The sequence below is a fragment of the Ensifer sp. ENS02 genome (assembly GCF_014851885.1).
Taxonomy (GTDB): Bacteria; Pseudomonadota; Alphaproteobacteria; order Rhizobiales; family Rhizobiaceae; genus Ensifer; species Ensifer adhaerens.
In genome coordinates, this window is the sequence record NZ_JACVAO010000002.1 from 391995 (window position 1) to 446650 (window position 54656).

The window sequence follows — 54656 nt, forward strand, 5'->3', positions numbered from 1 at the left end:
AGGTGCTGCTCAACCTGCTTTCGAACGCAGTCAAGTTCACCAATGAGGGCGGACGCATTTCGCTTCGGGCGCGTAAGGTGACGGGCGCGGTGACGCTCACTATTGCCGATTCCGGCATCGGCATTCCGCGCGACGCATTGCAGAAGATCGGTCAGCCCTTCGAACAGGTGCAGAGCCAGTACGCCAAGAGCAAGGGCGGATCCGGTCTCGGGCTCGCGATCTCGCGCTCACTCACCCGCCTGCACGGCGGCAGCATGAGAATACACTCGACCGAGAATGTCGGGACCATCATCTCGGTCAGGATTCCGGACCGCACCTAAAGCAGGGTCTCAATCAGCGCGCGGACGTCCGCGTGCCTTTCGTTTCACTGCTGCCCTCACTCACCCTGAAACGACCGATTGGAAGACACGGCGCACGGCTTTGGAGAGCCTGCGAACGTCGCCCTCCAAGGTTTTCAGGTCCGGATAGTCCCCTGCCCGGCAGACGAGATCGATCAGACCCGCGGGTGCTTCCTTCGGCTCGAACTCTCCCTCGATGCAGAGCCGCACGATCTGGGACAATTCGGTGAAAAGATGCAGCGCCTCCAGCGCGACATCGAGATCGTTGGGGTTCATCAGCGCATCACCAAGCAGCTTCAACGCGTCGGCCGTGTTGGTGCCTGATGTCAGCGGCTGAACACCCTTGGCCGGTGCTACGAGCGCCAGATACTGGGTGATGAACTCGATATCGACGAGACCGCCCGGGATCAGCTTGAAGTCCCAGATGTCGCTCGGCGGTTTCTCGCTATCGATCATCTCGCGCATGGAGATCACGTCGGCGCTGACTTTGGAAACATCGCGCTTGCGCTCGAGGATCTCGGCGAAGATCCCGTTGGCCCCGGCCATCAGCCGGTCATCGCCGCAGATGCAGCGCGCCCGGGTCAGAGCCAGATGCTCCCACGTCCAGGCCTCTTCGCGCTGATACTTAGCAAAGGCGTTGATCCTGGTCGCGACCGGCCCCTTGTTGCCGGAGGGACGAAGCCGCATATCGACCTCGTAGAGAATGCCTTCCGCCGTCGGCGCGGAAAGTGCGGCGATCAGGCGCTGCGTCACCCGCGTAAAGTATCGCGTCGGATCAAGCGGCTTGGCGCCGTCGGACTCGGTTGCCGTCTCGTCGTAATCGTAGAGCAGTATCAGATCGACGTCGGATCCCGCCGTCAGCTCGTGGCTGCCGAGCTTGCCCATGCCGACAACGGCGATACGGCCTCCAGGGAAATCGCCGTGAACGGAGCGAACTTCATCCTCAACCGCCTTTACCGCCGCGGCGATGATGAGGTCGGCAAGATCGGTAAAGGCGCGGCCGGCTTGCGCGCCCGAGATCGCGCCGGTCAGGAGCCGAATGCCGATCAGGAAACGCTGCTCGGCGGCTATGATCCTCAGGCGATCGAGCACCTCCTCATAATGGCGAGCACCGCCGACGAAGTTGGCGATGCGTGGCGCCAGATACTCCCGCGTCGGCAGTTCGGCGAGCAGGCCGGGATCGAGCATGCCGTCGAAGACATGCGGGCGCGCGGCAATGATTTCGGCAAGCCTTGGGGCCGACGACATGACATTGACGATCAGCGACAGGAGGCCCGGATTGTTGCCGAGCAGAGAAAACAGCTGAATGCCGGCAGGCAGGCCGGAGATGAAATTGTCGAAACGCAGCAGCGCTTCGTCGGCGCGACGGCTTTCGCCGAAAACCCGCAGCAGCTCCGGCGTCAGCTCTGTCAGCCGCTCGCGCGCCTCCACCGACTGTGTCGCGCGGTAGCGGCCATAGTGCCAGGTGCGGATCGTGTGGGAGATGTCCGACGGCCGCTGGAAGCCGAGTTTCTTCAGCGTCTCCAGCGTGTCCGGGTCGTCGCGCTGGCCAGTGAAGACGAGGTTGCCGGTCTCGGTCGAGAGCTTGGCTTCCTGTTCGAAAAGCTGAGCGTAGCGACGCTCGACGGTCTTCAGCACGCGCGAGAGGGCCTTGGAAAAGGCGGCTGTATCCTCGAAGCCGAGCATATAGGCGATGCGCTTCAGTTCCGCTTCGGTCTCGGGCAGGACGTGCGTCTGCTCGTCGCGCACCATCTGGATCCGGTGCTCGACATCGCGCAGGAACCAATAGGCTTCGACGAGTTCGTCAGCCGTCTCCTCGTCGATCCAGCCGGCCTTGACGAGCGCCCGCAGCATCGGCTCCGTCGCTCGCTGGCGCAGGTCCGGCATGCGGCCACCGGCAATCAGCTGCTGGGTCTGAACGAAGAACTCGATCTCGCGGATTCCGCCGCGGCCGAGCTTGATGTTGTGGCCCTTGACCGCGATCTCGCCGTGCCCCTTGTGGGCATGGATCTGGCGCTTGATCGAATGAATGTCGGCGATCGCCGCATAGTCGAGATACTTGCGGAAGACGAAGGGGACCAGATCCTTGAGGAAGTGCTCGCCAGCCTCGATGTCGCCGGCGACCGGCCGCGCCTTGATGAAGGCGGCGCGCTCCCAGTTCTGCCCCCTGCCCTCGTAATAGAGCATCGCCGCTTCGACCGGGATCGCCAGCGGCGTCGAGCCCGGATCCGGGCGCAGGCGCAGGTCGGTTCGGAAGACGTATCCGTCGCCGCTGCGCTCCTGCAGGATGCGGATCAGGCGGCGCAACAGCCGGCCGAAAGTTTCCGAGGCATCGTCGCGATCGACGATGATGCCGGATTGCGGATCGTAGAAGACAACGAGGTCGATATCGGAGGAATAGTTGAGCTCGAAGGCGCCGAGCTTGCCCATGCCGAGCACGACGACGCCAGAACCGGCGCTCGGGTTTGCGACATCCTTGACCTTAAGCTTGCCGCTCCCATGCGCGCTCAGGAGCAGGTGGTCGATCGTCGCCGACACGGCCGCACCGGCGAATTCGCTGAGCCAACGGGTGGTCTCGCGCCCGTCGAAATGGCGGGAGAGATCGGCCAGAGCCACGGCGAAGGCAAGTTCGCGCTTGGCCCTTCTGAGCCGCGCCATGATCTCGGTATCCGGCAATGCCGCGCCGCCTTCATTCGGCTTCCAGGCATCGCGGGCTCCGCGCACGCGCTCGCTCAGGAAAGTCGTGAGATCGGTCGAAAGAAGCTCTTCGAGAATGGCGGGGCGACTGTCGCCGGTGTCGCGAAGAAAAGGCGAAAGGGCAAAGGCCGAGACGATGAAGGTCTTGAACTGCGTTTCGGACGCAAGCAGGCTTGCGACCTTTTCATGACCCTTGGCCATATCCTTCAAGACCGAAAGCGCTGTCTTGGCATCGGCTTGTGTCGCCGGACGGATCGGCGTCGTCTCGATCGCCCAGCACTGCTGCACCTGTTCCTGCATGCCGTCTCCCTCTGGCCGGAGCGGACGGCGCGGAACAACTGCGCGCTGCCTCACTCCACCTCGTTCTCCCAAAACCGGTCTATCAGGTTGCAGTCATCGGGAAAACCATCTGAACCGTCAGCCCCTTGGCGCCATCTTCGGCGGAAGGAACCGTGTCGGCGAGATGCAGCGCGCCGTGATGCATCTCCATGACGGCCTCGACCAGCGACAGGCCAAGGCCGGTGCCAGGCTTGGACCGGCTCTCATCCAGGCGAACGAAACGCTTGATCACCTCGTCGCGCATCGCTGCGGGGATGCCCGCTCCATGATCGGCAACCGACAGCAACACATTCCCCTCGCGCTTTTCGAGCGAGACTTTGATCAGAGGGTTCCCGGCGCCATCGGCATACTTGACCGCGTTGTCGATGAGGTTGCCGAGGGCCTGGCCGACCAGTTCGCGGTTGCCTGAAATCACGAGATCCTGGGCGATTTCGGCTTCAAGTTTCAGACCGCCATCTTCGGCCACCGGTTCGTAGAGCTCGACGCAATCGGCGACGATCTGCGAAAGGTCGATGTCGCTCATCTCGGCGACGGACGAGCCGGCCTCGACGCGCGAAATCATCAGAAGCGCGTTGAAGGTGCGGATCAACTGATCGGATTCGCCGATGATCTCCTCGAGCGCACCGCGCTGGCTCGTGCCCTTGCGGGAAAGTGCGGCTTCCGCCTTGTTGCGCAGCCGCGTCAGCGGCGTCTTCAGATCGTGAGCGATGTTGTCGGAGACCTGCCGCAGCCCTTCGTTCAGCTTCTCGATGCGGCTGAGCATGGCGTTTAGCGATTCCGACAGCCGGTCGAACTCGTCGCCGGAGCCGCTCATCGGCAGACGCTGCGACAGATCGCCTGCCATGATCTTGGTGCTGGCCTCCGACATGCGGTCGATGCGCTTCAAGGCGTTGCGGCCGATGCCGAACCAGATGACGAGCGCGCCAAGCCCCATGACGCCGAGCGCCACCATCAGCGCCTGGCGCACAAGGGCGCGGAACTTCTGCGGCTCCTGCAGGTCGCGGCCAACGAGAATGCGCAGACCATTGTCGAGCACCAGCACATGGGCAAGCGCTACGTGGGTGTCCTTCTTGCTCTCGTCCGTATAGCGCTGATAGGCGAAGGGACGTTCGGTCCAGCCTTCGCTGTCGAGCAGGCCCGGCTCCAGGCTCGCAACGTTGCCGGCGAGGATTTCGCCGCTCGGTCCCGCAATCACGTAGAGATTGGCTCCCGGCTGGCGTGCCCGCCGCTCGAGCGAGCGCAACAGGCCGTTCATGCCGGCGCGGCTATAGACCTGCTCGATCTGCGCCACCTCGGCGGTGACCGCGTCACGGGTCTGCTGCTGCAGCAGCCGCTCCGACATGCCGGTGACGTAGAAGACGAGAAAGGCAGCACAGAGAGAAAAAAGAATGAGGTAGAGGGCGGAAAGCCGGACTGCGGTCGTTCTGAAGAGAACGCGAAGCTTGCTCATGCGGACGCCCGGTCATCCTTGATCATGTAGCCGGCACCGCGCACCGTGCGCAGCAGCGGCACATCGAAATCCTTCTCGATCTTCGAGCGCAACCGCGAGACATGCACGTCGATGACGTTGGTCTGCGGGTCGAAGTGGTAGTCCCAGACGTTTTCCAGCAGCATGGTGCGGGTGACGACCTGGCCGGCGTTCTTCATGAGATATTCGAGCAGGCGGAATTCGCGCGGCTGCAGGGGAATTTCCTTTCCCTGCCGGCGCACGGAATGCGAAAGGCGGTCGAGTTCCAGATCGCCAACGCGGTAAACCATGTCCTGATCGGGCGTGCCCTTGCGGCGCCCAAGCACCTCGACACGGGCGAGCAATTCATTGAAGGCGTAGGGTTTCGGCAGATAATCGTCGCCGCCGGCGCGTAAACCCGTGACCCGGTCATCCACCTGGCCGAGCGCCGACAGGATCAGCACCGGCGTGTGGATGTCCTTGCGCCGAAGCTCGGTGATGACAGAGAGACCGTCTCGACGTGGCAGCATGCGATCCACCACGAGAACGTCGTAATTGTTCTCGCTGGCCATGAACAGGCCGCTCTCGCCATCGCTGGCGTGATCGGACACGATGCCCGCCTCGCGGAAGGCTTTCGCCAGATAGGCTGCCGCCTCGAGATCGTCTTCAATGATGAGAATCTTCATACGCGCGACCATAGTCCCGGACCCCTGTCTGTCTCAACCGGTTTCGACTTTCGACAACCGGGTTGGCGAGTGCTCTCGTGAGGGAAAAGCGGGATGGGGCGGAGAACCGCACACACCTTTTCAAATCCCGCTTCAAACGGCGAGCGCCGCGACATCACTTGGAAATCGCGGCGCTCCGGTCAATCATTTGACTGCCGCGATCAGCCCTTGTCGATCGGAAGGGCCACGAAGCGGCTGCCGTTGTCGGCCTCGATCTGGAAGAGCGCCTTGCTACGGCCGTCCTTCTTGGCAGTATTGATGACCTTCAGGATGTCGTCGGCGGACTTCACCTCCTGATTGTTCACCGAGACGATCTTTTCGCCCTGCTTCAGGCCGCGATCGCTGGCATCAGAGTCTTCGTCGACCGAGGCGATGGTGACGCCCTTGCCATCATCAGACGGCACGACAGAGACGCCAAGGTCGGCCAGTGCCTGCTCGCTCGACGGCTGGGCTTCTTCGGACTGGTCGTCCTGGCTCTTGGCAGCGTCCTTGTCGTCCTTGGGCAGCGTACCGATTTCGAGCTTGACGGTTTCCGCCTTGCCGTCGCGCCACAGGGCCAGATCAACCGTGGTGCCCGGGCGGATTGCCGCAACCTTGCGGGCAAGGTCCCGCGGATCCTTGACCGTGTCGCCGTTCAGCGCGGTTACGACGTCACCCTTCTTGATGCCGGCCTTTTCACCCGGCGAGCCGGTCTGCGGTTCGACGACGAGCGCGCCGCTTGCTTCCGAAAGGCCGAGCGATTCGGCGATGTCCTTGGTAACGGGCTGGATCTGCACGCCGAGCCAGCCGCGGGAAACCGAGCCGTCCTTGATCAGGTCGGCGACGACATCCTTGGCAACGGTCGACGGGATGGCAAAGGCGATACCGACGTTGCCGCCGCCCCTCGGCGAGAAGATCGCGGTATTGATGCCGACGACTTCACCGGAGAGGTTGAAGGTCGGACCGCCCGAGTTGCCGCGGTTCACCGCCGCATCAACCTGCAGGTAATCGTCGTAGGGGCCGGAGCCGATATCGCGGCCACGCGCCGAGACGATGCCGGAGGTCACCGTGCCGCCGAGACCGAACGGGTTGCCGACGGCAACGACCCAGTCACCGACGCGGACCTTGCTGTCATCGGCCCAGCCGACATAGGTGAACTTGCGCTTGTCATCGACCTTGAGCACGGCGAGATCCGTGCGGCTATCCTTGCCGACCAGCTTGGCATCGAGTTCGGTGCCGTCGTTGAGGATGACCGTGAAGGCCGAACCGTCGGAAACGACGTGGTTGTTGGTGACGAGGTAGCCGTCTTCGGAGATGAAGAAGCCGGAGCCCTGAGCGGTCGGACGCAGGCGGCCTTCGCCATGCGGGCCACGGCGGTTGGGGCCGCGGTCGGCACGGTCATCGCCGCGCGGACCGAATTCCTTGAAGAAGCGCTTCAGGGGGTGATCGTCGGGCAGATCGTCGAAACCGCGACCGTTGAAATCGAAGCTGAAGTCGCCGCCATCTTCGGCCACCGGGTTGACGCGCGACTGGACGCGCACCGAAACGACGGCCGGCGAAACGGCATCAACGACATTGGCAAAGCTCGGCACCGACGGCGCTTCCACCTTCACCGGATCGGCAAAGGATTGCGAGATGCTTGCCGGCAGACCCGAGGTCAGCATGACGGCGGCAAGGCCGGCGATGGTCGAGGTCTTCAGAACGGTCTTGAGGGAGGGACGCAGGGATTTGGTCGTAAACATCCGTTTTGCCTTTTCTCTTCCTAGATGCCATCGGAGACGGCACCGAAACCTGGTTGCGAAGCCGCCTCAGGGAAGGCGGAATTCGTTTTGGCTGACTGGAGGAACAGCCGATGACGAAAGATGTAACGGATGGGACCTTACTGAGTTCTGTCCGGAAAATGAATTTTTGGTAATGTTGTGAAGAGCTGGCCCGGGCTCGGCCAAAGGCCTGCCGGGGACTGCGCGTTGGCGCGAACGGCATTGCCCGCCACCGGCAGGGATCTCAAGCGATATCAAGAGATTAGTGCTGAAGCCGGTCCAACGAATGCGCGTTCGGCGAGCGCTGCATCAAGGCTGAAGCAGCTTCTTCAGCTTTTCCTTCTCGTCCTCGGAAAGCGGCGTCCCCTTTGGCTGGGCGCCGCGACGGCGAGAGGCGATGACGAGGGTAATCGCCCCGACGAGAAGCAGGGTCGCCGGCATGCCCCAGAGGATCAGGGTCTTCGTCTCGAAGCGCGGCTTCAGCAGTACGAATTCGCCATACCGGGACACGACGTAATCGATGACGGCCTTGTCGCTGTCGCCGTTCGCCAGCCGCTCGCGTACAAGCACGCGCAGGTCCTTGGCAAGCTCGGCGTTGGAATCGTCGATCGACTGGTTCTGGCAGACCATGCAGCGCAGTTCCGCCGAGATCGCCCGCGCCCGCGCTTCAAGCGCGGGATCGGCAAGCACTTCATCCGGGTTGACGGCAAAGGCCGAGCTGACAGGCGCGAGCAACAGCAGGAGTGCCAGGAGCAGACGGTTCATTCCGCAGCTCCCACCGGCACCGCCTTCGGTCGCTTGGCCCTGGCCGGCGCGCCGACGCGCAGGCGGCGGTCGCTCAAGGAGACGAAACCACCCGCCATCATGAACAGGGTACCGCCCCAGATGCACAGGATCATCGGCTTCCACCAGATGCGCACGACGATGCCGCCTTCGCTGATCTGATCGCCGAGCGAGACGTAGAGTTGGCTCAAGCCGAAGGTGCGAATGCCCGCCTCGGTCGTCGGCATGCGGCGCGCCTGGTAGAGACGCTTCGAAGACCAGACGTCGTCAATCGCAACGCCACCGCGGCTGATGGTGAAGTGGCCGGACTCCTCGGAATAGTTCGGGCCGCTGCCATTGCGCATGCCGTCGAAGCGCAGGGTGTAGCCACCGGCATCCACCGTCATGCCGGGCTTCATCTCGACCACGGTTTCGGTCTCGAAGGCCGTGACAGCGACGATGCCGATCAGGGTGACGCCGAGGCCGATATGCGCAAGCGCCGTACCGAAAGCCGAACGCGGCAGGCCGGAGAAGCGCCGCCAGGCCACGTTGCCTGCGACCTTGCCGAGGCCGGAGCGCAGCGCCAGGTCCGTCAACGAACCGACAATCATGTAGACGCCAAGGGCAATGCCGAAGAGCGCCAGAACCGGGCCGCCATTCATGAAGTAATAGTAGGTGACGCCGAAGAGCAGGCCGATGGCAACCGCTGCGAAGAGCCGCTGCGAAACGCCAGCAAGGTCGCCGCGCTTCCAGGCAAGCAGCGGGCCGAAAGGCACCGCAAAGAGCAGCGGCAGCATCAACAGGCCGAAGGTCATGTTGAAGAAGGGCGGCCCGACGGAGATCTTGTCGCCGGTCAGCGCTTCGAGCACCAGCGGATAGAGCGTGCCGGTCAGGACCGTCGCGGTCGCCGTCGTCAGGATGAGATTGTTGAAGACCAGCGCACCCTCACGCGAGATCGGCGCGAAGATGCCGCCGGCTTTCAGGTGCGAGGCGCGCAGGGCGAAGAGCGTGAACGCACCGCCGATGAAGAAGACGAGAATGGCGAGGATGAAGATGCCGCGCGTCGGGTCGGTGGCGAAGGCGTGGACCGAAGTCAGGACACCCGAACGCACGAGGAAGGTGCCGAGCAGCGACAGCGAGAAGGTCATGATCGCAAGCAGCACGGTCCAGATCTTCAGCGCCTCGCGCTTTTCCATGACCAGCGCCGAGTGCAAAAGCGCCGTCCCCGCGAGCCACGGCATGAAGGAGGCGTTTTCGACCGGGTCCCAGAACCACCAACCACCCCAGCCGAGCTCGTAATAGGCCCAGTACGAACCCATGGAGATCCCGGCGGTGAGGAAGGTCCAGGCGGCAAGCGTCCAGGGACGGACCCAGCGAGCCCAGGCGGCGTCGATGCGGCCCTCGATCAAGGCCGCGATGGCAAAGGAGAAGCAGACCGAAAAACCGACATAGCCGAGGTAGAGCAACGGCGGATGAATGGCGAGGCCGACGTCCTGCAGGATCGGGTTCAGGTCCTTGCCCTCGCCCGGCGCGGGCATCAGCCGAGCGAACGGATTGGACGTCAGCAGGATGAAGAGCGCGAAGGCCATCGCGATCCAAGCCTGCACGGCGAGTACGTTTGCCTTCAACGTCTCCGGCAGGTTGCGCCCAAAGGCGGCAACCAGCGCCGAAAAGAACGTCAGGATCAACAGCCACAGCAGCATCGAGCCTTCATGGTTCCCCCAGACGCCCGAGATCTTGTAGATCAGCGGCTTCAGCGAGTGGGAGTTTTCCCAGACGTTGCGGACCGAGAAATCCGAGGTCACATAGGCGAAGGTGAGGACGGTAAAAGCGAAAGCGACGAGCAGAAAGCAGGCGACGGCGGCGCTGGATGCGAGTTCCATCAGGCCGCGATCGTTCAATCGTGCGCCAAGGATCGGTAAGGCGGCCTGAATGACCGCCGTCGCCAACGCCAGAACCAGAGCGTAGTGTCCGAGCTCGATGATCACTTGATGGTTTCCTTCCCGCTGAGCTCGACACCCTGCGCCTTCAAACGGTCGGCGACATCCTTGGGCATATAGGTCTCGTCATGCTTGGCGAGAACGGAATCGGCCACGAAGACCGGGCTTCCGGCAACGAAGGTCCCCTCCGTCACCACGCCCTGCCCTTCGCGGAACAGGTCAGGCAGGATGCCGGTATAGGTGACCGGCACGCCGCTCAGCGTATCGGTGACGGTGAAGGTGACCGTCTTGCCGTCGCCGCGCTTGACGGAGCCGGTTTCGACGACACCGCCGAGGCGGATGCGGGTTCCCGGCGGTACGTTGGCCTTTTCGAGGTCGCTCGGCACATAGAAATAGGCGATCGCCTGGCTGAAGGCGAACATCACGAGGAAGGCTGCAAGCACCAGGAAGCCGACACCGCCGCCGATGATCGCCAGTCTTTTTTGTTTGCGCGTCATTGCGTTACTCCGTCGGTGGCAATCCCGAGCTCACGCGCCAGCGCCAGCAGCTGCTTGCCGCCGTCGCCATCGGCCGGGAAGGTTTTCAGGCCCTCCCTTAGCGCGGCCAGTGCCTTGTCTCGTTGATCAAGGACAACATGGGAGCGGATCAGACGCGCCCAGCCTTCAAGATTATCCGGATTTTCCTTCAGCCGGCTTTCGAGGCTGCCGACCATGCCCCGGATCATTTCCTGGCGATCGCCGGCGCTCATGCTTTCGGCGGCGGCCACGTCATCGGCACTTGGATTGCCGGGCGCTGCAGCGCTGGTGGCGCCGGCGCCGCCCAGTTCTGCCACGTGCTGCTTGACGAGCGGCAGCCAGGGCGCGTCGGCGGGTGATGTCGCGACCAGTCGGTTGAAGGCAGTCAGCGCTTCCGCGCTCTTGCCTTCCTGCTTGAGGCCGAGGGCAAGATAGAATTCCGAGCGCGGGTCATTGGGATCGAGCGTCAGCGCCTGCTTCAGCGCGTCCTGCGCCTTGCTCGTCACGACGCCGTCGGACTGCACGACCATCGCCTCGGCATAGCCGCCGAGACGTGCCGGCGTCGGGCCAAGCAGGCGGATCGCCCGGTCATAGGCATCGACCGCATCTTCGACACGGCCGTTGCGCATGTAGATCGGCGCAAGCAGGTCCCAGCCGGCGCCATCATTCGGGTTTACCGCCAGGTGGTTCTCGGCCTTGGCAATCAGGATGTTGATGTCGCCATTGGGATCGGCCAGGCGTGCGGCCAGCGGCTGCGCCGGCATTCCCGGGCTGCCCGTCAGCAAGTAAAGACAGAGGCCGACGGCCGGAAGACAGAGAAGCACGAAGGCCTGGGCCAGGCGGCTGACACCGCGGCGCGGCGCGGCAGCCGCAGTCGCCTCACTGTCGCTCTCGCCAGCAGCCAGCAGCCGGCGCGCAACTTCGGCGCGCGCAAGCTCGGCGTCGTCGCCGCCGATCAGGCCGCTATCCTGGTCCCGCTTCAACTCTTCGAGCTGGTCGCGATAGACCTCGACATCATGGCTGTGGGGATACGACGGCGCTTCCCCCGCCCGCAGCAGCGGAAGGATGAGCACGACAGCGACAGCCGCCGTCAGAGTGGCGACGAGGATCCAGAACAACATGGAAGCTCAATACTATGGCCCCCATGCCATTCCAACTCGAAAACCCCTTATGACGGAGATTTGAGGCGTTTCGCCGCAACGGCGGCTCGATCCGCCTGAGCACATCCGGGAGAGCCCGGCCGGCTACGCCTTAGGTCAGCGGTGTCCAGCTGCCGTCCGGGTTGCGGCAGGCAGCACCCCGCGCCGTCTTCGGCTGTCCCTTGACGGTAACCGTGTGGCTATACTGGCGGCAGTTCTGCGACCCGACCTGATAGGGAGCGGCCGCAACGACCGAACCGTTGACGCCGCGCCCGTCCCAGGTCACCGGCTGCCCACCGGGGGCCGCTTCAAGTGCGCGGTACTCCGCTTCCAGAGCGCGCTGACGGTCGGATGTCCCGATGTCGAGATCGGTGAGACGCGCGATCACCCCACCCTGGAGTGCCGCGATGTAATTGGTCGAGGTCGCACCACGCGTTGCCGTCGAGCCGAGGCCGGCGGCCGCGCCCTTGCTGCCCGTCGTGCCGCATCCGGCAAGCGCGACGGCCGAGGCGATCACAACGATCCTGCCGCCGACGACAATAGCCCGTGTCATTTCTGCCTGGTTCCTCATGATCCGCGACACTCAATCATCCTATCCGAAGCCGCATTCTTAAGCTCGTTCCATTCGAGCACGATGACGACTAGTCCTTGATTTTCTTTTGGCATTCCCCGCGTGCCGAGGCAACGGCGAGCCCTGCGGGTGTGACATTTTCAAGCACGGGTGTGACCCCTAAATCACGATGGATTCGCAAGCGAGCGACGCCGGAACCACGCATTTCCTCATCACCCTCTAAACGGCCGCCGGCAAAACCAGTTCCGCACGCAACCCTCCCTCGTCCCGTCGCGACAGGGTGATGGTGCCCTGATACTCCCGGACGATCTCGCTGACGATCGAAAGACCGAGCCCGGTCCCGGGCTTGCTTTCGTCGAGCCGCTTGCCGCGCTTCATCGCCACTGCGATCTGGTCGGGATTGAGCCCCGGCCCGTCGTCGTCGATGTCGAGAACGATCCACTGCCGGCCGGGCTCCTTGGCATGAACCTCGCTCGGTGCAGGCCTGACATTCAGCCACACCTCGCCACGGGCGTGGCGGGCGGCATTTTCGAGCAGGTTGCCAACGGTCTCCTCGACGTCCTGCAGCTCCATGGCAAGAACCAGTCCCGGCGGGTTGATCGACAGATGGACCTGCTTTTCCGGATTGAGCTTGCGCATGACGCGCACGAGGCGTTCGAGCGCCGGCTGCGCTTCGGTCCGCGCCAGCACGGACTCGCGCTGCGCCGCAATCCGGGCGCGGCTCAGATAGGATTGAACCTGGGTCTGCATTGCATCGACCTGAGTGCGCACCAGCTCGCCATGCGATGCCTCGAGCACCCGGGCCTCGTTGAGCAGGACCGCAATCGGTGTCTTCAGCGAATGGGCAAGATTGCCGACCTGCATGCGGGCGCGCTCGACGATGCGGCGGTTGCTGTCGATCAGGGCATTGACCTCGTTGGCGAGCGGCTGGATCTCACGCGGGAAAGCGCCGTCCAACCGTTCGCTTTCGCCGGCACGGATCTTTTCCATCGAGCGCCGGACCTCATCGAGCGGCCTCAGGCCGAAGAGAATGGTGAGCGCGTTGACCCCGAGCCCGCCCAGACCGAAGATGGAGAGCGCGATCGTCAGGTTGCGGGTGAAGCGGTTGATATCGGCCTCGAGCACGTCGCGGTTGCCCGCCACGCGAAAGCGCGCCGTATGGCCCTGGATGTCGAGAACGACCTCGGTCTCGGAGACCTCGACCTCGTTCCCGAAGGGATCCTTGGTGGTGTAGAAGCGGACATAGCCGGTATCGAACGGCACCTCGTCGACGCTGGCGATCGGTAGCTTGCCATTGCCGAGCGAGGTCGAGATCAGGGGCGGCGTATCGAACTCACCGATCGGATCGACGATCCAGTACCAGCCGGTCTGCGGCTGCGAAAACCGGAGGTCGCCAAGTTGCGGGCTGCCCGACAGCACCGTCCTCTCGTTGACGGAGATCGAGTTGACGACGTTGAAGAGCTGGGCGCGCAGCAGGTCTTTGAAACCGCGCTCGGAGCCCTGGCGATAAAGCTCGGAAATCACTACGCCGATCACGACGAGAGCCACCACCGCCCAGACGGTGGAAACCACCAGAACGCGTGCGGTGAGCGATCTAATTGCCATTGCCCGGCGCTTGCATTCGGTATCCGAGACCGCGCACCGTTTCGATCAGATCGTTGCCGATCTTCTTGCGCAGCCGGCCGATGAACACTTCGATCGTATTGGAATCGCGATCGAAATCCTGATCGTACATATGCTCGACCAATTCTGTGCGCGAAACGACCTGGCCCATGTGGTGCATGAGATAGGAGAGCAGCCGGAACTCGTGCGACGTCAGCTTCAATGCGACGCCATCGACCGTTGCCTTGGAACCCTTGGTGTCGAGGCGGACCGGGCCGCAGACGATCTCCGAGCTCGCATGGCCGGCGGCGCGCCGGATCAGGGCGCGGATGCGGGCAAGAACTTCTTCGACGTGGAAGGGCTTGGCAACATAGTCGTCGGCGCCGGCATCAATGCCGGCCACCTTGTCGCTCCAGCGATCACGCGCAGTCAGGATCAGAACCGGCATGGTCTTGCCGTCGCCGCGCCATTTCTCAAGGACCGTGATGCCGTCCATTTCCGGCAGGCCGATATCGAGGATCACGGCATCATAGGGCTCGGCGTCGCCGAGATAGTGCCCCTCCTCGCCATCATAGGCCTGGTCAACGACGTAGCCGGCCTCCTTCAGCACCTCGGCGAGCTGCCGGTTCAGGTTGGCGTCGTCCTCGACAATCAGAATGCGCATCCGTCTTTACTTCCTCTCGCGGCCATCCTGCTGCATGCTTCGCCAAATCTGGCTGATTTAAGGATAAGAACATGCAGCCATTCAAAGTGCTACAGCGACCTTCGTACGCCTGATACGGCACGCGGCGCTGCAGGGATAGCCTACATCGGCACCTTGACGGTGACCTTCTTCGGCCTACCGCCATTGCCAGGAACAAGCACGGTGATCACGCACTGGCCATCGGACGTCGGCTGTGCCGACAGCAACTCGCCACCAGTGTCGGCAACGACCTGCGCTGCAGCCGCGCTGCAATCGCCGGACACACGAACGACAATATCCGACGGCACGCTGATCGCAGGCGGGCTGAAGCCGGCGAGGCCTGCAGCAAGCGCGGCTATGATCACTGGTGAAGACATGAACGCACTTTCGACTTGGGAAGCATCATGGCAGAAGCAATAACCGAACGAGGCTGAATGGCAAATGAATGTCGGCCATTTGGACCGGCAGGCACTACCGGGAAACGCATTACCTTCCCCGAATTCCGACCTTAGATTGCGGCGATTCTTCCCCGGTGGAAACCCGCATTGCTCATTCCCTTGCCAAGCCATAGCCGCTTCCTGCGACAGTTTTAGCGACGCAATCACGCGAGGAACACGGCCCGGAACCCAAGGCCACCAGACGACGCCAGCCAACGGTCAGCTTTCGTTAAGCATGTTTCGCTAGCATCTCTTCGCCGGCATGCGCTAGCCCGAAAGAACCCGTTCCCGATCAAGCGCGGCATGGCTGCGCACGCATTTTTTCGATTCTTTTGAATCCTTTGGCGGCTGTTGCTCGCAGCGTGAATCAAACATCTCAGAAACTGATTCAGGTCGTCGGCGCCGCTCCCGAACAAGGCTCAGCCATCGCGTCCTTCGAACCTGCCGACGCAATCCGTCATGACGGCACCGATCACGCCGCAGCACCGTTTCTCTGTTAATAAAGGGCCGCGAAACGGCTGGCCCTTCGCCGCAATCTATGCGCGCAAATTACTTCAAAAATACCTGCAACTTAAACCTGTTGACGTCCGGGCGCGATGCGTGCTGTGTATAAACGAAAAATTAATCGATTTAAAGATTTTTCAATCGTTTAAATGATTTAAGCCACTGATTTACAAAGCCTTTGCGATGTGAAATTGTCCGCCACACCTTACATCATGAAACCGTCACAGAACCCGGGAGGATCGCATGCAGACGCTCGCAAACAACCAGCCCGCATCTCAGCAGTCCAAAGTACCGCAATCGTTGCTCGACCGTTTCGAGAGCGAATGGCGTGAGATGCGCGCCGCGAGCGAGGCAACGCCGAAGCCGGTCGCACCGGCCGAATGAGGCCTGCCTGATTGGCGCGTGTAGGCGCCACCGGGCATGCACTTCCATTTCCATAGATTGTCGTCGGACAGCGCCTGTTTTAGGCGTTTTTCGACATTCCGTAGCGAACCGGCGGTGAGCCTACCACCGCCGGTCGCGGCGTTTCCGGCCCTATGCCGCGGGTGATCGACCACTGACCGCAAAGGCCATAAAGGCAGCCCGATCAGGCTCCGCCAGCGCCCTTCTCGAGCCCGCGCTTCAAGGACACCCCTTGCATTTTTTGTAGTGATTTTCAGCCTTTTTGCCATTCGGCAAAAGCATGTTAATCTTTCTTCATGCTGACGGAAGAGATCGAAAGACTCGCGCTGAGCCTGCCTGGAACGGAGGAAAATGCGCATTTCGGAACGCGAGATTTCCGCGTTGGGAAGCGTATTTTCATGAGCCTGCCGGAAGCCGGGCGCGCCGTTTTCAAGTTCACACCGGATCAGCAGCGCATGCTTCTGGAGATGGAACCCGGCGTCTGCGCCGCGGTGCCCGGCGGCTGGGGCGACCGTGGCTGGACCTCACTCTATTTCGTCCAGGCCGACGAGGATCTCGTGCGGCAGTCGATGGAGACGGCGTGGCGCAACGTTGCGCCGAAGAGCCTCGTCAAGAAGAACGGCGGCAGCCATTAGAGGCGTCGCGGCCGAACGACCTCGCGGGCGCCGCACTGCCAAAGCGATTCCGCCGCCTCGACTAACCCCTTGTCACTCCACGTTTTCCTGCCCCACTTCCAGCGGCCAGGTGACGAGATAATCCTCATAGTCGTCGACGTCGATGCCGTCTTCCGCAACGGTGCGGCCACGGACGGAAATGCCCGCGGCGTGAACCGTTTCCGGATCGGCCGAAATCAACGGATGCCACCAGTAGAGATCGCGCCCTTCAGCCACCAGCCGGTAGCCGCAGGTCGGCGGCAGCCAGGTGATCTCGCGCACGGCCTTCGGCGTCAGCTGGATGCAGTCGGGCACCGTCGCCTGGCGGTTGGGATAGTCCTTGCAGCGACAGCTCTCGCCATCGAGAAGCGTGCAGCGGATCGAGGTCCAGGCGATCTCGCCGGTGTCCCAATCCTCGAGCTTGTTGAGACAACAGAGGCCGCAGCCGTCACAGAGGCTTTCCCACTCGGTATCGGTCATGTCTTCAAGGCTTTTCGCCTTCCAGAAAGGCATTTCGCCCATCGTCATCACACTTTCGTCAAATCGCTCGCGATACAGAAATTTCGCAGAAAATTACCGGTTTTTTAAGGCCGGCGGCGCGATATGCAAGTAGATTGGAATTTGACGCCGTGCAAATATTACATGGCGCCGGCATGATGCCGTAGAGCCTTCAGGTGGTTGAGACCGTGCGGGAACCGAGGAAAGACGATAATCGGCCGAAGAAACGGCACATCTTTCTCAGGATCGACTCCTGGATCGATTCCTCAGTCTGGAATGCCGGTTTCAAGCTGGGGCAATGGTGGGAAGACACCACCATCTTCTTCCGCCGCTTCCGCGTCACGGGCTGGAAAAAAGCCGTCTTTGAGGTGCTCGGCGAAGGCATGAACTGGGGCACTGTCGGTTCGGTGCTGATGCTGGCGCTCGCCCTTCCGGCCTTCGAGGAAACCAAGGGCAACTGGCGTGCCCAGAGCGATTTCGCCGTCACCTTCCTCGATCGTTACGGCAACGAGATCGGCCATCGTGGCATCATCCACGAAGATTCCGTACCGATCGACGAGCTGCCCGATCATCTGATCAAGGCGGTACTGGCGACCGAAGACCGGCGCTTCTTCGACCACTGGGGCATCGACTTCCTCGGCCTTGCCCGCGCCATGACCGAAAATGCGCGCGCCGGTGGCGTCGTCCAGGGCGGTTCGACACTGACGCAGCAGCTCGCCAAGAACCTCTTTCTGTCGAACGAGCGGACGATCGAGCGCAAGATCAAGGAAGCTTTCCTCGCCGTCTGGCTGGAATGCAACCTGTCGAAGAAGGAAATCCTCCGGCTCTATCTCGACCGCGCCTATATGGGCGGCGGCACCTTCGGTGCGGCAGCCGCGGCCCAGTTCTATTTCGGCAAGTCGATCACCGACGTGAGCCTTGCCGAGTCGGCGATGCTTGCCGGCCTCTTCAAGGCGCCAGCCCGCTACGCCCCGCACGTCAACCTGCCGGCCGCACGCGGACGCGCCAACGAGGTTCTGACCAACCTCGTCCAGGGCGGCCTGATGACCGAAGGCCAGGTGATCGCCGCACGCCTCAACCCGGCGACGGTCATCGACCGCGCCCAGGTGAAGGCGCCCGACTTCTTCCTCGACTGGGCTTTCGACGAAGTCCAGCGCATCGCCCGCCCCTTCGCACAGCATTCGCTGATCGTGCGCACCACGATCGACATGGGCCTGCAGAATGCCGCTGAAGATTCGGTGGAATCGAGCCTGCGCCAATATGGCGAGAGCTTCCGCGTGAAGCAGGGTGCGCTGGTGATGGTCGAAAACGGCGGCGCCGTGCGGGCCATGGTCGGCGGCCGCGACTATGGCGAGAGCCAGTTCAACCGTGCGACACGGGCCCTGCGTCAGCCGGGCTCTTCCTTCAAGGTCTATACCTACGCGGCAGCGATGGAAAAGGGCATGACGCCGGAAACGGTTGTCGTCGACGCGCCGATCACCTGGCGCGGATGGTCGCCGCAGAATTATGGCCGCAGCTATGCCGGCCGCATCACCATCCTGACGGCCATCGCCAAGTCGATCAACACCATTCCCGTGCGCCTCGCCAAGGACAAGCTCGGCACTGACCTGATCGCCCAGACGGCCAAGGACATGGGCATCGAGACGCCGATCCGCACGGACAAGACCATGCCGCTCGGCACCTCGGAAGTAACCGTGCTCGACCAGGCGACGGCGTACGCGGTCTTCCCAGCCGGTGGCATGCAGTCACGCCGGCACGGGATCAGCCAGGTCCTCAACTATGACGGCGACATTCTCTACGATTTCGGACGTGACGAGCCGCCGGCCCGGCGCATCCTCTCCGAAACCGCCAATACGTCGATGAACTCCATGCTGACGCAGATCCCGGTCATCGGTACGGCGCGCAAGGCCGCGCTCGACAACGGCATCGTCGTCGGCGGCAAAACCGGCACAACACAGGCCTATCGCGACGCCTGGTTCGTGGGCTTCACCGGCGACTATACGACCGCGGTCTGGTTCGGCAACGACGACTACACCTCGACCAACAACATGACCGGCGGCTCGTTGCCGGCGATGACCTTCAAGCGGCTGATGGACTACGCCGAACAGGGCATCGAACACCGGACGATCCCGGGGATCACCGCGCCGACGGCGCCGGCGAAGCAGCCGCCGCAGCTGGCAACCGCGAAGCCGGACGAAAACGCGTTGCCGCCGCTGGTGCGGCCACGCTCGCTTTCGACCGATGTCACCCGGCTGCTGCGCAGCATCGGCGAGACCTTCGAAAAGGCCCCCGCACTGAAGGCGCCCGAGAAGGCCGGCGGCAAGCTTGCCTCTCTCGGCGCGGATGAAGAACCACGGTCCGCACAGGCGCAGCCCGATGCCGCCAGCAACTGACGTTTCGGGCATGTCCACTCTTCTTCCGCTTCGCGGTTGCGGTGTCGGGTTCGGGACCGGCGACGCGGTCGCCGTTGCGCCGGGCGCGGATTTCGGCGACATAGGGTGTCAACGCGGCGGTGCTGAGCCGCAGGACCATATCCGGTAGAGTCGCCCTTGTTTCGAATCCCCTTCCTCGTCGCGCTTACCCTTGCCATCGCCTTCGGCGGCGGCATCGCCTCGGCGGTATGGGCGTTGAAAGCGACCGTCGGCTTCGGCTCGATCGCGATCGGCCCCTGGGTCGCCTTTCCCGAGGCGCAGACGGCCAATGCCGACCCCTATGCCAAGGCACATCGGGCGCGCGCCGGCGAACTGCTCTATGGCGGCGCTGAAGGGCTGATGTTCAGTGCCCAGGTCGATAGCAAGGGCGAGAAGCTTCAGGCGGCCTGCTCCTATGATGTTGCGGGGCTGACGCCGCAGGCCCGGTTCTGGACGCTTTACGCCGCAAATGCCGAAGGCCTGCCACTGAGGCCCGGTTCCGACCTCCCCTCGGCGCTCAATTCCTGGAGCGTTCTGCGCGGCGAAAACAGCAACTTCAGCATCCATGTGTCGCCGAATGCGAGGCCCGACAACTGGCTGGCCGTGCGCCACTCGGGCACGTTCCGGCTGGTGCTGACGCTGCTCGATACGCCGACGGCCGGCTCGTCCGGCCTGATCGATCTCGCCATGCCGGTTATCACCAAGACGGGTTGCGGCGATGCGTAGCGTGCTCTTCGCCACAGTTCTCGGCCTGGTCGGCGCCGCCCTGCTGCACATCATCATCGTGCTGGCGCTGCCGCAGTTCACCGGCCGCGATGCCTATACCCGCATCCTCGGGCTTTTGGAGATGGACAGCTTCTTTGCGCTGACCAGCACACCAGGGCCGACTGGCCTTGCCAATGACGATCCTTATCTGAGAACCGCGGTCTGCAGCTTCTCGATCTCGGATGGACCGGCGCGTTTCCTCGCAAGCGGCAACGTGCCGTTCTGGTCGCTCGCCGTCTTCGACGGCAATTCGAACGAGGTCTTCAGCATGAACGACCACACGGCGGTCAACGGCAAACTGGACCTTGTCGTCGCAACGCCAATCCAGTTGGTCGAGTTGCGAAAATCTCCGCCACAGGCGCTTGCACAATCGATCATGGTCGAGATGAAGGAACAGGATGGCTTTGCCGTGCTGAGAGCGATGGCGCCGGTCGACAGCTTTGAAGAGCAGGTCCGGAACTTCCTTGCGGAATCGACCTGCGAACCGTTCCGTCGCTAGACCATCCGCTATGGTCGTCGAGCAACAGGGGCAAGCTAAGAAAATCCACGCCGAGATGCGCGGCGATGATTCGATGCCGCGTCGGGCGCAGCAGTGCATGGGGGATGAGCCCGCAGAACCGGGCAAGGACAGTGTCTTGAACGCGACCGTTTGTGTCGCCTAATACGCAGGAGTGCCGCGGCTCACTGCTTCTTGATGCGGCGTCCGTCCGGCGCTGTCGGCTGCGGGTCGCGATCGAGGCGCTCGTAGCGGATGCCGGTGAACAGCAGCACTTTCGCTCCACCCGAAATGGCCGGAGGCCGGTGCGGAGGTATACGAACCTTGCGGTCCTGAATTCTGATAACGTCTGCCATGCTCGTCTCCACAAAGTCTTGAGACGGATGAACTACCGTACAGATTTCACCCTGCCCTTCTCGGGCCAGCGCATTTTCCCAGATCTTTCCTGGACAGGCGCGCCTTTCTCGTTTGCTCCTTCTTCCGGTCGCCCGGATGTTGCTGTTCTGGTTCACGACGCGACCCGATGATACCGGGTCCACTTCGATTGAGCCACAGGTTGGTTAACAGATTACTAATAAACGATCTGCAACCCCAACCTGCGTTCAGTATGTCTGTCGAACGGTCCCGGCGATGTATCCAAGGTAACAACGGCAATCCGGGCGAAGACCCGCCTCACCCGCTAGCGCCGGGACATCAAACCGAACAGGAAGGACACGCCCGCAACGGCAACCAGGGTCGACAGAGGCTCTTCGCGCACACGCTCGCGCACGCGCTCAGCCAGAAGATCCGCCTCGCCCTGCACAACCGCTTTCGTGCTCGTTCCGATCGCCGTGACCGCTTCCGTAAGGCGGGCGATTTCCGCGCGCAGCTCGGCGATCTGTGCGTCAACCTCGGCGCGGGCGTCCGATTCGGCTTCACTCACGGCAACTTTTTCCACCGCTTGCAGTTTCTTTTCGACCATTACAACGCTCCCTTGTCTGCGCGGGCTCAACGCGCCGGCTGGCGTTTGGTTCCGCCAAAAACCGTTGAAAGCAGGTTCGCGAAACGCAAAACGGGCGACCAGGGCCGCCCGTTTTTTTTCCCATCAGACAAGGCGCGCCGACGCGCCGTGTGCGGATCAGTTCTCGCAGTAGGGATCGTCGATCTGGCAGCGAACCATCGGAGCCGGACGGGCGCGCTCATAGACGGTGCCGTCGTCCTGCCGCACGCGCACGCCGTCGTCGCGGCGTTCCCAATCACGCCGATCCTCGCGTTCCGTGCGCTGACGGCGCCATTCGTCGTCGCGCCACTTGTCCTCGTCGCGCTCCCGGCGCTCCCAGTCGCGCTGATTGCTGCGCCGCTCACGCTCCCAGTCACGGCGCTCGCGCTCGCGCTGCCGCTCCCAATCGCGGCGATCACGCCGGTCATCGACCCAATCCGGTCCGCGGCGCCAGCGATCGCGTTCACGATAGAAATCGCGGCCGCGGTAGTTGCGGTCCCAATAGTTGTCGAACTGGAAGACAACCGTCGGAATGCCGAGCGGGCGATAATAACGCGGTTCGACATAGACGCGGTTGCGTCGATAGTCGGCCTGGACATAACGGCCGGCAACCCAGCCACGGCCGCCGTAGAACGACACGTCGCACCACGGCAGATCCGCAAGGCAGCCATGGATTTCGACTGATTCGCCCACCGGGATCATCGACACCGCCGGGTAGCGCGTGCTCGGACCGGAGCGCATGTTGACGTTGGCGGTAGCAAAACCCTCGGCAGCCTGCGCAATCGCCGGAGCCACAAGGAGCGCGCAGACCGCCGCTGCGCGCAGAATAAATTTCTTCACAGTTCCATATCTCCCATGGAGAGGCCCCTCTTCACACGGCCCCAAACGTCGGCGGGCGTCCGGGCCCTTCACCGTCGCCGCGATAACTCATGACAGCATGTGGATTTTTTATGGCTACGGCCGCGGATGTCCCCGAGATTTGCGGTGCCGGCGCGGCGATCCGTAGGCGCTCCGCCCGCCCTCGGTGTGCCGCAAGCCTGAATAAAGCTCCAACATCCATAGTTAACAGTACGCTAACGCTTTTCTTCTAATTTTTGCGACGTGTGCCGTTCCGGATCGCCGGCAATGGCGATCATGTTTTGCGTGCAGGGAATTATCGTGACGGATCGCTTTCGTGAGTTGGAAAGGCCACAGACAGGCCGCTTGAAGGACGTCGTCCTGATGGCGACCGTCACCGGTTTCGAAAGCCTGCGTTTTCCCCGCAAGTCCGACATGAAGCAATTTGCCGAGCTGTTCGAGCCGCTCTTCCTTGGTTCCAGCAACGAAGCCCGCCGGCAGGCTGCAGCCGCCCTTTCGCAATGCCAGCAAATTCCAGAGACAGTCGCAGCGCTGATCGGCGGTATGCCGATCGCCATCGCGGCAATTTTCCTGACCCGTTCGAAGGCGATCGCGGACCGGACGCTGATAACGATCATCCGTGAGCGCGGGCCGGAACATGCCGCCGCCATTGGCCGCCGCCCGAACCTCTCTCCGCTCGTCGTCGATGCGCTCGTCGAACATCACAACCCGCCGGGACTGGCAGCGCGCAGCAGCGCCGTGAAAGCGGCAGCAGCAGAGCAAGCGAGCCAGGAAGACGAAGCCGCTTCGTTGCGTACAGCGCGCGAAGAGGCGCTTCGCCGCGAGATCAAGGCGCTCGCTGGCGCCCGTCCGCAAAATATTCCACAGACGCCGTCGTCCGCGACGATGACAGACGTACATGCCGCTCTGCTCGTGCGTTTTGCGAGGAGCGGCGAGATTATCCTGTTCTCGCGTGTCCTCGGTCAGGCGCTCGGCACCAGGGATGCGCAGGTCGAGCGCATCCTGCTCGATATTTCCGGACAGATGCTGGCAACGAGCCTGGTCGCACTCGACGTCGATGTGGCCGATGCCGGCTTCGTGCTTCAGGCCCTCTATCCACATCTTCGCGAGCCCTTTGGCGAAACCAGCCATGCCGCCGCCTTGATTGGCGCCATGGACCGCACCGCCTGTCGCGCGCAGCTCGATGCCTGGCTCGAGGCGGAAGCCGAAGACGCGGCGCCCGCGGCAAGGCACGAAGCCTATTTTGCCGAAAATACTGCAAACGACACGCGTCACGTCGGCCCGCGCAAAGTTGCAGCAACGTCCGTCAACGGCCAGCCGCAGCGACTATTTGGCCGCCGCCGCGGCTGACACATGCTGCCGTTCATGCGGGCATGTCTCGCAACTTCGGCGATGGAGCCGACCTCCCCGCCCTAGAAAAGCTGCTTCATCGCGTCGATGATCCAGCTCCACTCACGACCGGTCGGAGCCTGCGGCGCCTGCCCCTGCAACACCGCCATCAATTCCTGGTAACGCGCCGAACGGGCGTGGTGCTTGCGGTACTGTTCGAGCTGCCAATCCAGGAAAACCTGATCCGGAGCCCGCTTCATCGCCCTTGCCGACTGCGCCAGCCACTCGGCAGCGATCTCTCTGCCGAGGGCCGACTGGGGCCCCAGGCCATTGTCGATCGCCGCTCTCACCCGCGCAAAGGTGGCATCGGCGGCTTGAGCGTAGGCGGCGGGATCGAACTCCTGCGTCCACAGGTCCGACATGTGGGCGCGCATCTCAGCGGCATAGGCCTTGTCCGACAGCATCTCCATCAGTTCCGCCCAGGCGTCGACCTGTTCGGCTGTCGGGTCGTCCGGCAGGTCCGGCGTACCGGCATCCATCATTTTCGTCTTCCACGCCGCATCCATCGGCGCGCCGCCGGCGACGTCATCATAGAAACGCTCGAGCGCGGCACGAAATTCCGTCTTTGAAATTTTGGTCACGGTCCACAATCTCCTGAGATCCGTTGGGGAGGGTTCATGGATCCTCAAAGCCATTCTCAAGGCCGTGGCGATCCGGCGCTTTGACCGGATTTCCGTTTCGAGCGTTCGAAGCCGCAAAGCCAGAACGTCGGTAAACGAGGTTCGGCTGGCCAGGATCTTGCTGATGTCCGCGAGGCTCACGCCCGCTTCACGCAGGGCAAGGACGAGGTCCAGCCGCGCCAGGTCGGCCCCGGAATACATGCGGTAACCGCTCTCCGTCCGTGTGGACGGTGGCAGCAACCCCTTGTCCGAGTAAAACCGAAGCCGCCTGACCGGTACGCCGCTCAGCTTCGAAACTTCGCCTATCGAAAAGATTTGATCGTCCATAAACGCGTCCTACCGCCTCCACCAAGTGGAGAGTCAAGCAGGTCGGCGCATTCGGCAAGACGGCGTCAGGGCCGGCCTTTTCCATCTTCGGCAACGACCTCGAACAGATCGCCGCGGTCGTCCAGCTCGATCTCCACGATCCAGCAATCCGGATCGAAGCGGATCTCGCTTGCAAGCGCCGCGTCGACCTGCTCGGCGTCGCTGTCGTTGAGCCGCACTTCGAACTTGCGGCCGAGATCAATCTCGTCGGCGAAGAAATTCTGCGGCGCCGGGGCAAAGAGCGTCTCGGTGCCCAAACGCGTCCGCTGGCGAATGAAGATCGCGCCGGCGTCCTCTGCTCCCTTGCGCAGCACCGCGGCATAGCCGCCAAGCGAAAACGCACGACGCAGCAGGGACGAGACGAAGATGTGGGACTTCAGGCGCATGGGAGGCTGATACACGCGCGGAGCGAAGGAGGCAAACCGCAGCTGAGCGACGACAGGCGCGAGCGTGCACTAAATGCGTCAGAGCGCGCCGATTTCCTTGAGCTTCTTCAGCACCTGGGGATTGGGTTCGCCGGTCTGTGGCAGGCGGTAGTGCTTTTCGAAGTGGCGAATGGCTGCCCGCGTCTGTTCTCCGGCAACACCGTCGACCGCCACGTCCGCATAGGCAAGGTTGCTGAGACCCTTCTGGATGTTCAGCACCAGTTCGCTCGATACCGGAATTTCCGCGCGCGGAACGAAGGTGCTTTCCTTCTCGGCCGAGCGGATGGCCGCAGCGACCGGATCGATTTCCACGCCCCCGCCCTTCGTTTCGGAAAGCGGCCGTCCAGCCGGAACCGCGGCGGCCTTTTCAGCCGGTGCAGACTTCAAGGCCTGCAGCAGCTCGACGCTCGCCGCGCCGGTTCCCGTGCGACCCGCCCGCTCCTCGAACCGCAGGATCGCTGCTGCCGTGCGCGGACCGCTCCGTCCGTCCGGCGCGCCGTCATAAAGGCCGATCCGGCCCAATTCCTTCTGGATCTCGGAGACAAGCTTCGACTGCGCCGGATCCGGCACGCTCGCGACCCGTTCGGGCGACGGCTTTTCCGACGCCACGTCCGCGGAGGCAGACGCGATCACATCCTCGACGTTTTCAGCCTTTGCCTCACCCTCGCGCTCGATAACGAAGGTGGTCACCTTTCGCGGCTCGATCTCCTCGCCCTTGGCGATGGCGATTCGCTGCGCCGTTTCGGCGCTGACGAGCGGGACGCGGGTGCGCAACAGCGGCGACGGGTGCGTGCCGTGCTGATACCACATGGCATTGGCCGCAACGAAGGAGAACACGACGAGGAAGGCGGCCGAGCCACCGGACACCAACGGATGGCGCGCCATCAGACGACCGGCAAGCCCAGCACCCCGTCCGGCAAGGACCAGCCCGCGCACGGCCAGGCCGGGCGTTTGCCGCGCAGCCTTTTTCCGGTCAGGCTGTTTTCGCTTGCGCGGTGCCATATCCCCGTTCCTCGTTCAAGCTTTTCCCCTCGAACCGCCCCCCTTCGGCGGCCGGGGCGACATCACAATCCTTCAGGCGCGGTGGAAATTCCACCGTCACCGGCGTACGCGCTTCTTCCTGCTCCGCGCAGGCGATACCGGAGCCATCACGCGGCAGCGTGACGACGATGACGGTACCCTCGCCTTCGCGGCTACGGATGGAAAGCTCTCCGCCGTGCAACGCCACCAGACCCTTGACCAGCGAGAGGCCAAGGCCGGTGCCTTCGTAGCGGCGAGTATAATCGTTCTGGATCTGGACAAAAGGTTGACCAAGCAGCGCCAGCTTGTCGGCCGCAATCCCGATGCCGGTATCGCTGACGGAAAGCTTCAGCATCGCGCCGTCGGCCTCCGCATCGATCGTGACGACGCCGCCCTGATCGGTGAACTTGATGGCATTGCCGACCAGATTGATGAGGATCTGCTGGAAGGCGCGCTGGTCTGCGTTGATCTCGCCGATGCCGCGGGTGATGCGGCTTGCAAGCTTCACGCCCTTTTCCGTGGCCTGGTGCGACAACATCGCCTCGCAGGCGGAAACGGCTTCGGCCACACCGAAGGGCTCGGGCATCAGCTCGTAGCGACCGGCTTCGATCTTGCTCATGTCGAGCATGGTGTTGACGACGGAAAGCAGGTGCTCGCCGGACTTATGGATCAGGCCCACATATTCGCGCTGGCGATCGTTCTCGAGCTTGCCGAAATACTCGCCGGCAAGCACGTCGGAAAAGCCGAGAATGGCATTCAGCGGCGTGCGCAGTTCGTGGCTGACGGCGGCAAGGAAGCGCGTCTTGGCATCGTTTGCCGATACCGCCTCGGCTGTTCTGGCCGCAGCTTCGGCGCGCAGGCCCGCTTCTTGCGAGACATCACGCGACTGAGCGAGGATCGCGACCAGCCGGCCATTGTCGTCGCGCAGCGGCGCCAGCTCACAGGACATATAGACAAACTGTTCGCCTTCGATCGGCAGCGTGCGCCGCTCGATGCGGATGTCGACCGTCGCCCGGTCGCCGCCCTGGCGAAGAATGTCGATCGCGCTCAGGAAGGTGATGCGATCGGATATGTGGATCTGCTCGATGAAACCCCGGCCCGCTGGATCGCGCATCAGGGTCAGATGCTCGGCCGCGTCGCGGCCGTGCACGGAAAGCACGTTGCCGCGCAGATCATGCACAGTCACCAGACCCGCAAAGAGGTCATAGGCGGCAGACAGATCCGGAACGACCGGCTCCAATGGCGGTGCCACCTCTTCCGGCGCGCGGCCGCGAACAATCGCGCCGGCAGCCGCAAGCAGCGAGGCCGAGGCCCAAAGAGCGGTGCCCAAAGGAAGAGCCGAAGACACGGGCATGGCGAGCGACAGGGCAAGCGGCACCACCGGCAGGGCCGTCAGGGAAACCGCTGCCAGCGTGCGCAAACGCTTCGCATGGCGGAGATCGGCCGGCGAAGACGCCTCACGACGGGGAAGCCACAGGGCCGCGACCTCGTCCACACGGGACGTCCATCTGCCAGCCATGTTACGCAATACGCTCACGCTTTACCCTGCTACATTTGTTGTTCTTGCGAGGCCGACGCTCTCTGTTTTCACGACCCTTTGGATCGAGACTCAAGCCGCCTCGTGACATGTCGGAATCTCGCATCCCCGGCTTAATGAAAGAATAAACGCGGCCGTGCCGGAACCGTGCGAAACGGTCGAAAAATCCCGTTTTGAGCCAAATCGGGCGACCTTCATTTCTTGTGGTTAATGGGGCGTAAGCAACGGATTTCTGTGCATTTTCTGCACTGTGTTAACGATTGTGGCGCGGCTTTTGGCGTGCGATTGCCGCTGCCTTCGAGGTTGCCGCGCCCGGCTCTGCCACGAACCTTAACGGCGAACGCTAAAATGCGACACAAATGCCCTGCAAATCGCCGGACACCGGCATTTCATTAAAATTTGAAGCAAATGCCGCTCGATTTCGAAAAGCCGTCTTGTGATTCCCGCCGTAATGTCGATCTCAACAAGGGGCCGGGCACCAAGAGAACGCCGGCAGGCTCCAAGGATTAGAAGGTGGCGTGAACGGGTATCAGGGGATACCACGGCGCTGCGGGATGTCGAAGGTGCAAAAGCCGGCTACAAGACTGGCGGGCCGCGGCAGCCGAACGAAGGATGGGCAGAACATGTGGTTTCTCATCAAGGCGACATTCTGGTTTTCGCTGGTACTGGTGTTGCTGCCGTTCCTCGACCCTTCGAGCGCGCAGAAACTCGAACACGCCCCGAAAGTAGAACTCGGCGACACCTTCTCTGCTGCCAATGAGGCGTTCCAATACATCAGCGCCATCTGCATCCAGAAGCCAGATGTCTGCCAGAAGGGTGCCGAAACCTTCGTTGCCCTCGGCCACCGAGCCCGCGAAGGCGCCCGCATCGCCTACGAATTCCTCGACACACAGTTTGCCGAAACCGATGCCACGACGCCGGATGCCAAGGTGACGACCGGTACGGTCACGCCGGCTGCCGACGTGGCAGCTCCGGCGACCGAGGTCAGCACCCTCGACGCCGAACCCGTCTTCAAGCGCACCCCGGTTCCGGAAAAGCGCCTCGACCCCAAGGCTGCCGTTATCCAGTGACCGCGCCGCATCCTGCACATTCCTGACTTACTGCCTGACTTGCCGTCCCGTTGCGGCCGCCGCGAGGATCCCATCCCCTCGCGGCGTTTTCTTTTCTTGCACCCGCAACCGCTGATTTTCTCGCCGCACAGCCACACGCAAGCCCTGCCTGCTTAGGTCCGCCGCACCGACGGCTGGAGGCAGACAATGCAGATTTATGGGCTTTTCTCGAACGCCAGCGTGACACGCCCGGCGGCGTCCGGCGCCGCCCCCGGCGCAGTTGGCGAAAGCAAGAGCCCTGCCTCGACCGCCCTGCTTCTTGGCCGCGATGACGAAAGTGCTGCGAACCGCGCCGCTGCCGCTAAAAAGAAGCTCGACGAAGTCAAGGAGCAGCTCCGCATGCTCCGGTTCTTCGCATCGGACCCGGAAACGCTTGCAAGGCTCGCCAAGCAGCTTGCACAACAGCTCGGCACGGCCGCCCAGCAGCTGGCCGGCGCCGGCGGCGGGGGAGCGGCAAGCGGCGTCGCATCCGCCTCGGCCGCAGCCGTGCTTGCCGATGCCGGCACCGTGCAAGCAGATGCGTCCAGCGCGCAAACCGATGCCCCCGTGGCCGGCGGTGAGGCTGAGCCCTCTTCGGAACGGACAAGCTTTGCCGAGCGTGCCTATCGCGAATTCGGCGGGGATGACGGCGGCTCCGATCCCCTGGCGAAGGTGGCAGCCGAACTCAAATCCGTTGCCGAACAAGTGAAGCAACTGCTGCGCAAGGCGGAGCAGGAATTACGCGCCAAGGGATCCGGCCGCGATGCGGATGAGGCCCGGACCGCCGGCCAGTCGCTTTCGGCCGCCACCGGCAATATCGAGGGCGCTGGCGGCAACGTGACCTTTTCAATCAGTATCCCGACAAGCATCTCGGTCTGACCAAGAGATAGGTGCTCCGCATCCGTCGTATATTTGCCGGTTCTCAATGGCTCTGCCATCGCCTATATGAAGGCTGAAAGCTCGAGCGCGTGAAAGCGGCGGGCAAGAACAGGAATGAAAGTGTTCGCGGCAAGGACCGGCGAGCCTATAATCTCCCGACGAATGGACCGGACCATGACGACGCTCGACCAGATCATCGACGATTTCGCCTTTCTTGAAGAATGGGAGGATCGCTATCGCTATGTGATCGAGCTCGGCAAAGCGCTGCCGGAAATGCCCGAGGCCAAGCGCACGCAGGAAAACAAGGTTCAGGGTTGTGCCAGCCAAGTCTGGCTCGTCACCAATGCGGCCGGCAATCCCGAGGATCCCGTCCTTAATTTCGAGGGCGAGTCCGACGCCCATATCGTGCGCGGGCTCGTCGCCATCGTGCTTGCCATCTACTCCGGCAAACATGCCTCCGACATCGCCCGGATCGATGCGATCGACACCTTCGGCAAGATCGGCCTGATCGAGCATCTGTCGACCCAGCGCGCCAACGGTCTGCGCTCGATGATCCGCCGCATCAAGAACGAGGCGGAGCTTCGCCTGGCGGCTTGAACAGCGCGGGGCCGGACGCACGACCTTCTCCATTGCCATCGAAACACAAAGGCCGGACACTCTGGCCCGGCCTTTGTGAACATGCCTATATCCGCCATGCGCGGAGCAATTGGGCCCGCGGGACGACCAGTCTTACTTGCCGCGACGCTTGCGGCGCTGGCCGAGACCCATTTCCTTGGCGAGGCGCGAACGTGCTTCCGCATAGGCGGGCGCAACCATCGGGTAATCGGTCGGCAGGTCCCACTTCTCGCGGTATTCTTCCGGCGACAGATTGTGGTGGGTCATCAGGTGGCGCTTCAGCGACTTGAAGGTGCCGCCGCATTCGAGGCAGGTGATCTGGTCGTCCTGAACGGACTTGCGGACCGATACGGCCGGCTTCGGCTTTTCGACGGGGATGACGACCGGCGCGGGAGCCGCCGTGTTGTTCAGCGCCGAATGCACATCTGCGATCAGCGTGGAAAGCTCGGCGACCGGAACCACATGATTGCTGACGTAAGCGGCAACGATTTCCGCCGTCAGCTCAACCAGAAGTTCATGGCTCGCGCCAAGCGCTGTTTCAGTCATTTCTTTCTCCTATCGGACTTAAGCACAACCCGAAACGGCGTTTCGGGGGAGGAACGCTTGCAAGAGCCGTCAGGAAGCCTTGGCTGCCTTGGGATGGACCATCAACGCGGCAAGGAGAAACACCGGCCGCGATATCAAGAGCTGGAATTTGATTATAAAACCTGCTGCCGAGTCACCGGTGACGACCGAACTCTCAAAGCAACAATCAGCATTCACAACTCAAGCTGGAATTTCAGATCAAAGTATTTTCCACGACGACACTTTACATTTACTCGATTAACATCGATGCGCGAAAAATCCAAACATAAATTTAGCGACACTTAGCAAGTTTATCTCCAAATTGCTAAAATGGCCACACTCGATCGTAATGTTCTGAAATACAGTTTCAGAACTGTCGTCGATCAGTCGCGACGCGGCTCTTCCTTTTGCGGAAGCTGATCTATGACAGACAGCTTTGTCAGCCTGTAACCTACCTGATGTGCGGCTTTTGCCAGGAGATGAGCCGAGATCGGCGCAGTCAGAACGAAGAAAAAGAAGCCTGCGAGCGCGCGAATCAAGATGGCCGGATCGAGAGAATGCACGCCTGCGGCCAGAAGCAACAGGCCCGATCCGATCGTGCCGGCCTTGGAGGCCGCATGCATGCGCGTATAGAGATCGGGGAAACGGATGATGCCGATCGCCGCCAGCAGCGAAAAGATCGCGCCGACGACCAACAGAACGGCGACCAGCAGGGTGACGGCAATATCGAGGACCGGGTTCATCGGCGTCCCCCCTTGCGCATGCGCTGCGTCGATTTGCCTCTCGTCGCCGACGCGCGTTTGACCTGCACCGCGCCCCCTTCGACAGCCGCCCTCTCTGGCGAGAGGCCGCGCGCGAGGACGAAGCGGGCGAAGGCGACCGTTGCCAGGAAACCGACAAGGCCGAGCGCGATGGCAATGTCGATGTAAAGGTTGAAGCCGGTGCGGATGGCGACGACGGCGATGAGGCCGATGGCGATCGCCACCAGCATATCGAGGCCGAGTACCCGATCCGGCAATGTCGGGCCGCGGATGATGCGCCAGACCGTTATCAGAAGCGCTACGGACAGGACGACAAAGGCAAAGCCGGTGGCAAGGGCGAGGATCTGCGCCGACAGGGTCATTCGAAGGCCTCCTTGATCCGGCGCTCGAAGCCATTGGCGATATCGCGCCTGAGACCGCCCGGATCGGCGCAGTCGAGCGCATGAACATAGAGCGTGCGGCGGTCGTCGGAGACGTCAACTGACAGCGTTCCCGGCGTCAGCGTGATGAGATTGGCCAGCAGCGCGATTTCGAAGTCGCTCTTGACCGTCAGCGGATAGGCGAAGATGCCGGGCTTCAACACCATCTTCGGCTGAATGACCAGCAAGGCGACCTTGGTCGCCGAGATTGCCAGTTCCTTGAAGAACAGCGCCGTCAGCAGGAAAAGCTTGATCGGGCGCACAGGGTAGGCAACCGGCTGAAGCTCGCGCCGGATGAGAAAGAGCGACAGTGCTCCGACGGCAAAACCGAGGATCAGGTTGGCCGGCGAGAAGCTGGCGCTGATGGCGCCCCAGATCGCCGTGAACACGAGATTGATGGTCAGGAACTTGGTCACGGGGCACCTCCCGGGAAGACCGAGTCCAGGTAGGCCGACGGCTCGGAAAGGCCCGCCGCTGCACTCTGAACCATGGCAAGCAACGGCTCCGGATAAAGACCGATCGCGAGCGCCAGCACAGTCAAGGCTGCAAGCGGCAGAAGTGCCGCCGGCGCGATCGTCGTAGACGCAGCGCCGCCCTCACCAGAGGCCGCATCACGCCAATAGGCGAGCAGGAAGAAGCGGCCGGTGACGATGGTCGTCAGGAAGCCGGTCAGAAGCAGGACGGCCGCCAGCCACCAGGCGCCGATATCGAGCGCCGCCTTGACCAGCATCACCTTGGGCCAGAAGCCGGAGAACGGCGGCAGGCCGGAGACGGCGAAGGCAAGCATGAGCGTCAGCGCCGCGAAACCGGCATGGCGGCGATAGAGGCCCGCCAGAGAGACAAGCGAGAAGCTGCCGCCGAGCCTCGCCGCGACACCGGACGCGAGATAAAGCGCGGTCATGACGAGCATCGAATGCAGCGCGTAGAAGATCGCGCCGCCGATGCCGCCCGGGCCGCCGACGGCGACACCCGCAAGGATCGAGCCGATGCCGGAGACGACGAGATAGCCGAGCATGCGGCGGAAATCCGTCTGCGCCAACGCGCCCAGAACGCCGACGAGCATCGTCAGCGCGCCGGCAATGGCGATGACGAAGCTCAGTTCTTCGCGCTCGACCGGCAGCAGCATGACGGTAACGCGGATCAAGGCGTAGATCCCGACCTTGGTAAGCAGACCGGCAAAGAGCGCCGACACGACCACGCGCGGCGTATGATAGGACGCCGGCAGCCAGAAGTTCACCGGAAAGGCAGCAGCCTTCATGCCGAAGGCAAGCACGAACAGCGCCGTCAGCGTCATCAGCGGCGCCGTACCCGCGAGCCCCTCGGCCTTGCGGGCAATGTCGGCCATGTTGAGCGTGCCGAAGCTCGCATAGAGATAGCCGGTCGTGATCAGGAACAGGGTCGTCGCGACCAGGTTGAGGAAGCCGTATTTCACCGCTCCGTCGATCTGTTCGCGTTCGGAGCCGAGCACGATCAGGCCGAAGGACGAGATCAGCAACACCTCGAACCAGACATAGAGATTGAAGATATCGCCGGTCAGAAAGGCGCCGGAGACGCCGGCCATCAGCAGCATCAGGAACGGATAGAAGCCGTAGCGCCGGCCGCTGTCGTTGATGTCGGCGAGCGAATAGACGCCGCCGGCAAGCGCCACGACGGAGGCCGTCAAAGCAAAGAGCGCGCCGGTCAGGTCGACGGTGAAGGCGATGCCGAAAGGCGGCAGCCAGCGCCCCATGACCATCGTTACCGGTCCGCTTGCAAGGACATGGCGAAGTAGGAGCGCGTCGATGATGACGAGCCCGGCCAGGCCGGCAACCGCGATGTAGGGATGCCAATCAATTTTCCGGCGCAGCATCACGAGCAGCGCGCCGATTGCGAGGCACCAGGCAACTGGCAGGATGACCAGCCAGTCGGCAGACGCGACGGGCTCGAGCACGAGCGCGGCGGAGAGATCTGCGGGGGGAGAGGTTGTAGCGGCCATGGGTCGGTCAGTATCCAAGCGGCGCGGCCGGCTCGTCCTTCGGCTCGGCAACGCGCATCTCGTCGGTATTGTCGGTTTGCAGCTGCTCGTATGCCCGCCACGCAAGAACCAGCAGGAACGCGAAAAAGGAGAAGGAGATGACGATCGCCGTCAGGATCAGCGCCTGCGGCAGGGCGTTGGCGGCGGGGCCGACGAGCGCATCCTTGTGGCTGGGAACGACCGGCGGGATGCCACGCGTGAGCCGGCCACCGGTAAAGATCAGGAGGTTGACGGCATTTCCGAGGATGGCAACGCCAAGCAGCACCCGGATGACATACTTCGACAGGAGCAGATAGACGGCGACCGTGAAGAAGATGCCGACGAGCAGAGCGAACCAGGCTTCCATCATTCGCCTCCCCGCTCTTCGAGCGAAAGCGCAATCGAACTGATCGCGCCGACGACCACGAGATAAACGCCGCAATCAAACAGCATCACCGTCGAGAGCGGCACTTCCAGGCCGAGCACCGAGGGATAGACCCAAAGGCCGGTCATGAAGGGAACGCGGGCGGCGATCGAGATCAGGCCGGCGACCGTCGCGGCCAGGAGGCCTGCCCCGGCAATCGCCATCGGGTGGAAATAGATCGCACGGCGCACCGTCTCGACACCGCAGGCGATGCCGTAGATCGCCAGCGCCGACACCGCGATCAAGCCGCCGATGAAACCGCCGCCCGGCTCGTTGTGGCCGCGCAACAGGACGAAGATCGAAAAAAGCACCATGAGGCTCGTCAGGAACGGCGCGACGGCGCGGAAAATCACCGACTTCATGCGCGTTCCTCCGCATCCGGATCGTTATCGGCGACGCGTCGAAGCGAACCCGCCCTCAAGCGAACCAAGGACAGGATCGCAAGACCCGTGACCATCACCACTGCGATCTCGCCCAGCGTGTCCGTGCCGCGGAAATCGACGATGATGACGTTCACCACATTGGCGCCGTGGGCGATCGACTTCGAGTAGAGATTGAAGAAGTCGGTGAGCGTCGCATCGAAGGGTACACCCGTCACCTTCAACAGCATCAGCCCGAAGCCGAGACCGCAGGCAAGGGCGATCGCGACATCCGGGATTTTTTGCGCAAGCGGACGATGGTCCGATGGCGACAACCGGAGCCGCGTCATCACAAGCGCAAGGACGACGACCGAAAGCGTCTCGATCATGAACTGGGTGAAGGCCAGATCCGGCGCGCCATAGAGCAGGAAGATGACCGCGACGGCAAAGCCCTGGATGCCGAGCGAAACGATGGCGGTCAACCGGTCGGCAGCAAGCACCACGGCGATGAGGCCGATGACCGCGATCGCCATGATCGCCAATTCATGCAGCGGCACGTCGGCGGCAAAGAACGGCGCGCGCGGGAACTCGCCATAGGCGATCGGCACGACCAAAAGCACGAAGGCAATGAGGATGAAGGTCGCGGTCATGTAGACTTCGAGGCGCCCGGATTGCAGCCGGCGGGTCAGTGTGACGGAGAAACGAACGAGCCCGCGGATGAACTGGTCGAAGCCACGATCCGGACCCCAGCCGATATCGGCAAGGATCGTCGCCATGAAGGCACGCACACGGTCGAGCTTCAGATAAAAGCCGATGCCGATGACTGCGGTCACGATCGACATGATCAAGGGCAAGCCGACGTGAGGAACGACCGAAATCGTGACCGCACGGGGTTCGCCCGCGATCGCCGACGCCATCGGCGTCGATACCAGTTCATGCGTCAGTCCGGAAAGCAGCGCCGCGGAGAGCCCCTTGGCGGCAAGCAGCGCCGGCCCGAGCCAGAGCAAGATCGGAGCCTCGTGGGCCGCCTTCGGCGTCTCGATCTTTGCACCGACGAACGGCTTGAGCGCGACGGCAAAGGCCACCGCGAACATCAGTGCATTGCCGAGGATCGCAATCGCGGCAAAGACCAGGGAACGGCGATCGAAGCCTGAGAGTGCGTAGTAGATCTCCTCCTTGGCGATGAAGCCGAAGAAGGGAAACAGCCCGCCCATCGAGAATGCCGCGGCAAGCGCTATGACGAAGGTGAGCGGCATGGCGGAGCGAAGCCCCCCGAGCCTCGTCACGTCGCGCGTGCCGGTCTCGTGGTCGATGATGCCGGCGACCATGAACAGGGCGCCTTTGAACAGCGAATGGGCGACAAGATAGAGCACCGCCGCTTCGATCGCGTGGGGTGCGCCAAGCCCTGTCAGCATGACTAGCAGGCCGAGGGACGCCATCGTCGTGTAGGCGAGCATCAGCTTCAGGTCAGTCTGGCGGCAAGCGAGCGCCGCGCCGATGACGAGTGTGGCGCCGCCGAAGAGCGGCAAAAGGATCTGCCATTCGGGTGTGCCGCCGAGCACCGGGTTCAGCCGCATCAGGAGATAGACACCGGCCTTCACCATGGTCGCCGAATGCAGATAGGCCGAGACGGGCGTCGGGGCTTCCATCGCGTTCGGCAGCCAGAAATGGAAGGGGAACTGGGCCGACTTGGTAAAGGCGCCGCCAAGTACCAGGAGCAGCGCCGCCAGATAGAACGGGCTTTCGCGCATCTCCGGCCCGAAGGCAGACAGCAGCGAGAGCTGGGTGACGCCGCTGACGTTCCAGATGATCAGCAGTCCGGCAAGTAGGAACAGGCCCCCGCCTCCGGTTACGACCAGCGCCTGCAGGGCTGCACGCCTTGCCGCCTCGCGCGAATGATCGAAGCCGATCAGCAGGAACGAGGTGATCGAGGTCAGTTCCCAGAACACAAAGAGCATCAGGAAGCTGTCGGAGACGACGACCCCGAGCATCGAGCCCATGAACATCAGGATGAAGGAAAAGAACCGCCCCTGCTGCGGGTGGCCTTTCAGATAGCCGCCGGAATAGAGCACGATCAGCGCGCCGATGCCGGCAATCAGCAGGACAAATGTGAGCGACAGGCCGTCGATCAGCCAGGAAAAGCTGACGTTGAACGAGGGTATCCAGGCATAGCCGCCCGTAACCACCTCGCCCTTGGCGACTTCCGGCCAGAAGCCGATAAAATGCAGCACGATCGCCAAGGGAAACAGCGCAAGCACCCAAGCGGCGTTGTGCCCGAGAAGACGTGTCAGAAGCGGCGCGAGCAATGCCGCGACGAAAGGCAGTGCGAGGGCCAGAAATGTCAGGGCCGCAACATCCATCGTCCTGGCCTGCTCCTTTTATTTCATCGTATGATCGATCGGACTCCCGACATAAAAGAAGGGTGTTGGGGTCTCAAGCCTTATCCGGATAAAATCGGCGTTATATATCCGTCAGTTCGGCCGGACGAACCGAAGCGGAAGCCTTGCATTACCAGATTCGCGCGATTTACGCGGTGTCCGCCAACAACAATTAAAATGCTGTTAGCAAAATATTCATCGGGCGGCGGGGGATAGATCGAACATTCTGGAAACGGAACTGCAAGACGTGATAGTTGTATTTGCAGACTTTCTCAATTCAGAGCGAACCGACCAGAAGCCTCCGCCGGCAGACCTTGCAACGGCTCAGAAGCGGTTGCCCGCTTCAGTATCGATAACGACAGGCACGGAACAGAACATCACTATCTCGAATAGGGCGGGACCCGCTTGGAACGATCTCGCATAGTCGTCATCGCCAGTATCCTGGCCGCCCTCGGCGCGATCCTGCCGATGCTTGCGGCCTACTATCTTTCCTGGTCGATCGCCGTGCGCGGCGAACAGGCCCGGCTCGCCCGCCTGGCCGACTATGCCATCATGCGCGCAGACGCCGCGCTCGGAGAAGCGTCCCGGGCGCTGAAGACGGCCGACCGGTTCGATATGCCGCCATGCATGGCCACGCATATCGCAGCCTTGCGCTCCCTCGTCGTCAACACGACCGCCATCGAGGATATCGGCTACTTCGAGAACGGGTTGCTCAGATGCACCTCGTGGGGTTACCCGCCGCGTCGGCTCACCCGCTCGCCGCCTGCCGATTTCTTTGCGAGCAACGGCGTCGAAGTCATCCCGCGGATGTATCCGACGATCAGCACCGGCGCGCCCATGACGGCGTTCCGGTATCGCTCCTACACGGTGCTGACCAACCCGGTCCGGTTCGTCGACGTGATCGCCGAGCCCGGCACCCGGCTTGCAGTCGCCACCAAAAACGGCGTGCTGGTCAGCACCCTCAACGATCCTGACCCGTCGCTGACGGAACGGCTCGCCGATCTTCCGAAGACCGGCAGCAACGCCGACGACCTTTTTGCAACATCACGGGACGCAAACTGGATCGCCGTTGCCACTGCGCCCAGCATCGCCATTCTAAGCGACATGGATCGGGAACGCCTGCTGCTCTTACCAGGCGGGGCGCTGGTCGCGGCGCTGATGGTCGGGCTTGTCGTCTGGCTATCCCGGCGTCGTCTGTCGCCGCTTGGCGAGCTTTCGATTGCCGTGCAGCGGCGCGAGTTCATCGTCCACTACCAGCCGCTGATCGAGCTCAAGACCGGCATCTGCGTCGGTGCGGAGGCCCTGGTGCGATGGCGGCGACCGGATGGGCAGATGGTCCGGCCAGATCTCTTCATCCCTCTTGCGGAAGAAAACGGACTGATCGAGGAAATCACCGATCAGGTCCTCTATGCGACGGTCGCCGAATTGAAGAGCGTGCTCGTCGCCGACCGCTCGCTGCACATCGCGATCAACCTCGCCGCCGACGACCTGAAATCCGGGCGCATCCTGCCGGTGATCGAGACGGCGCTTCGAAACACCGGCGTGCTTACAGAACAGATCTGGCTGGAGGCAACCGAACGCGGCTTCATGGACGTCAAATCCGCCCGGGCGACGATCGAGGAGGCGCGCCGGCGTGGCCACTCCGTGGCCATCGACGACTTCGGCACCGGCTATTCGAGCCTGCAATACCTGCAGGAGCTACCGCTCGATGCGCTGAAGATCGACAAGTCGTTCATCGATACGGTCGGCACCGATTCGGCCACCAGCTCGATCACGCCGCATATCATCGACATCGCCAATTCGCTCGATCTCTACATCGTCGCCGAGGGGATCGAGCGGCAGGAACAGGCCGACTATCTCATTGGGCGCGGCGTGCAATACGGCCAGGGCTGGCTGTTCTCCAAGGCGCTACCGGCGGCCGAGTTCATTGCCTTCTACAATGACAGCAAACGCAGGCTCGGGGCCGGGCCGGCGGTGATCCGCCGCGAAATCGCTTGAGGCCCTTCACGCGGACGCGGCCTGGTGATGTTTGCGCGCGCGGTCCTGCATTCCTATATAGTCGCCGCAACGACAGGAGACTTTCATGACGACCGTAAAGACGCCGAAGGTGGTGAAAACCGATGCGGAGTGGCGGGCACAGCTCTCGCCGGAGCAGTATCGCGTCACGCGACAGCACGGCACCGAGCGTCCGTTCACTGGTCCGTTCCTCAACAACAAACAGACGGGCACCTACGAATGCGTCTGTTGCGGCCGGGCGTTGTTCCGCTCCGACACCAAGTTCGATTCCGGTTGCGGCTGGCCGAGCTACTTCGCCGCGGTCGACGATCAGGCGATCCGCGAGATCGAGGACCGCTCCCATTTCATGGTGCGCACGGAAATCCGCTGCGCCGATTGCGATGCGCATCTCGGCCACGTCTTTCCCGACGGCCCGCCGCCGACGGGGCTCCGCTATTGCCTGAACGGCCATGCCATGACGTTTACCGAGGATTGACACCGGGGCGCGGAAGGAGTGGCATGGGTGCTGTTCCGCCGGGAACGGCACCATGGCGCAAACGGCGCTAGAAGCAATAGATCGAGCAAGCGAGAGGAGGTCCGCATGCTACGCATCCTGACTGCCCTCGCCTTGCTGCTCCCCTCCGCCCTGACGGCGGCGGCGGCCGAGGATTGGGTTCCCTACGCCAACGCACGCTTTGGCTACGTGCTCGACATTCCCCCCGGGTTCGAACTGCAGAGCCAGGGCGACAATGGCGATGGCGCGAGTTTTCACGCCAACGACAACGGCGCGACCCTTTCGGTCTTCGGCAGCACACTCATGGACGGTGACTTCGAGACCGACATCAACGACCGCATGGGCTACGAGCGGGAGGGTGACTGGCGGATTTCCTATTCGCGTGTGACGGCCGCCTGGGCGAGTTTTTCGGGCGCGCGCGGTAACGAAGTGTTCTACACCCGCGCGATCGCGCTCTGTGACGGCAGTGCCGCCTATTTCCGCCTGCAGTACCGCAAGACCCGGCTCACCAGCTTCGATGGCGTGATTTCGCGCATGGCGGAGGCGTTGAGACCTTCAGAAGGTTGCCAGCATCCACCGGTCGCCGCGGCCGCCGGCGAAGCGCCAAACTGATCCCCGCTCAGGACGCGGCGCTGAAACAGGTCAGCACGGCCGAATAGTGTACCGCCGCTCCGGTTACGACGAAGCCATGCCAGATGGCGTTCTGGAAGCGCAGCTTTTCCCACACATGGAAGATCACGCCGGCAGAATAGATGATACCGCCGATCAGGATCAGCACGAGCGTCGTTGCCGTCAGCGCCGACAGCAGCGGGCCAACCGCGAGCACGCCGCTCCAGCCCATGGCGAGATAGAGCAGGATCGCCAGCCGGTCGAAGCGGCCGGGGAAGAAGCACTTGATGGCAACGCCAAGGCCGGCGATCGCCCAGATGCCGATCAGCATCACGAACAGGAAGGGATCATCGAGGCCGCGCTGCAGGAAGGGCGTATAGGTCGCGGCGATCAGCACGAAGATCGAGGAGTGGTCGAAGCGGCGCAGGAACCACTTGGTGCGCGAAACCGGGTAAAGATTGTAAAGAAAGGAGATCGAGAGGGTCGCGAGCAGCCCCGCGCCATAGACGGCGGCGGCGGCAAGCTGGCCGGTCGTGCTCCACAGCGTTGCGTAGAAGATCAGCGCGGTCACGCCAACCAAGGCAGCCGCCAGGCCGATGCCGTGAACGATGCCGTCGGCAATCAGTTCCGAACGGTCATAGTTCCATTTGACGCCTGCGAATTCCACGTCTTCCCTCTCCCCGAGCCTTTTCTTCTCCGGCGGCGCGCATGCCCCATCGCACCGCAACGTTTCCACCATCCTGCCACAAGGCCGCGCCGCGGCAAAGAAGCAGGGACGTGGCAAAAGCATCAACTTTTGCAACGCATTACAACAATCGCATGACCGGTCTGAGAAGTTTGACGGGAGACTTGCCGAAGGCCACGGCGATGACCACATGAACGGCCGAAGGATGCGATCGGGAGGATCATCATGTCAGTCTTGCGTAGCCCTCAGCCGGATCAGGCGGCCGCGCTCAGCGACCTCTGCGTGCGATCAAAGGCCGTTTGGGGTTATGACGCCGCCTTCCTTGAGGCATGCCGGGCGGCTTTGACGCTCACAGCCGACGACTGGATGGATTCGGAGCTTCAGGTCGCCATGGAAGGCGAGCGCATCCTCGGCCTGGCGCAGGTCCGCGGGAGCGGACAGGTGGTTGAACTGGACAAGCTGTTCATCGAGCCGGAAGCACGGGCGGCAGGCATTGGCCGGCAGCTTTTCGACTGGTGCGTCGCAGCCGCCCGCAAGCGCGGCGCAACGGTCATGACGATCGATGCGGATCCCGGCGCTGCCGACTTTTACCGCCGCATGGGCGCGGTCGATGACGGGGTCGTCGCGTCGAGCGTGATCCCCGGGCGGTTCCTTCCCCGACTGAAAGTGGATTTGGCGAGCGGTCCGACCGCCTGACGTCAACGCCCGCCGCTGGCGACCTCGGCCGCGCACTCCTGACAGAGTGGCGCATGAGGCACAGCCTGCAGGCGCGCCGCCGAAATCGGCAGGCCGCAGCGCACGCAGGTTCCGAAGGTGCCGGCGGCGATCCGATCGAGCGCGGCATCGATCGCGCGGATCTCCTCCTGGCCCGCAAGGCCAAGGCCTTCGAGAACCTCGTCCCCTTCCCGCTCGGTCACCCGGTCCGGGACATCAGCGTTCATCGGCTCATCGAGATCGTGCTCGATCCTGACCAGACGCCCCTGCAGCTCCGCCTTGCGGCGTGTCAGGCGGTCGTGAAAGTCGTCAAGCCCATGTTTGTCCATCTGAAGACTCCTTGGCGGTGGCGGCGCGAAGGTCTCGCGCCGCATGCGCTCTTGTTGTTCGTGGCTTACCGGTCGACGAGAACGGCGCAGGGGCAATGGCTGACGACCCGGCTTGCCGTCGATCCGATGAAGTAGTCGATGAGACCCGGCCGATGGGACGCGATGATGACGAGATCGGCGTTTTCTTCGCTGGCAAGGGCGTTAATGGTGCCGGCGGCCCCGCCGGTGCGGATTTCGATGCGGCCCTTGATCCCATGCTTGGTTTTGAGCGCCTCGAGCGTCTTTAACGCCTGCTTTCGGGATTCCTCGACCATTTCCAGCGGGAAATCCACGATCATGTAGCCTTGCGCATAGGCGTTCAGATCCTCGACGACGTTCAGCAGGATAATCTCGCCCCCCTCATCGATCAGCTTTTCGGCAATGCCGAGCACGGACTCGCCGTGTTCGAGCTGATCCATGGCAATCGGGACGATGATCTTCTTGTACATGCTGTACTCCTTCTGTTGCCCACGCGGATCGCCAGGCTGTTGCCACAGGCCAATCCCTCGTCTCAAGATTGCGCCTCGACGGCATCTTCGGCTTTGATTGAAATCAAATCGAAAGCGCTGCGCGCGCATGGCCCCACTCGAAATGAGGTAGGGCGACGACAACCACTGTCAACGCGCGTCGAACACAACATCAAGTGACTGACAGGCTTCCGTGAACGAACGAGGCGGCCCATATTCCCAACAGTTTCGATGAAACTGAAACGGCGAACCGGCCGTAGCTTCGATGCCAAGGAGACAGACATGACCTCGCAGGAGACTTTCGACATGCCAACCGACCATGCGCTTGCCATGCCCGCGCATGTCGAGCATGCGCATCTGGTCGTCCAGGATCTGCCGGCCGTGTCCGCCTGGTATCAGAAGATCATGGGCCTGAGCCCGATCGAAGCGAGCAAGAGCGGCGAGACGCTGGGCGTCAATGGCCACCCGCTGCTGACGCTGACGACCGAAGGCAACGCCGCGCGGGCGCCACGCAACGCGCCTGGCCTCTTCCACAACGCCTTTCTTGTTCCGAGCCGCGAAGAACTCGGCCGCTGGCTCGCCCATATCGCGCACAACAATATCAGGCTGCAGGGCGCGTCCGACCACCTGGTCAGCGAGGCGATTTACCTCGCCGATCCGGAAGGCAACGGCATCGAAGTCTATCGCGACCGACCGCGGAGCGAATGGACGTTTAAGCCGGATGGGACCGTCGGCATGGATACGCTGCCGCTCGATCTGCAGGCGCTCTACGACGAAGCACCCAAGGACAATTGGGGCGGCATGGCGGACGGGACGGCCATCGGCCATATCCATCTGCAGGTGTCCGATATTCCTCAGGCCGATGCTTTCTTCCGCGACGTGCTGGGCCTGGGGCTGATGGCACGCTATCCCGGCGCGAGCTTCTTCGGCGCGGGCAAGTACCACCATCACGTCGCCGCCAATATCTGGAACTCGCGGGGTGCGCCGAAGCGCGAAGGCCACATGACCGGACTTTCGGATTATACGATCCAGTACAAGGAGCCGGGCGAGCTCACAGCGGCGCTCGCGAAGCTCGATACGCTGGAAATCGCTGTCAGCCGCAACGGCAATGGCCACAGCCTCGTCGACCCCTGGGGCATCGGCCTCAAGCTCGTCGCCTGATCCTCTCTCCCAGGCCACAGGCGCCTTTGCGCCAGTGGCAAACTTGCCGGCCGCAGCCGCCTCAGGCGCTGCGGTCGTATTTTTGCTGGGCTTGCAGCACAGCCTCGATGTTCTCCTCCGCCCAGCGCGTCAGCGCCGCGACCGTCGATGTCAGCGTGCGACCGAGCGGAGTGATCGCATATTCCACGGTCACCGGCACCGTCGCAAAGACGCTGCGGCTGACGAGCCCGTCCCGCTCCAGCTTCTTCAGGGTCTGCGACAGCACCTTCTGCGAGATGCCGTCGATCTCGCGCTTCAACTGGTTGAAGCGCACCGGCTGTTCATCGAGCTTTCCAAGCACCAGCACGGCCCATTTGTCGGCAAGCCTGTCCAGCACCAGGCGGGTCGGACAGGTCTGGATATAGACGTCGTACTCCATCGGGCACCCCATCGCGGTTTCCGGGCGGAAACCATGTCACCAAAAACTGCCTCCTTTACAGCATTTTCCCGGACCAATATCCAGTATCCATCCGCAACATGGTTTCATTTGGATACTCAGGAGAACGGTGATGGCAGGCAAGATTCTGGTTCTTGGATCGAACGGGACGATCGGCAGCAAGGTGGTACGGGCGCTGGTCGCGCGTGGCGAAACGGTCAGGGCTGCGTCCCGAAAGGCGACAGCCGTTGATGGCGCGGAAGCCGTCGCCTTCGACTACGAGGATGCCACGACCTTTGGCCCGGCGCTCGACGGCGTCGACCGCCTGTTCGTTCTGACACCGGCGGGATATCTCGACCCGGTCGGGCTGGTCGGACCGATCATGGCCGCCGCTGCCGCGCGCGGCATCAAGGTCGTGCTGATGACCGTCATCGGCGTCGATGCGGACGACAACATCCCCTATCGCCAACTTGAGCTGCAGCTCGAGAAAACCGGAACACCCTTCGTCATCCTCCGGCCAAACTGGTTCTCCGACAATTTCCAGAGCTACTGGATCGAGGGTATCCGCCACGGCGCGATCGCGGTTCCGGCGGCCGAAGGCAGGACGAGCTTCATCGATACACGCGACATTGCCGAAAGCATCGTGGCAGCGTTGACCAGCGAAGCCTTCAACGGCCGCGCCTTCAACCTCACCGGGCCGGAAGCGCTGAGCTACGGCGAGGCGGCAGCGACCTGTCACGCGTGACCGTTAAGCCCATCGCCTACACGCCTGTCGATGACGAGACCTTCGTCGGCGTGCTGGTCGGCGCCGGGGTGCCCGAGGACTACGCCCGCTTCCTCGCGTCGATCTTCCATCCCGTGCGCGAAGGCTGGGTGGAAAACCCTACCGGCGACGTAAAGATATTGACAGGCCACGAGCCGCGTAGCCTGGAAACCTACGCCAAGGACAATGCCGAGGCTCTCAGGGCCTGACCGAACCCGGACGATGGCCGCTCGTTCCCGCGCGGGCGGCCTGCGTCAACACGCCGCTGGATAGTTCCCAGACAACCGATCAATAAACTTGAGTGTTATACTCACATATTTTAACCGCATGCCCAATCGGCCTCGCCCAAGGTCGCATTCATGCGGAGTTAATAATATGAAAAATAAGAATTTTCTTGCGGCTGCCCTGGCGAGCAGCACCCTTCTTTCGAGCCCCGCGCTGGCGGTGGATTTTCGTCCGCAGGCGGAAATCGAAGGCGGCTTCTTCAGCGGCGGGTCAGCTGCCGGCGGCGGCTTTTTCCTCCCCTTCGTGCTCGATTCGGGCGATGCGATTTTCATCGATACACGCGGGGCCATTGCCAACGATTCCGTCCGCCAGGGCTCCGTCGGCGTGGGCTATCGTTTCCGCGCCAACGACCAATGGGTCATCGGCGGCTACGGCTACTACGACTATCTGAAGAGCGACCACGGCAACGCCTTCAGCCAGCTGTCCTTCGGCCTCGAGGCGCTCAGCGGTGACCTCGAAATGCGCAGCAACTTCTATCTGCCTTTGACCGGCGCCAAGACGCTGAGCGCCTTCAATGCCGCCTATGTGCGCGACCACGTGCTCGTCTTCCAGGAAGGCAAGGAACGGGCGCGGCGCGGCATCGACGCCGAAATCGGCGGGCGCCTGCCTGTCTTTGCGGAAGACTCCAACGTTCAGCTGAAGGTTTTCGGCGGCAGCTACTGGTATGGCGGCCGCAACCTCGGCGACATGTTCGGCGCCAAGCTGCGTGCGGAACTGACCTTTGCCGACCTGCCGGGCCTTTCCGAGGGATCGACCGTCTCGCTCGGCGTGACCGGCACCTATGACAACGAGGACAAGCTGAAGGGCGCCGTCATGGCACGGCTGCGCATCCCGTTCGGCGCGACCGGCTCGACCGCCGATGCCTTCGATCCGATGACCCAGCGTGTCGAGCGCGCCACCCGCATCCGCACCCATGCAGGCGCCACCGGCGATGTCGAGGCCGCGCAGCTTGCCGGCACCGGCCGTAACGCCGGCCGGGTGGTGACCGTTTCCTCGGCTTCCGGCAATGCCTCCGACATCAACGCCCTGATCGGGGCTGCCGGCGCCGACGCGCTGATCCTCGCGGACGGCAACCTCGGTCTCGACCGCACACTCGCACTCGGCAACGGCCAGACACTCCTTGGCGGCGGCGGCGCAATTGCCGTTAGCGGCGCGCGCAGCGGCGCGACCGCAACCTTCGTCAATCAGGGTGCGGCCACCACGATCACCGGCTACAACCCGGCCCAGGACGTGATTGCCATGGCGTCGGGCAGCACCATCTCGTCGCTTTCGGTCCGCGGCGGCCTAGCCGGCATTTCGGCCACGAATACCGCAGATGTCACCGTCGACAAGGTCGACATTGGCGCCACCAACCACGACGGCATTCGCTTCACGCGCGTTAATGGCGCGCTGGTTCAGGACAGCCGCATCCACGACCTCTACATTTGCGAGAACAACACGACCTGCGAATTCTCGATCTACAACCCCAACAAGGCGCCCTATGCCGCCGTCAGCTCCGTCGGCAGCCGAAACGTGACGGTGCGCGACACTGTCATCGACAAGGTCACCTATGGGGTCTTTGCCGGCGGCGAGTTCAGGAAGGTCGGACGGACAGACTACGAACTGGTCACCGGCACGCAGAACGTCACGCTCGACAAGGTGACGATCAGCAACTCCCGCCGCGAAGGCGTGCTGCTCGTCGCCGGCAAGGATGTCAGGCTCAACCGTGTAACGGTCGACAATGCCAAGCAGGACCGGGACATGGATCTCGTTGTGCTGCAGGGCACCTCCAACGTCGCGATCAACGACATGCGGCTCTTTGGCGGCATCAACGGTCTGATGCTGGTCTCGAGCCCGAACCTCGATGCGACGACCACCAACGTCAACGTCAAAGGACTGACCGTCGACGGTACCCGCAACGCCGGCATCTTCTTCAATCCCGTCTCCGGGATTTCGCTCGAGGACGTCAAGGTAACGAATGCCGGCACCTATGGCGCCTTCATCTACGGCAACGAGTTCGAGTTCCTTGGAGGACCGGTGCGCGACGTCGTGCTGAAGAACATGACCGTCGACAAAGCTGGCAAGGCGGGCCTCTACTTCTCGGGCCCGACCGAAGACATCACCGGCAATGTCAGCGTGAGCAACACGCCGAAGGATTGCTTGCTCGACAACGGCTGGTCGGCCGGGACGATCACCCAGTCGCCGGGTTCGGTGCTGACCGTCAACGGCGTGAAGCTCGATCAGGGCAACGCCGCGGCCCGTTGCCGCTGATAGCCGAAGCCACGCCCGGGCGACCGGGCGTGGCTCTTTTGTCCGGTTTGCTTCGCCGCGCGATCTATACCGGGCGTCGGCATTCGAAGGTGACCACGTGGTCACCATCTCGTGGAACTCTACCAAAGGCATAATCGCCGGAAACGACGATATCGGCGAAACCGGCTGCTTGCAGCGTCAGTGCCATTTCCTGAACGCCCCACCAGCGCATGGTGAAGAATTCGAGCTCGCTCGACGCCAGCCGTCGCTCCTGCCAGAGGTCGTAGCGCAGGTGGGAAACGGTCGTCTGGCCGATGATGTCGGTCTTCACACGCTGGCTGGTCAGGGTCAAAAGGTCGCCCGTCTCCGTTTGCCAGCTCCGGATATTCGGCTGCAGGTCGGCAACCATGTCGCCCGGGTAAAGATCGAAGATCAACCGACCATCCGGCGCCAGGTGATCGTAAAAGCGCTTCAGCACGGCTGATGCCGCTGCATGATCGGCGATCAGCTGCAACGAACCGGCGGGTACGACAATCGCATCGAAGCGCTTTGCATAGGTGAAGGTTTCGAAGGTCTGGCGAGACAGGGCCGGCGCCAAGTCGCGGCCGGCGCATTGGGCGAGGCAATAGTCGAGCATGTCCTGCGAGGCATCAAACCCGCAGACATCGAAACCGGCCTCCAGCAACGGGATCAGCGCTCGGCCGTTGCCGACGGCTGGTTCGAGGATCGGCCCACGATAGCCCTCGAGCCTCTGCCGATAATACTCGATGTCGCCGAAGGACTTTCCAATATATTTGTCTAAATTATAAACATGAGAGGCAAGTCTGCCATAGGTATTGTTCACGATACCTCTGCTCCCGATAAAACAAAGCAACGCTGTGCTTTATACGGGAGTATGCGACCAGGGCTGTTGTTTGCCAGCCACGCCGACGCTTTATCGTCACCGCCCAAACGTGTCAGAAGCGCGCCGGCCGGATGAACTTGCCGTAAACCCAGCCCTCCTGCCAGTTTCCACTGCGCTGCGGATCGTGCCAAATCTGGCACCAAGTGGCCCGCACGGCCTGGCGCTGGGCCGAAGCCGACCAGCGGGCGATGCGCTTGAGATCGACACCGTTCATGCAGCGGCCGGTCATCTGCAGTTTCGTGCCGTTGGGATAGCCGGCGCGGATCGCCGAGGAGGAGGATGGCCAGGCGCGCGCGTTGAGCACGTCGTTCCAGTCGACCCCGGACACTTCCCAGGCGGCGAACGTGCTTGCGGTAGCGGGAAGTGCGGTGGAGAGCGCCCCGGCCAGAATGGCCGCCTGCACCAGCTTGTTCAACATGCCCATCTCCATTGCCCCTTGATCAGACCGCCAGTCGTTGCGGCAGAAAACAGAATGCGACCCCTCGGCTGAATTGCAACTGAATGGATTCACGACGAGAGCGCCCCTTATCCCATGACGACGTGGGCATGCCGCCCGCCCCGGTTTTCCGGGACGGGGTCTTGTCAGCCCGGCAGGCGGCAGACGACGCCGACCAGCCGCGCGACCACGGGGCGGACCATGAGCACGCAGATGAAGGCGACGGGCATGGCGAGCGCGTAGGAACCGAGCACGCGGGCCGGGTAGCCGGCGTCGATGCCGGTGTTGACGCCGATGATGACGCAGCACATCAGGAACGCCATGATCGCCGACATGAAGAAGGCGAAGGCAACGGGGGCCGCACGCGGCGGCAGCTTGCGGCTGCGCGCGAGCCGCGGCGCCGATAGGGTGTCTTCCATCAGAAGTCTCCTGGTTTGATCGAGGGAACCACCCCCTCGTTTCTGGCCGCACTATACGGATCGCGTCGCAGCCAGGTAGGCCATTGCAGCCTTGTTCAGAAACAGGCAAAACCATCGAATAGATGTTTCCATTCGATGGTTTGGGTTATGGACACTTTGCGCGGCGTCGAGAGTTTCGTCAGGAGCGTCGAGGAAGGCAGCATCGCCGCGGCGGCACGAAAGCTCGGGATTACACCCGCTTCCGCGAGCCAGAACATTGCCCGCCTGGAGCGAACGCTCGGCAGCCGGCTGCTCAGCCGCACCACGCGCCAGTTGGGCCTGACCGAGAGCGGGCGGATTTACTACGAGAGGGTGCGCGGCGTCGTACACGAGCTGGAGCTTGCAGCCGCCGCCGTTTCGGCACTCAGCACCGAGCCGCGCGGGCCGCTCAAGATCGCCTCATCCGTCGCCTTCGGTCGTCATGTGGTGGCGCCGCTCGTCCCCTCCTTCGCCGCCCGGTATCCGGATGTCTCGATCGAGCTCGTCGTCACCGACCGCGAGATCGATCATATCGGCGAAGGCATCGACATCAGCGTGCGCTTCGGCCTGCAGCTCGAACAGGGGCTGATTGCCCGCAAGCTTGCCTCCGTGCCGATGATCATCTGTGCAGCCCCCTCCTATCTGGAGCGACGCGGCCGCCCGCAGCAACCCGAAGATCTCGTGCACCACGATTGCCTCGTCTACCGCTATGCGGGGCATGGCCGGATCTTTCGCTGGGCGTTTACCCGCGACGGCCTGCGCTTCGAGCCGGAACTGAAGGCGACGATCGTCAGCAACGATATCGACACGCTCGCCGAGATGGCGATCGCCGGCGCCGGCATCACCCGGCTCGGCGCCTTCATCGCAGCGCCGCTGATCGAACGCGGGCTGGTGGTGCCGCTGTTCGGCGAACTGCCGCAGGAGGGATTGGCCAGCACCGACCACGAGCCCTTCGATTTCTATGCCTGCTTTGCCGACCGCCAGGCGCAAACGCCGAAGGTGCGCGCGTTCATCGAGCATGCGGTGCAGAGCCTGAAGGGGCGCTGGTAGGTCTTACCCACCGGTGACGGGGACCGGAGCGGCAGCCGTTTCCTTGCGCACGACTTCGACGCCTCGCCGCTGCTTCAGCCGATAGCCGACCTCGACGATGGCATGGATGGCCGGGATGAACTCCGCGCCGAGCTCACTGAGGCTGTATTCCACGGAAGGCGGCGACGTCGGCATGATCCGCCGCTCGACAGCACCCTTCTCCTCAAGTTCCTTCAACCGAGTGCTCAGCACCTTTGCCGAAATACCGGGCACGTCGATCCTCAGTTCGCTGAAGCGGCGCGGTCCGGCGCTCAAGGACCAGAGGATGTTCGGCGTCCATGCGCCGCCGAGTAGCACCATGCACTCGCCGACCGGGCAGTTCGGCGGCAAGGCCGCGGCCCGATTTTTCCGAATTTTCAAGCTCATGGGCAAAACTTTCCAGTTACCGCCGGGAAACCGGAAAGGGAGGTAACATAAGGTTATCTGATATACAAAGGTTACCGCTTCCGCTTAGGTTCCGCCGTCCTCGACAAACGGACAATCATTTCAGAAGGAACCAGATGATGAAGCTCTATTACGCCCCCGGCGCCTGTTCGCTTTCCCCCCATATCAGCCTGCACGAGGCCGGTGCCGATTTCGAGATCGTCCGGGTCGATACCAAGACTCATCGCACCGAGACCGGTGCGGATTACAAGGCGGTCAACCCCAAGGGCTACGTACCGGCGCTGGTGCTGGAAAGCGGCGAGGTCGTTACCGAAGGTGCTGCTGTGGTGCAGTACATCGCCGATCGCTTTCCGGCGGCGAAACTTGCGCCTGAAAACGGCACGCTGGCGCGCACCCGCCTTCAGGAACAGTTGAACTTCATCTCATCGGAACTGCACAAGGCCTTCTCGCCGCTGTTCGACCCGACCGCATCCCCCGATGCAAAGGAGGCAGCCACGCTGCAGGTGGCGAAACGCTTGACCCATGTCGAAAGCCTGCTCGCGGACGGGCGCCCTTACCTGCTCGGGGAGGTCTTCTCCGTCGCCGACGCCTATCTCTTCACGGTCGTGAACTGGAGCAGCGGCACCGGGATCGCGCTCATGCAATGGCCGCATCTCGCAGCCTACATGCAACGGATCGGCGCACGTCCTGCCGTGCGCAGCGCAATGCAGGCGGAAGGCCTGGTCGCGGCATGAGCGCGTCACCGAAGGATCCGCAGTTCGCAGCCATCGTCGACGTCCTGCAACGCTACTTCGACGGGCTCTATCGCAGCGACACCGACATTCTCAGGCAAGTCTTCCACCCGAAGGCGCTCTATGCGACCGCAACGGACGGAACCCTGCTCGAACTCGACATGGACAGGTACTTTCCGATCGTCGAAAAACGTCCCTCGCCCGAAAGCCGAGACGAAGCGCGCATCGACCGTATTCTTTCCATCGAGTTCGCCGGCCCCGTAACCGCATTTGCCAAGGTGCAATGCGCCATCGGCGAGAAGGCCTTCACCGACTTTTTGTCCCTGGTCTTTCTTGACGGCCGCTGGCAGATCATCGCCAAGGTCTTCCATTACGACATCGCATCCGCGCAATAGGAGAAGCTTGTGCCCTACGTAAACATCAAGATCACCCGCGAGGGTGCAACGTCCGAGCAGAAAGCAACCCTGATCAAGGGCGTCACCGATCTCCTTCACACCGTGCTCAACAAGGATCCGGCCACCACCTTCGTTGTCATCGACGAAGTGGCGCTCGAAGACTGGGGCGTCGGTGGATTGCCGGTTGATGCGTACCGGCGAAAGGTCGGCGAAAAATCGTAGCAACACGCTGCCCCTACCCACCACGATGGAAGGGGCAGCCGCCCACCCGATGCCGCGGTGATCCGCGCGCAGGTCGATTGCGCTTGATCGCTTTCGACAGGGTCTCTATCTCATTGTCTCCCGCCGCATTGATCCCGGAGACGTATCTTGTCCGTATTCAGCAACCTCCCCAAAGCTCCCGTCGCCGCAAAGAAGCCGGTCAGCGACACGCGCCACGGCATTACCCGCACCGACGACTATGCCTGGCTGCGCGCGGACAATTGGCAGGCGATGTTCAAGGATCCCTCGATCCTCGATCCTGATATCCGCAAGCATCTGGAGGCCGAAAACGCCTACATGAACGCGGCGATGGATGACACCAAGGCACTTCAGAAGACGCTGTTTGCCGAGATGCGCGGCCGGATCAAGGAGGACGACAGCTCGATCCCGGTCAAGGACGGTCCCTTCGCCTACGGCCATGCCTATGTCACCGGCGGCGAGCAGCCGCGTTACTTCCGCATTCCCCGTGACGGCGACCACAAGGACGAGGCGATCCGGCAATTGCTGCTCGACGGCGACAAGGAAGCCGAAGGCAAGGCCTATTTCCGCCTTGGCGGGCTCGACCATTCGACCGACCATAGCCTCGGCATCTGGGGCTATGACGACAAGGGTTCGGAGTATTTCACGCTTCGGGTGCGCGACCTCGCAACTGGCGAAGACCTGGCAGACGTGATCGAGAACACCGGCGGCGGCGGCGCCTGGGCGCCCGATGGCAAGAGCTTCTTCTACACAGTGCTCGACGACAACCACCGCCCGTCGAAGATCTTCCATCATATCCTCGGCACCGCCCAGACCGACGACCGGCTGGTCTTCGAGGAGACGGATCCCGGCTTCTTCATGTCGGTCGGCGGCTCGCTGCTCGACGATTTCATCTACATCGACATCCACGATCACGAGACGAGCGAATACCGACTGCTCTCGACAAAGGATCTGACGGCTGAGCCGAAGCTCGTCGCCGAGCGCGTCACCGGGCTCGAATACGCGATGACCGAAGGCGGCGACGTCTTCTACATCCTCACCAATGCCGACGGCGCCAAGGACTTCAAGATCGTCGAAGCGCCGGTCACGGCACCGGGCAAGGAGAATTGGCGCGAGGTGGTGCCGCATAAGCCCGGCACACTGATCCTCAGCCACATGGCCTATGCCCGCCACCTCGTCTGGCTGCAGCGCCGCGAAGGCCTGCCGGAGATCGTCATCCGCGACCGCAAGACCGGCGAAGAGCACGCGATCGCCTTTGCCGAAGAGGCCTATTCGCTCGGCCTTTCCGGTGCTGCCGAATACGACACCGACGTCATCCGCTTCTCCTACTCGTCGATGACCACGCCGTCGCAGCTCTTCGACTACGACATGGCGACGCGCGCGCGCACGCTCTTGAAAACCCAGGAAGTGCCTTCGGGCCACAACCCGGACGACTATGTCACCCGCCGCGTCTTCGCGCCGTCCTGGGATGGCACCGAAGTGCCGGTGACGCTGCTTTACCGCAAGGACACGCCGCTCGACGGTTCGGCGCCCTGCCTGCTCTATGGCTATGGCGCCTACGGCATCACCATTCCGGCCGGCTTCAACACCAATTGCCTGTCGCTGGCCGATCGCGGCTTCGTCTATGCCATCGCCCATATCCGCGGCGGCAAGGATCGCGGCTTTGCCTGGTACGAAGACGGCAAGATGGCCAAGAAGACCAATACCTTCAAGGATTTCATAGCGGCCGCTGACTATCTGAATCAACAGAAGTTCACGTCCTACGCGAAGATCGTCGCAGAAGGCGGCTCCGCCGGCGGCATGCTCATGGGCGCGATCGCCAATATGGCGCCGGAGAAGTTCACCGGCGTTATCGCGGCCGTACCCTTCGTCGACGTGCTCAACACCATGCTCGACGACACCCTGCCGTTGACCCCGCCGGAATGGCCGGAATGGGGCAACCCGATCGAGAGCCGCGAGTTCTACGACATCATCGCCGGCTACTCGCCCTACGACAATGTCGAGGCGAAGTCCTATCCCGCGATCCTGGCACTCGGCGGTCTCACCGATCCGCGCGTCACCTATTGGGAGCCGGCGAAGTGGGTCGCGCGGCTGCGCGAGAAGACGACGGGCAGCGCGCCGATCCTGTTGAAGACGAACATGGACGCCGGCCATGGCGGCGCTTCGGGTCGCTTCCAGCGGCTCGAGGAGATCGCCTTCGAATACGCCTTTGCCATCAAGGTCGCCGGCAAGATGTAAACGGATCGGGATGAGGAAACCTGTTTGCGTTTTTCTCCTCCCATTGCCACCTGATGTGAAAGGTCCCGCCATGCCCGTCCACGTCGCCCTGCTGCGAGCCGTCAATGTCGGTGGTACGGGATCGCTTCCAATGGCCGACCTCAAGGCGATCTGCGAGGGGCTCGGCTTTGCCGACGTCAAGACCTACATCCAGAGCGGCAACGTGCTGTTCCGCTCCGATCTGCCGGCGGCAGACGCGGCGGCAATGCTGGACAGCGCACT

The 54656-nt window shown here is 62.8% G+C and carries 59 protein-coding genes and 2 pseudogenes (2 of these 61 cut by a window edge); 24 read left to right on the forward strand and 37 right to left on the reverse strand.

The features are described from left to right. Positions 1–320, forward strand: partial view of an ATP-binding protein gene (locus tag IB262_RS06455; RefSeq protein WP_162728745.1) — the 3' end only. It extends 2008 nt beyond the left edge of the window; only the last 320 of its 2328 coding nucleotides appear in the window; the start codon falls outside the window, past its left edge; the stop codon is at positions 318–320. Between the two features lie 60 nt (positions 321–380). Here IB262_RS06455 and IB262_RS06460 read toward each other — a convergent pair whose 3' ends face one another. The 12 genes from IB262_RS06460 to IB262_RS06515 form a co-directional block, all read right to left on the reverse strand. After that, positions 381–3335, reverse strand: a complete 2955-nt coding sequence (locus IB262_RS06460; RefSeq protein ID WP_112975630.1) for a bifunctional [glutamine synthetase] adenylyltransferase/[glutamine synthetase]-adenylyl-L-tyrosine phosphorylase — start codon at positions 3333–3335, stop codon at positions 381–383. Between the two features lie 82 nt (positions 3336–3417). Then, positions 3418–4824, reverse strand: coding sequence for an ATP-binding protein (locus IB262_RS06465; RefSeq protein WP_090294664.1), 1407 nt, complete (start codon positions 4822–4824; stop codon positions 3418–3420). Next, entirely contained in the window at positions 4821–5519 is a 699-nt protein-coding gene (locus tag IB262_RS06470; RefSeq protein ID WP_034789385.1) for a response regulator transcription factor, read from the reverse strand. The genes IB262_RS06465 and IB262_RS06470 overlap by 4 nt, the downstream gene beginning before the upstream one ends. Positions 5520–5707: 188 nt before the next feature. Next, on the reverse strand, positions 5708–7267 hold the full coding sequence (locus IB262_RS06475) for a Do family serine endopeptidase (protein ID WP_060604088.1): 1560 nt from the start codon (positions 7265–7267) through the stop codon (positions 5708–5710). Positions 7268–7594: 327 nt separating this feature from the next. Continuing rightward, on the reverse strand, positions 7595–8050 hold the full coding sequence (locus IB262_RS06480; protein WP_060516204.1) for a cytochrome c-type biogenesis protein: 456 nt from the start codon (positions 8048–8050) through the stop codon (positions 7595–7597). Beyond that, positions 8047–10035, reverse strand: coding sequence for a heme lyase CcmF/NrfE family subunit (locus IB262_RS06485; RefSeq protein WP_192493482.1), 1989 nt, complete (start codon positions 10033–10035; stop codon positions 8047–8049). The genes IB262_RS06480 and IB262_RS06485 overlap by 4 nt, the downstream gene beginning before the upstream one ends. Then, positions 10032–10484 (reverse strand): cytochrome c maturation protein CcmE, encoded by a 453-nt coding sequence (gene ccmE, locus IB262_RS06490; protein ID WP_112975632.1) that lies wholly within the window; start codon positions 10482–10484, stop codon positions 10032–10034. Before ccmE ends, IB262_RS06485 begins: the two co-directional genes overlap by 4 nt. Then, a complete protein-coding gene (ccmI, locus tag IB262_RS06495; protein WP_192493483.1) occupies positions 10481–11623 on the reverse strand; it encodes a c-type cytochrome biogenesis protein CcmI in 1143 nt (380 codons plus the stop codon). Before ccmI ends, ccmE begins: the two co-directional genes overlap by 4 nt. A gap of 130 nt (positions 11624–11753) precedes the next feature. Then, positions 11754–12194, reverse strand: a complete 441-nt coding sequence (locus IB262_RS06500) for a membrane protein (RefSeq protein ID WP_034789364.1) — start codon at positions 12192–12194, stop codon at positions 11754–11756. A gap of 237 nt (positions 12195–12431) precedes the next feature. After that, entirely contained in the window at positions 12432–13817 is a 1386-nt protein-coding gene (locus IB262_RS06505; RefSeq protein WP_034789363.1) for a HAMP domain-containing sensor histidine kinase, read from the reverse strand. Continuing rightward, on the reverse strand, positions 13807–14478 hold the full coding sequence (gene feuP, locus IB262_RS06510) for a two-component system response regulator FeuP (protein ID WP_034789361.1): 672 nt from the start codon (positions 14476–14478) through the stop codon (positions 13807–13809). The genes IB262_RS06505 and feuP overlap by 11 nt, the downstream gene beginning before the upstream one ends. A gap of 140 nt (positions 14479–14618) precedes the next feature. Then, on the reverse strand, positions 14619–14873 hold the full coding sequence (locus IB262_RS06515; RefSeq protein ID WP_034789359.1) for a hypothetical protein: 255 nt from the start codon (positions 14871–14873) through the stop codon (positions 14619–14621). 519 nt (positions 14874–15392) lie between these two features. Between IB262_RS06515 and IB262_RS06520 the strand changes: the two genes are divergently transcribed. The 3 genes from IB262_RS06520 to IB262_RS06530 all read left to right on the forward strand — a co-directional run bounded on the left by IB262_RS06520 (position 15393) and on the right by IB262_RS06530 (position 16474). Continuing rightward, positions 15393–15590 carry a hypothetical protein gene (locus tag IB262_RS06520; protein WP_143556326.1) on the forward strand — a complete coding sequence of 66 codons (198 nt, stop codon included), beginning with the start codon at positions 15393–15395 and terminating at the stop codon, positions 15588–15590. Between the two features lie 90 nt (positions 15591–15680). Further along, positions 15681–15821, forward strand: a complete 141-nt coding sequence (locus tag IB262_RS06525; protein WP_164475066.1) for a hypothetical protein — start codon at positions 15681–15683, stop codon at positions 15819–15821. A gap of 314 nt (positions 15822–16135) precedes the next feature. Further along, positions 16136–16474 (forward strand): MmcQ/YjbR family DNA-binding protein, encoded by a 339-nt coding sequence (locus IB262_RS06530; protein ID WP_034789357.1) that lies wholly within the window; start codon positions 16136–16138, stop codon positions 16472–16474. Positions 16475–16546: 72 nt separating this feature from the next. On the opposite strand, the gene IB262_RS06535 is transcribed toward IB262_RS06530, so the two are convergent. Then, positions 16547–17014: a YcgN family cysteine cluster protein gene (locus IB262_RS06535; RefSeq protein WP_034789489.1), complete on the reverse strand. Its 468-nt coding sequence runs from the start codon at positions 17012–17014 to the stop codon at positions 16547–16549. A gap of 152 nt (positions 17015–17166) precedes the next feature. Here IB262_RS06535 and IB262_RS06540 point away from each other — a divergent pair, with 152 nt between their 5' ends. From IB262_RS06540 to IB262_RS06550, 3 genes are all read left to right on the forward strand, one after another. Further along, positions 17167–19383, forward strand: coding sequence for a transglycosylase domain-containing protein (locus tag IB262_RS06540; protein WP_112975634.1), 2217 nt, complete (start codon positions 17167–17169; stop codon positions 19381–19383). A 156-nt stretch (positions 19384–19539) separates the two neighbouring features. Beyond that, positions 19540–20127, forward strand: a complete 588-nt coding sequence (locus IB262_RS06545; protein ID WP_060604076.1) for a DUF1214 domain-containing protein — start codon at positions 19540–19542, stop codon at positions 20125–20127. Beyond that, positions 20120–20665 (forward strand): hypothetical protein, encoded by a 546-nt coding sequence (locus IB262_RS06550; RefSeq protein WP_060516209.1) that lies wholly within the window; start codon positions 20120–20122, stop codon positions 20663–20665. The genes IB262_RS06545 and IB262_RS06550 overlap by 8 nt, the downstream gene beginning before the upstream one ends. Before the next feature lie 182 nt (positions 20666–20847). Here the strand turns inward: IB262_RS06550 and IB262_RS06555 are convergent, their stop codons facing one another. The 3 genes from IB262_RS06555 to IB262_RS06565 all read right to left on the reverse strand — a co-directional run bounded on the left by IB262_RS06555 (position 20848) and on the right by IB262_RS06565 (position 22481). Further along, a complete protein-coding gene (locus IB262_RS06555) occupies positions 20848–21018 on the reverse strand; it encodes a hypothetical protein (RefSeq protein ID WP_164475067.1) in 171 nt (56 codons plus the stop codon). Positions 21019–21341: 323 nt separating this feature from the next. Further along, entirely contained in the window at positions 21342–21623 is a 282-nt protein-coding gene (locus tag IB262_RS06560; RefSeq protein WP_060516210.1) for a hypothetical protein, read from the reverse strand. Positions 21624–21779: 156 nt separating this feature from the next. Continuing rightward, positions 21780–22481 carry an SH3 domain-containing protein gene (locus IB262_RS06565; protein WP_112975635.1) on the reverse strand — a complete coding sequence of 234 codons (702 nt, stop codon included), beginning with the start codon at positions 22479–22481 and terminating at the stop codon, positions 21780–21782. 294 nt (positions 22482–22775) lie between these two features. Between IB262_RS06565 and IB262_RS06570 the strand changes: the two genes are divergently transcribed. Then, complete coding sequence (locus IB262_RS06570; RefSeq protein ID WP_112975670.1) at positions 22776–23849, forward strand: DUF2336 domain-containing protein; 1074 nt, start codon at positions 22776–22778, stop codon at positions 23847–23849. 62 nt (positions 23850–23911) lie between these two features. Here the strand turns inward: IB262_RS06570 and IB262_RS36650 are convergent, their stop codons facing one another. The 5 genes and pseudogenes from IB262_RS36650 to IB262_RS06590 form a co-directional block, all read right to left on the reverse strand. After that, a complete protein-coding gene (locus IB262_RS36650) occupies positions 23912–24469 on the reverse strand; it encodes a hypothetical protein (RefSeq protein ID WP_348646560.1) in 558 nt (185 codons plus the stop codon). Positions 24470–24628: 159 nt separating this feature from the next. Further along, positions 24629–24835, reverse strand: a pseudogene (locus IB262_RS36655) (MerR family transcriptional regulator); the annotation flags it as partial. Positions 24836–24900: 65 nt separating this feature from the next. Next, positions 24901–25260, reverse strand: coding sequence for a DUF1491 family protein (locus IB262_RS06580; protein ID WP_192493484.1), 360 nt, complete (start codon positions 25258–25260; stop codon positions 24901–24903). Between the two features lie 78 nt (positions 25261–25338). Further along, a complete protein-coding gene (locus IB262_RS06585; RefSeq protein ID WP_060584318.1) occupies positions 25339–26301 on the reverse strand; it encodes a peptidoglycan-binding domain-containing protein in 963 nt (320 codons plus the stop codon). Next, positions 26273–27838, reverse strand: coding sequence for a HAMP domain-containing sensor histidine kinase (locus tag IB262_RS06590; protein WP_082566257.1), 1566 nt, complete (start codon positions 27836–27838; stop codon positions 26273–26275). The genes IB262_RS06585 and IB262_RS06590 overlap by 29 nt, the downstream gene beginning before the upstream one ends. Positions 27839–28479: 641 nt before the next feature. Here IB262_RS06590 and IB262_RS06595 point away from each other — a divergent pair. The 3 genes from IB262_RS06595 to IB262_RS06605 all read left to right on the forward strand — a co-directional run bounded on the left by IB262_RS06595 (position 28480) and on the right by IB262_RS06605 (position 30420). Further along, a complete protein-coding gene (locus IB262_RS06595) occupies positions 28480–28926 on the forward strand; it encodes a DUF5330 domain-containing protein (RefSeq protein ID WP_060604068.1) in 447 nt (148 codons plus the stop codon). 186 nt (positions 28927–29112) lie between these two features. Continuing rightward, the gene (locus tag IB262_RS06600) at positions 29113–29823 is read left to right on the forward strand and encodes a hypothetical protein (RefSeq protein ID WP_112770402.1); all 711 of its coding nucleotides are present in this window, start codon (positions 29113–29115) and stop codon (positions 29821–29823) included. A gap of 174 nt (positions 29824–29997) precedes the next feature. Then, positions 29998–30420 (forward strand): SufE family protein, encoded by a 423-nt coding sequence (locus tag IB262_RS06605; protein ID WP_034789482.1) that lies wholly within the window; start codon positions 29998–30000, stop codon positions 30418–30420. A 132-nt stretch (positions 30421–30552) separates the two neighbouring features. On the opposite strand, the gene mucR is transcribed toward IB262_RS06605, so the two are convergent. From mucR to IB262_RS06645, 8 genes are all read right to left on the reverse strand, one after another. Then, positions 30553–30984, reverse strand: a complete 432-nt coding sequence (mucR, locus tag IB262_RS06610; protein ID WP_034789336.1) for an exopolysaccharide biosynthesis transcriptional regulator MucR — start codon at positions 30982–30984, stop codon at positions 30553–30555. Positions 30985–31385: 401 nt separating this feature from the next. After that, positions 31386–31745, reverse strand: a complete 360-nt coding sequence (mnhG, locus tag IB262_RS06615) for a monovalent cation/H(+) antiporter subunit G (RefSeq protein ID WP_060516217.1) — start codon at positions 31743–31745, stop codon at positions 31386–31388. Then, entirely contained in the window at positions 31742–32125 is a 384-nt protein-coding gene (locus tag IB262_RS06620) for a cation:proton antiporter (RefSeq protein WP_112975637.1), read from the reverse strand. Before IB262_RS06620 ends, mnhG begins: the two co-directional genes overlap by 4 nt. Continuing rightward, positions 32122–32598, reverse strand: coding sequence for a Na+/H+ antiporter subunit E (locus IB262_RS06625; protein WP_034789330.1), 477 nt, complete (start codon positions 32596–32598; stop codon positions 32122–32124). The genes IB262_RS06620 and IB262_RS06625 overlap by 4 nt, the downstream gene beginning before the upstream one ends. Beyond that, entirely contained in the window at positions 32595–34157 is a 1563-nt protein-coding gene (locus tag IB262_RS06630; protein WP_112975638.1) for a Na+/H+ antiporter subunit D, read from the reverse strand. The genes IB262_RS06625 and IB262_RS06630 overlap by 4 nt, the downstream gene beginning before the upstream one ends. A 7-nt stretch (positions 34158–34164) precedes the next feature. Beyond that, positions 34165–34542, reverse strand: a complete 378-nt coding sequence (locus IB262_RS06635) for a Na+/H+ antiporter subunit C (RefSeq protein WP_060604062.1) — start codon at positions 34540–34542, stop codon at positions 34165–34167. Then, positions 34542–34961 carry a Na(+)/H(+) antiporter subunit B gene (locus IB262_RS06640; RefSeq protein ID WP_034789325.1) on the reverse strand — a complete coding sequence of 140 codons (420 nt, stop codon included), beginning with the start codon at positions 34959–34961 and terminating at the stop codon, positions 34542–34544. Before IB262_RS06640 ends, IB262_RS06635 begins: the two co-directional genes overlap by 1 nt. Beyond that, positions 34958–37318 (reverse strand): putative monovalent cation/H+ antiporter subunit A, encoded by a 2361-nt coding sequence (locus IB262_RS06645; RefSeq protein WP_112770405.1) that lies wholly within the window; start codon positions 37316–37318, stop codon positions 34958–34960. The genes IB262_RS06640 and IB262_RS06645 overlap by 4 nt, the downstream gene beginning before the upstream one ends. Positions 37319–37741: 423 nt before the next feature. Between IB262_RS06645 and IB262_RS06650 the strand changes: the two genes are divergently transcribed. From IB262_RS06650 to IB262_RS06660, 3 genes are all read left to right on the forward strand, one after another. Further along, positions 37742–39334: an EAL domain-containing protein gene (locus IB262_RS06650; protein ID WP_112975641.1), complete on the forward strand. Its 1593-nt coding sequence runs from the start codon at positions 37742–37744 to the stop codon at positions 39332–39334. A gap of 85 nt (positions 39335–39419) precedes the next feature. Further along, complete coding sequence (gene msrB / locus IB262_RS06655; protein WP_060516222.1) at positions 39420–39827, forward strand: peptide-methionine (R)-S-oxide reductase MsrB; 408 nt, start codon at positions 39420–39422, stop codon at positions 39825–39827. Between the two features lie 105 nt (positions 39828–39932). Then, on the forward strand, positions 39933–40457 hold the full coding sequence (locus IB262_RS06660; protein WP_192493485.1) for a hypothetical protein: 525 nt from the start codon (positions 39933–39935) through the stop codon (positions 40455–40457). A gap of 7 nt (positions 40458–40464) precedes the next feature. On the opposite strand, the gene IB262_RS06665 is transcribed toward IB262_RS06660, so the two are convergent. Further along, positions 40465–41121 carry a hemolysin III family protein gene (locus IB262_RS06665; RefSeq protein WP_029742916.1) on the reverse strand — a complete coding sequence of 219 codons (657 nt, stop codon included), beginning with the start codon at positions 41119–41121 and terminating at the stop codon, positions 40465–40467. A 243-nt stretch (positions 41122–41364) separates the two neighbouring features. Here IB262_RS06665 and IB262_RS06670 point away from each other — a divergent pair, with 243 nt between their 5' ends. Then, positions 41365–41835: a GNAT family N-acetyltransferase gene (locus tag IB262_RS06670; RefSeq protein WP_029742915.1), complete on the forward strand. Its 471-nt coding sequence runs from the start codon at positions 41365–41367 to the stop codon at positions 41833–41835. A 2-nt stretch (positions 41836–41837) separates the two neighbouring features. Here the strand turns inward: IB262_RS06670 and IB262_RS06675 are convergent, their stop codons facing one another. Together IB262_RS06675 and IB262_RS06680 are read right to left on the reverse strand one after the other, a co-directional pair. Next, positions 41838–42182 carry a TraR/DksA C4-type zinc finger protein gene (locus IB262_RS06675; RefSeq protein ID WP_060516223.1) on the reverse strand — a complete coding sequence of 115 codons (345 nt, stop codon included), beginning with the start codon at positions 42180–42182 and terminating at the stop codon, positions 41838–41840. A gap of 65 nt (positions 42183–42247) precedes the next feature. Further along, positions 42248–42670, reverse strand: a complete 423-nt coding sequence (locus tag IB262_RS06680; protein WP_029742913.1) for a universal stress protein — start codon at positions 42668–42670, stop codon at positions 42248–42250. A gap of 300 nt (positions 42671–42970) precedes the next feature. Between IB262_RS06680 and IB262_RS06685 the strand changes: the two genes are divergently transcribed. Continuing rightward, positions 42971–43849, forward strand: coding sequence for a VOC family protein (locus tag IB262_RS06685; protein ID WP_034789472.1), 879 nt, complete (start codon positions 42971–42973; stop codon positions 43847–43849). 61 nt (positions 43850–43910) lie between these two features. Here the strand turns inward: IB262_RS06685 and IB262_RS06690 are convergent, their stop codons facing one another. Then, positions 43911–44267 carry a helix-turn-helix domain-containing protein gene (locus IB262_RS06690; protein ID WP_034789314.1) on the reverse strand — a complete coding sequence of 119 codons (357 nt, stop codon included), beginning with the start codon at positions 44265–44267 and terminating at the stop codon, positions 43911–43913. A 130-nt stretch (positions 44268–44397) separates the two neighbouring features. Between IB262_RS06690 and IB262_RS06695 the strand changes: the two are divergent. Next, positions 44398–45236: pseudogene (locus IB262_RS06695) on the forward strand (SDR family oxidoreductase). Positions 45237–45402: 166 nt separating this feature from the next. Then, a complete protein-coding gene (locus tag IB262_RS06700; protein ID WP_192356856.1) occupies positions 45403–47562 on the forward strand; it encodes a right-handed parallel beta-helix repeat-containing protein in 2160 nt (719 codons plus the stop codon). A gap of 64 nt (positions 47563–47626) precedes the next feature. Here IB262_RS06700 and IB262_RS06705 read toward each other — a convergent pair whose 3' ends face one another. The 3 genes from IB262_RS06705 to IB262_RS06715 form a co-directional block, all read right to left on the reverse strand. Beyond that, positions 47627–48385 (reverse strand): class I SAM-dependent methyltransferase, encoded by a 759-nt coding sequence (locus IB262_RS06705; protein ID WP_112975644.1) that lies wholly within the window; start codon positions 48383–48385, stop codon positions 47627–47629. Positions 48386–48497: 112 nt separating this feature from the next. Beyond that, positions 48498–48863, reverse strand: a complete 366-nt coding sequence (locus IB262_RS06710) for an SH3 domain-containing protein (RefSeq protein ID WP_112975671.1) — start codon at positions 48861–48863, stop codon at positions 48498–48500. A 164-nt stretch (positions 48864–49027) separates the two neighbouring features. Beyond that, entirely contained in the window at positions 49028–49300 is a 273-nt protein-coding gene (locus IB262_RS06715) for a DUF2798 domain-containing protein (RefSeq protein ID WP_112975645.1), read from the reverse strand. 147 nt (positions 49301–49447) lie between these two features. Here IB262_RS06715 and IB262_RS06720 point away from each other — a divergent pair, with 147 nt between their 5' ends. After that, positions 49448–50368, forward strand: coding sequence for a LysR family transcriptional regulator (locus IB262_RS06720; RefSeq protein ID WP_034789469.1), 921 nt, complete (start codon positions 49448–49450; stop codon positions 50366–50368). 3 nt (positions 50369–50371) lie between these two features. On the opposite strand, the gene IB262_RS06725 is transcribed toward IB262_RS06720, so the two are convergent. Then, positions 50372–50773 carry a helix-turn-helix domain-containing protein gene (locus IB262_RS06725; protein WP_060584291.1) on the reverse strand — a complete coding sequence of 134 codons (402 nt, stop codon included), beginning with the start codon at positions 50771–50773 and terminating at the stop codon, positions 50372–50374. A 134-nt stretch (positions 50774–50907) separates the two neighbouring features. On the opposite strand from IB262_RS06725, the gene gstA reads away from it, so the two are divergent. From gstA to IB262_RS06750, 5 genes are all read left to right on the forward strand, one after another. Next, positions 50908–51525: a glutathione transferase GstA gene (gene gstA, locus IB262_RS06730; RefSeq protein ID WP_348646546.1), complete on the forward strand. Its 618-nt coding sequence runs from the start codon at positions 50908–50910 to the stop codon at positions 51523–51525. Beyond that, positions 51522–51917 (forward strand): nuclear transport factor 2 family protein, encoded by a 396-nt coding sequence (locus IB262_RS06735; protein ID WP_112975646.1) that lies wholly within the window; start codon positions 51522–51524, stop codon positions 51915–51917. The genes gstA and IB262_RS06735 overlap by 4 nt, the downstream gene beginning before the upstream one ends. A 9-nt stretch (positions 51918–51926) precedes the next feature. Next, positions 51927–52139: a 4-oxalocrotonate tautomerase family protein gene (locus IB262_RS06740; RefSeq protein ID WP_112975647.1), complete on the forward strand. Its 213-nt coding sequence runs from the start codon at positions 51927–51929 to the stop codon at positions 52137–52139. 147 nt (positions 52140–52286) lie between these two features. Next, on the forward strand, positions 52287–54395 hold the full coding sequence (locus IB262_RS06745; RefSeq protein ID WP_034789294.1) for a S9 family peptidase: 2109 nt from the start codon (positions 52287–52289) through the stop codon (positions 54393–54395). 70 nt (positions 54396–54465) lie between these two features. Then, positions 54466–54656 carry the 5' end (the start) of a DUF1697 domain-containing protein gene (locus IB262_RS06750; RefSeq protein ID WP_060516230.1) on the forward strand. 328 nt of this gene lie beyond the right edge of the window, so 191 of the gene's 519 nt are visible here — the first part of the coding sequence; it begins with the start codon at positions 54466–54468; the stop codon falls past the right edge of the window.

What these genes read in the sequence shown, in the direction of transcription:
- IB262_RS06645 (WP_112770405.1), bottom strand. Translation starts at nt 37,318, where the DNA reads ATGGATGTTGCGGCCCTGACATTTCTGGCCCTCGCACTGCCTTTCGTC.
- IB262_RS06620 (WP_112975637.1), bottom strand. Translation starts at nt 32,125, where the DNA reads ATGACCCTGTCGGCGCAGATCCTCGCCCTTGCCACCGGCTTTGCCTTT.
- IB262_RS06550 (WP_060516209.1), top strand. Translation starts at nt 20,120, where the DNA reads ATGCGTAGCGTGCTCTTCGCCACAGTTCTCGGCCTGGTCGGCGCCGCC.
- IB262_RS06555 (WP_164475067.1), bottom strand. Translation starts at nt 21,018, where the DNA reads ATGGCAGACGTTATCAGAATTCAGGACCGCAAGGTTCGTATACCTCCG.
- IB262_RS06725 (WP_060584291.1), bottom strand. Translation starts at nt 50,773, where the DNA reads ATGAGCTTGAAAATTCGGAAAAATCGGGCCGCGGCCTTGCCGCCGAAC.
- IB262_RS06530 (WP_034789357.1), top strand. Translation starts at nt 16,136, where the DNA reads ATGCTGACGGAAGAGATCGAAAGACTCGCGCTGAGCCTGCCTGGAACG.
- IB262_RS06605 (WP_034789482.1), top strand. Translation starts at nt 29,998, where the DNA reads ATGACGACGCTCGACCAGATCATCGACGATTTCGCCTTTCTTGAAGAA.
- IB262_RS06520 (WP_143556326.1), top strand. Translation starts at nt 15,393, where the DNA reads ATGACGGCACCGATCACGCCGCAGCACCGTTTCTCTGTTAATAAAGGG.
- IB262_RS06470 (WP_034789385.1), bottom strand. Translation starts at nt 5,519, where the DNA reads ATGGTCGCGCGTATGAAGATTCTCATCATTGAAGACGATCTCGAGGCG.
- IB262_RS06525 (WP_164475066.1), top strand. Translation starts at nt 15,681, where the DNA reads ATGCAGACGCTCGCAAACAACCAGCCCGCATCTCAGCAGTCCAAAGTA.
- IB262_RS06720 (WP_034789469.1), top strand. Translation starts at nt 49,448, where the DNA reads ATGGACACTTTGCGCGGCGTCGAGAGTTTCGTCAGGAGCGTCGAGGAA.
- IB262_RS06690 (WP_034789314.1), bottom strand. Translation starts at nt 44,267, where the DNA reads ATGGAGTACGACGTCTATATCCAGACCTGTCCGACCCGCCTGGTGCTG.
- IB262_RS06515 (WP_034789359.1), bottom strand. Translation starts at nt 14,873, where the DNA reads ATGTCTTCACCAGTGATCATAGCCGCGCTTGCTGCAGGCCTCGCCGGC.
- IB262_RS06675 (WP_060516223.1), bottom strand. Translation starts at nt 42,182, where the DNA reads ATGGACAAACATGGGCTTGACGACTTTCACGACCGCCTGACACGCCGC.
- IB262_RS06580 (WP_192493484.1), bottom strand. Translation starts at nt 25,260, where the DNA reads ATGCGCCTGAAGTCCCACATCTTCGTCTCGTCCCTGCTGCGTCGTGCG.
- IB262_RS06715 (WP_112975645.1), bottom strand. Translation starts at nt 49,300, where the DNA reads ATGGAAGACACCCTATCGGCGCCGCGGCTCGCGCGCAGCCGCAAGCTG.
- msrB (WP_060516222.1), top strand. Translation starts at nt 39,420, where the DNA reads ATGACGACCGTAAAGACGCCGAAGGTGGTGAAAACCGATGCGGAGTGG.
- IB262_RS06680 (WP_029742913.1), bottom strand. Translation starts at nt 42,670, where the DNA reads ATGTACAAGAAGATCATCGTCCCGATTGCCATGGATCAGCTCGAACAC.
- ccmI (WP_192493483.1), bottom strand. Translation starts at nt 11,623, where the DNA reads ATGTTGTTCTGGATCCTCGTCGCCACTCTGACGGCGGCTGTCGCTGTC.
- IB262_RS06535 (WP_034789489.1), bottom strand. Translation starts at nt 17,014, where the DNA reads ATGGGCGAAATGCCTTTCTGGAAGGCGAAAAGCCTTGAAGACATGACC.
- IB262_RS06685 (WP_034789472.1), top strand. Translation starts at nt 42,971, where the DNA reads ATGACCTCGCAGGAGACTTTCGACATGCCAACCGACCATGCGCTTGCC.
- IB262_RS06465 (WP_090294664.1), bottom strand. Translation starts at nt 4,824, where the DNA reads ATGAGCAAGCTTCGCGTTCTCTTCAGAACGACCGCAGTCCGGCTTTCC.
- IB262_RS06585 (WP_060584318.1), bottom strand. Translation starts at nt 26,301, where the DNA reads ATGGCACCGCGCAAGCGAAAACAGCCTGACCGGAAAAAGGCTGCGCGG.
- IB262_RS06600 (WP_112770402.1), top strand. Translation starts at nt 29,113, where the DNA reads ATGCAGATTTATGGGCTTTTCTCGAACGCCAGCGTGACACGCCCGGCG.
- IB262_RS06700 (WP_192356856.1), top strand. Translation starts at nt 45,403, where the DNA reads ATGAAAAATAAGAATTTTCTTGCGGCTGCCCTGGCGAGCAGCACCCTT.
- IB262_RS06500 (WP_034789364.1), bottom strand. Translation starts at nt 12,194, where the DNA reads ATGACACGGGCTATTGTCGTCGGCGGCAGGATCGTTGTGATCGCCTCG.
- IB262_RS06505 (WP_034789363.1), bottom strand. Translation starts at nt 13,817, where the DNA reads ATGGCAATTAGATCGCTCACCGCACGCGTTCTGGTGGTTTCCACCGTC.
- IB262_RS06710 (WP_112975671.1), bottom strand. Translation starts at nt 48,863, where the DNA reads ATGTTGAACAAGCTGGTGCAGGCGGCCATTCTGGCCGGGGCGCTCTCC.
- IB262_RS06735 (WP_112975646.1), top strand. Translation starts at nt 51,522, where the DNA reads ATGAGCGCGTCACCGAAGGATCCGCAGTTCGCAGCCATCGTCGACGTC.
- mnhG (WP_060516217.1), bottom strand. Translation starts at nt 31,745, where the DNA reads ATGAACCCGGTCCTCGATATTGCCGTCACCCTGCTGGTCGCCGTTCTG.
- IB262_RS06590 (WP_082566257.1), bottom strand. Translation starts at nt 27,838, where the DNA reads ATGGCTGGCAGATGGACGTCCCGTGTGGACGAGGTCGCGGCCCTGTGG.
- mucR (WP_034789336.1), bottom strand. Translation starts at nt 30,984, where the DNA reads ATGACTGAAACAGCGCTTGGCGCGAGCCATGAACTTCTGGTTGAGCTG.
- IB262_RS06640 (WP_034789325.1), bottom strand. Translation starts at nt 34,961, where the DNA reads ATGAAGTCGGTGATTTTCCGCGCCGTCGCGCCGTTCCTGACGAGCCTC.
- feuP (WP_034789361.1), bottom strand. Translation starts at nt 14,478, where the DNA reads ATGCGCATTCTGATTGTCGAGGACGACGCCAACCTGAACCGGCAGCTC.
- IB262_RS06480 (WP_060516204.1), bottom strand. Translation starts at nt 8,050, where the DNA reads ATGAACCGTCTGCTCCTGGCACTCCTGCTGTTGCTCGCGCCTGTCAGC.
- IB262_RS06630 (WP_112975638.1), bottom strand. Translation starts at nt 34,157, where the DNA reads ATGGCCGCTACAACCTCTCCCCCCGCAGATCTCTCCGCCGCGCTCGTG.
- ccmE (WP_112975632.1), bottom strand. Translation starts at nt 10,484, where the DNA reads ATGACGCGCAAACAAAAAAGACTGGCGATCATCGGCGGCGGTGTCGGC.
- IB262_RS06635 (WP_060604062.1), bottom strand. Translation starts at nt 34,542, where the DNA reads ATGGAAGCCTGGTTCGCTCTGCTCGTCGGCATCTTCTTCACGGTCGCC.
- IB262_RS06460 (WP_112975630.1), bottom strand. Translation starts at nt 3,335, where the DNA reads ATGCAGGAACAGGTGCAGCAGTGCTGGGCGATCGAGACGACGCCGATC.
- IB262_RS06595 (WP_060604068.1), top strand. Translation starts at nt 28,480, where the DNA reads ATGTGGTTTCTCATCAAGGCGACATTCTGGTTTTCGCTGGTACTGGTG.
- IB262_RS06475 (WP_060604088.1), bottom strand. Translation starts at nt 7,267, where the DNA reads ATGTTTACGACCAAATCCCTGCGTCCCTCCCTCAAGACCGTTCTGAAG.
- gstA (WP_348646546.1), top strand. Translation starts at nt 50,908, where the DNA reads ATGATGAAGCTCTATTACGCCCCCGGCGCCTGTTCGCTTTCCCCCCAT.
- IB262_RS06570 (WP_112975670.1), top strand. Translation starts at nt 22,776, where the DNA reads ATGTTTTGCGTGCAGGGAATTATCGTGACGGATCGCTTTCGTGAGTTG.
- IB262_RS06670 (WP_029742915.1), top strand. Translation starts at nt 41,365, where the DNA reads ATGTCAGTCTTGCGTAGCCCTCAGCCGGATCAGGCGGCCGCGCTCAGC.
- IB262_RS06660 (WP_192493485.1), top strand. Translation starts at nt 39,933, where the DNA reads ATGCTACGCATCCTGACTGCCCTCGCCTTGCTGCTCCCCTCCGCCCTG.
- IB262_RS06560 (WP_060516210.1), bottom strand. Translation starts at nt 21,623, where the DNA reads ATGGTCGAAAAGAAACTGCAAGCGGTGGAAAAAGTTGCCGTGAGTGAA.